General features: G+C 58.3%; 69 protein-coding genes and 1 pseudogene (2 of these 70 cut by a window edge). 44 read left to right on the top strand and 26 right to left on the bottom strand.

Annotated elements, in window-relative coordinates; all coding sequences use genetic code 11:
• The 4 genes in view from tssI to ACQY47_RS04595 are tightly spaced (at most 14 nt apart) and all read left to right on the top strand, a layout consistent with a single transcriptional unit that may run on beyond the window.
• Positions 1 to 1,125, top strand: the 3' portion of a protein-coding gene (gene tssI / locus ACQY47_RS04610; protein ID WP_428556110.1) for a type VI secretion system tip protein TssI/VgrG. 894 nt of this gene lie to the left of the window's left edge; 1,125 of the gene's 2,019 nt are visible here — the last part of the coding sequence; its start codon lies off the left edge, out of view; its stop codon occupies positions 1,123 to 1,125.
• A complete protein-coding gene (locus ACQY47_RS04605) occupies positions 1,125 to 1,949 on the top strand; it encodes a DUF4123 domain-containing protein (RefSeq protein ID WP_428556107.1) in 825 nt (274 codons plus the stop codon). The genes tssI and ACQY47_RS04605 overlap by 1 nt, the downstream gene beginning before the upstream one ends.
• Positions 1,942 to 2,727 (top strand): hypothetical protein, encoded by a 786-nt coding sequence (locus tag ACQY47_RS04600; RefSeq protein ID WP_428556104.1) that lies wholly within the window; start codon positions 1,942 to 1,944, stop codon positions 2,725 to 2,727. The genes ACQY47_RS04605 and ACQY47_RS04600 overlap by 8 nt, the downstream gene beginning before the upstream one ends.
• Before the next feature lie 14 nt (positions 2,728 to 2,741).
• A complete protein-coding gene (locus tag ACQY47_RS04595) occupies positions 2,742 to 4,898 on the top strand; it encodes a lipase family protein (RefSeq protein ID WP_428556101.1) in 2,157 nt (718 codons plus the stop codon).
• A gap of 9 nt (positions 4,899 to 4,907) precedes the next feature.
• On the opposite strand, the gene codA is transcribed toward ACQY47_RS04595, so the two are convergent.
• The 8 genes from codA to ACQY47_RS04555 form a co-directional block, all read right to left on the bottom strand.
• Positions 4,908 to 6,143 (bottom strand): cytosine deaminase, encoded by a 1,236-nt coding sequence (gene codA, locus ACQY47_RS04590; protein WP_017135300.1) that lies wholly within the window; start codon positions 6,141 to 6,143, stop codon positions 4,908 to 4,910.
• 98 nt (positions 6,144 to 6,241) lie between these two features.
• Positions 6,242 to 7,510 (bottom strand): cytosine permease, encoded by a 1,269-nt coding sequence (codB, locus tag ACQY47_RS04585; protein ID WP_017135299.1) that lies wholly within the window; start codon positions 7,508 to 7,510, stop codon positions 6,242 to 6,244.
• Positions 7,511 to 7,650: 140 nt separating this feature from the next.
• Positions 7,651 to 8,274: an NUDIX hydrolase gene (locus tag ACQY47_RS04580; RefSeq protein ID WP_017135298.1), complete on the bottom strand. Its 624-nt coding sequence runs from the start codon at positions 8,272 to 8,274 to the stop codon at positions 7,651 to 7,653.
• 9 nt (positions 8,275 to 8,283) lie between these two features.
• On the bottom strand, positions 8,284 to 8,724 hold the full coding sequence (locus tag ACQY47_RS04575; RefSeq protein WP_428556096.1) for a GNAT family N-acetyltransferase: 441 nt from the start codon (positions 8,722 to 8,724) through the stop codon (positions 8,284 to 8,286).
• Between the two features lie 25 nt (positions 8,725 to 8,749).
• Complete coding sequence (locus ACQY47_RS04570) at positions 8,750 to 8,947, bottom strand: helix-turn-helix transcriptional regulator (protein WP_428556093.1); 198 nt, start codon at positions 8,945 to 8,947, stop codon at positions 8,750 to 8,752.
• Positions 8,948 to 9,181: 234 nt separating this feature from the next.
• Positions 9,182 to 9,538: a 6-carboxytetrahydropterin synthase QueD gene (gene queD, locus ACQY47_RS04565; protein ID WP_003237990.1), complete on the bottom strand. Its 357-nt coding sequence runs from the start codon at positions 9,536 to 9,538 to the stop codon at positions 9,182 to 9,184.
• A gap of 63 nt (positions 9,539 to 9,601) precedes the next feature.
• Complete coding sequence (locus tag ACQY47_RS04560; protein WP_081609232.1) at positions 9,602 to 9,814, bottom strand: helix-turn-helix transcriptional regulator; 213 nt, start codon at positions 9,812 to 9,814, stop codon at positions 9,602 to 9,604.
• Between the two features lie 62 nt (positions 9,815 to 9,876).
• Entirely contained in the window at positions 9,877 to 10,149 is a 273-nt protein-coding gene (locus ACQY47_RS04555; RefSeq protein ID WP_176992345.1) for a hypothetical protein, read from the bottom strand.
• A 154-nt stretch (positions 10,150 to 10,303) separates the two neighbouring features.
• Here ACQY47_RS04555 and ACQY47_RS04550 point away from each other — a divergent pair, with 154 nt between their 5' ends.
• The gene (locus ACQY47_RS04550; protein WP_428556088.1) at positions 10,304 to 10,687 is read left to right on the top strand and encodes a hypothetical protein; all 384 of its coding nucleotides are present in this window, start codon (positions 10,304 to 10,306) and stop codon (positions 10,685 to 10,687) included.
• A gap of 10 nt (positions 10,688 to 10,697) precedes the next feature.
• Here the strand turns inward: ACQY47_RS04550 and ACQY47_RS04545 are convergent, their stop codons facing one another.
• Complete coding sequence (locus ACQY47_RS04545) at positions 10,698 to 11,354, bottom strand: hypothetical protein (protein WP_176992347.1); 657 nt, start codon at positions 11,352 to 11,354, stop codon at positions 10,698 to 10,700.
• Positions 11,355 to 11,738: 384 nt separating this feature from the next.
• Positions 11,739 to 13,784 carry a DNA cytosine methyltransferase gene (locus ACQY47_RS04540; protein ID WP_428556085.1) on the bottom strand — a complete coding sequence of 682 codons (2,046 nt, stop codon included), beginning with the start codon at positions 13,782 to 13,784 and terminating at the stop codon, positions 11,739 to 11,741.
• Between the two features lie 76 nt (positions 13,785 to 13,860).
• Here ACQY47_RS04540 and ACQY47_RS04535 point away from each other — a divergent pair, with 76 nt between their 5' ends.
• A complete protein-coding gene (locus ACQY47_RS04535; RefSeq protein WP_219268842.1) occupies positions 13,861 to 14,064 on the top strand; it encodes a hypothetical protein in 204 nt (67 codons plus the stop codon).
• A 61-nt stretch (positions 14,065 to 14,125) separates the two neighbouring features.
• Here ACQY47_RS04535 and ACQY47_RS04530 read toward each other — a convergent pair whose 3' ends face one another.
• The 5 genes from ACQY47_RS04530 to bet form a co-directional block, all read right to left on the bottom strand.
• Positions 14,126 to 14,911: a methyltransferase gene (locus ACQY47_RS04530; RefSeq protein WP_428556082.1), complete on the bottom strand. Its 786-nt coding sequence runs from the start codon at positions 14,909 to 14,911 to the stop codon at positions 14,126 to 14,128.
• Between the two features lie 56 nt (positions 14,912 to 14,967).
• Entirely contained in the window at positions 14,968 to 15,450 is a 483-nt protein-coding gene (locus ACQY47_RS04525) for a hypothetical protein (RefSeq protein ID WP_428556079.1), read from the bottom strand.
• A gap of 69 nt (positions 15,451 to 15,519) precedes the next feature.
• Positions 15,520 to 16,113: a hypothetical protein gene (locus ACQY47_RS04520; protein ID WP_428556076.1), complete on the bottom strand. Its 594-nt coding sequence runs from the start codon at positions 16,111 to 16,113 to the stop codon at positions 15,520 to 15,522.
• Positions 16,110 to 17,738, bottom strand: a complete 1,629-nt coding sequence (locus ACQY47_RS04515; RefSeq protein WP_428556073.1) for a YqaJ viral recombinase family protein — start codon at positions 17,736 to 17,738, stop codon at positions 16,110 to 16,112. Before ACQY47_RS04515 ends, ACQY47_RS04520 begins: the two co-directional genes overlap by 4 nt.
• Positions 17,735 to 18,541, bottom strand: a complete 807-nt coding sequence (bet, locus tag ACQY47_RS04510) for a phage recombination protein Bet (RefSeq protein WP_428557340.1) — start codon at positions 18,539 to 18,541, stop codon at positions 17,735 to 17,737. Before bet ends, ACQY47_RS04515 begins: the two co-directional genes overlap by 4 nt.
• Before the next feature lie 135 nt (positions 18,542 to 18,676).
• Between bet and ykgO the strand changes: the two genes are divergently transcribed.
• Positions 18,677 to 18,832, top strand: coding sequence for a type B 50S ribosomal protein L36 (gene ykgO / locus ACQY47_RS04505; protein ID WP_428556070.1), 156 nt, complete (start codon positions 18,677 to 18,679; stop codon positions 18,830 to 18,832).
• Here the strand turns inward: ykgO and ACQY47_RS04500 are convergent, their stop codons facing one another.
• Genes ACQY47_RS04500 through ACQY47_RS04490 form a run of 3 tightly spaced genes read right to left on the bottom strand, consistent with a single transcriptional unit; the run spans position 18,833 to position 19,631 of the window.
• Positions 18,833 to 19,024, bottom strand: coding sequence for a hypothetical protein (locus tag ACQY47_RS04500; RefSeq protein WP_428556067.1), 192 nt, complete (start codon positions 19,022 to 19,024; stop codon positions 18,833 to 18,835).
• Positions 19,021 to 19,212 (bottom strand): hypothetical protein, encoded by a 192-nt coding sequence (locus ACQY47_RS04495; RefSeq protein WP_176992356.1) that lies wholly within the window; start codon positions 19,210 to 19,212, stop codon positions 19,021 to 19,023. Before ACQY47_RS04495 ends, ACQY47_RS04500 begins: the two co-directional genes overlap by 4 nt.
• Positions 19,209 to 19,631, bottom strand: coding sequence for a hypothetical protein (locus ACQY47_RS04490; RefSeq protein WP_176992357.1), 423 nt, complete (start codon positions 19,629 to 19,631; stop codon positions 19,209 to 19,211). The genes ACQY47_RS04495 and ACQY47_RS04490 overlap by 4 nt, the downstream gene beginning before the upstream one ends.
• A gap of 383 nt (positions 19,632 to 20,014) precedes the next feature.
• Here ACQY47_RS04490 and ACQY47_RS04485 point away from each other — a divergent pair, with 383 nt between their 5' ends.
• Positions 20,015 to 20,374: a hypothetical protein gene (locus ACQY47_RS04485; protein WP_428556063.1), complete on the top strand. Its 360-nt coding sequence runs from the start codon at positions 20,015 to 20,017 to the stop codon at positions 20,372 to 20,374.
• Between the two features lie 113 nt (positions 20,375 to 20,487).
• On the opposite strand, the gene ACQY47_RS04480 is transcribed toward ACQY47_RS04485, so the two are convergent.
• Entirely contained in the window at positions 20,488 to 20,871 is a 384-nt protein-coding gene (locus tag ACQY47_RS04480) for a response regulator transcription factor (RefSeq protein ID WP_428556060.1), read from the bottom strand.
• Positions 20,872 to 21,355: 484 nt separating this feature from the next.
• Positions 21,356 to 21,607, bottom strand: coding sequence for a DUF1654 domain-containing protein (locus ACQY47_RS04475; RefSeq protein ID WP_428556057.1), 252 nt, complete (start codon positions 21,605 to 21,607; stop codon positions 21,356 to 21,358).
• Between the two features lie 167 nt (positions 21,608 to 21,774).
• On the opposite strand from ACQY47_RS04475, the gene ACQY47_RS04470 reads away from it, so the two are divergent.
• The gene (locus ACQY47_RS04470) at positions 21,775 to 22,374 is read left to right on the top strand and encodes an SPOR domain-containing protein (RefSeq protein WP_428556054.1); all 600 of its coding nucleotides are present in this window, start codon (positions 21,775 to 21,777) and stop codon (positions 22,372 to 22,374) included.
• Positions 22,375 to 22,441: 67 nt separating this feature from the next.
• Here ACQY47_RS04470 and ACQY47_RS04465 read toward each other — a convergent pair whose 3' ends face one another.
• The 3 genes from ACQY47_RS04465 to ACQY47_RS04455 all read right to left on the bottom strand — a co-directional run bounded on the left by ACQY47_RS04465 (position 22,442) and on the right by ACQY47_RS04455 (position 24,661).
• A complete protein-coding gene (locus ACQY47_RS04465) occupies positions 22,442 to 23,356 on the bottom strand; it encodes a hypothetical protein (RefSeq protein WP_428556051.1) in 915 nt (304 codons plus the stop codon).
• A complete protein-coding gene (locus ACQY47_RS04460) occupies positions 23,353 to 23,814 on the bottom strand; it encodes a DUF6932 family protein (protein WP_428556048.1) in 462 nt (153 codons plus the stop codon). The genes ACQY47_RS04465 and ACQY47_RS04460 overlap by 4 nt, the downstream gene beginning before the upstream one ends.
• 76 nt (positions 23,815 to 23,890) lie before the next feature.
• On the bottom strand, positions 23,891 to 24,661 hold the full coding sequence (locus ACQY47_RS04455; protein WP_428556045.1) for a S24 family peptidase: 771 nt from the start codon (positions 24,659 to 24,661) through the stop codon (positions 23,891 to 23,893).
• Positions 24,662 to 24,760: 99 nt separating this feature from the next.
• Between ACQY47_RS04455 and ACQY47_RS04450 the strand changes: the two genes are divergently transcribed.
• From ACQY47_RS04450 to ACQY47_RS04405, 10 genes are all read left to right on the top strand, one after another.
• Positions 24,761 to 24,973 carry a transcriptional regulator gene (locus tag ACQY47_RS04450; RefSeq protein ID WP_104503091.1) on the top strand — a complete coding sequence of 71 codons (213 nt, stop codon included), beginning with the start codon at positions 24,761 to 24,763 and terminating at the stop codon, positions 24,971 to 24,973.
• A gap of 54 nt (positions 24,974 to 25,027) precedes the next feature.
• On the top strand, positions 25,028 to 25,642 hold the full coding sequence (locus ACQY47_RS04445) for a hypothetical protein (RefSeq protein ID WP_428556041.1): 615 nt from the start codon (positions 25,028 to 25,030) through the stop codon (positions 25,640 to 25,642).
• Between the two features lie 65 nt (positions 25,643 to 25,707).
• Entirely contained in the window at positions 25,708 to 26,553 is an 846-nt protein-coding gene (locus ACQY47_RS04440; RefSeq protein WP_428556038.1) for a replication protein, read from the top strand.
• Positions 26,543 to 27,349 carry an ATP-binding protein gene (locus tag ACQY47_RS04435; RefSeq protein WP_428556035.1) on the top strand — a complete coding sequence of 269 codons (807 nt, stop codon included), beginning with the start codon at positions 26,543 to 26,545 and terminating at the stop codon, positions 27,347 to 27,349. The genes ACQY47_RS04440 and ACQY47_RS04435 overlap by 11 nt, the downstream gene beginning before the upstream one ends.
• Positions 27,349 to 27,819 (top strand): hypothetical protein, encoded by a 471-nt coding sequence (locus ACQY47_RS04430; protein ID WP_053256753.1) that lies wholly within the window; start codon positions 27,349 to 27,351, stop codon positions 27,817 to 27,819. Before ACQY47_RS04435 ends, ACQY47_RS04430 begins: the two co-directional genes overlap by 1 nt.
• The gene (locus ACQY47_RS04425) at positions 27,816 to 28,406 is read left to right on the top strand and encodes a recombination protein NinG (protein ID WP_428556032.1); all 591 of its coding nucleotides are present in this window, start codon (positions 27,816 to 27,818) and stop codon (positions 28,404 to 28,406) included. The genes ACQY47_RS04430 and ACQY47_RS04425 overlap by 4 nt, the downstream gene beginning before the upstream one ends.
• A complete protein-coding gene (locus ACQY47_RS04420) occupies positions 28,403 to 28,948 on the top strand; it encodes a hypothetical protein (protein ID WP_428556029.1) in 546 nt (181 codons plus the stop codon). Before ACQY47_RS04425 ends, ACQY47_RS04420 begins: the two co-directional genes overlap by 4 nt.
• Positions 28,949 to 29,405: 457 nt before the next feature.
• Entirely contained in the window at positions 29,406 to 29,600 is a 195-nt protein-coding gene (locus ACQY47_RS04415; protein WP_428556026.1) for a zinc finger domain-containing protein, read from the top strand.
• 723 nt (positions 29,601 to 30,323) lie between these two features.
• On the top strand, positions 30,324 to 30,662 hold the full coding sequence (locus tag ACQY47_RS04410; protein WP_178905473.1) for an MFS transporter: 339 nt from the start codon (positions 30,324 to 30,326) through the stop codon (positions 30,660 to 30,662).
• The gene (locus ACQY47_RS04405) at positions 30,659 to 31,003 is read left to right on the top strand and encodes a hypothetical protein (protein ID WP_028616732.1); all 345 of its coding nucleotides are present in this window, start codon (positions 30,659 to 30,661) and stop codon (positions 31,001 to 31,003) included. Before ACQY47_RS04410 ends, ACQY47_RS04405 begins: the two co-directional genes overlap by 4 nt.
• Positions 31,004 to 31,063: 60 nt before the next feature.
• On the opposite strand, the gene ACQY47_RS04400 is transcribed toward ACQY47_RS04405, so the two are convergent.
• Positions 31,064 to 31,387, bottom strand: coding sequence for a hypothetical protein (locus ACQY47_RS04400; protein WP_428556022.1), 324 nt, complete (start codon positions 31,385 to 31,387; stop codon positions 31,064 to 31,066).
• Positions 31,388 to 31,497: 110 nt separating this feature from the next.
• Between ACQY47_RS04400 and ACQY47_RS04395 the strand changes: the two are divergent.
• From ACQY47_RS04395 to ACQY47_RS04375, 5 genes and pseudogenes are all read left to right on the top strand, one after another.
• A pseudogene (locus ACQY47_RS04395) lies at positions 31,498 to 31,928 on the top strand (proteasome subunit beta).
• Positions 31,929 to 31,937: 9 nt separating this feature from the next.
• On the top strand, positions 31,938 to 32,537 hold the full coding sequence (locus ACQY47_RS04390; RefSeq protein ID WP_069022855.1) for a hypothetical protein: 600 nt from the start codon (positions 31,938 to 31,940) through the stop codon (positions 32,535 to 32,537).
• 1 nt (position 32,538) lies between these two features.
• Positions 32,539 to 34,026 (top strand): terminase, encoded by a 1,488-nt coding sequence (locus ACQY47_RS04385; protein ID WP_428556019.1) that lies wholly within the window; start codon positions 32,539 to 32,541, stop codon positions 34,024 to 34,026.
• The gene (locus ACQY47_RS04380; RefSeq protein ID WP_428556016.1) at positions 34,026 to 35,486 is read left to right on the top strand and encodes a DUF4055 domain-containing protein; all 1,461 of its coding nucleotides are present in this window, start codon (positions 34,026 to 34,028) and stop codon (positions 35,484 to 35,486) included. Before ACQY47_RS04385 ends, ACQY47_RS04380 begins: the two co-directional genes overlap by 1 nt.
• A complete protein-coding gene (locus ACQY47_RS04375) occupies positions 35,461 to 36,546 on the top strand; it encodes a minor capsid protein (protein ID WP_428556013.1) in 1,086 nt (361 codons plus the stop codon). The genes ACQY47_RS04380 and ACQY47_RS04375 overlap by 26 nt, the downstream gene beginning before the upstream one ends.
• 4 nt (positions 36,547 to 36,550) lie before the next feature.
• Here the strand turns inward: ACQY47_RS04375 and ACQY47_RS04370 are convergent, their stop codons facing one another.
• The gene (locus ACQY47_RS04370) at positions 36,551 to 37,162 is read right to left on the bottom strand and encodes a hypothetical protein (RefSeq protein ID WP_428556010.1); all 612 of its coding nucleotides are present in this window, start codon (positions 37,160 to 37,162) and stop codon (positions 36,551 to 36,553) included.
• 134 nt (positions 37,163 to 37,296) lie between these two features.
• On the opposite strand from ACQY47_RS04370, the gene ACQY47_RS04365 reads away from it, so the two are divergent.
• The 15 genes from ACQY47_RS04365 (at position 37,297) to ACQY47_RS04295 (ending at position 48,212) form a co-directional block, all read left to right on the top strand.
• Complete coding sequence (locus tag ACQY47_RS04365; protein WP_428556007.1) at positions 37,297 to 38,004, top strand: hypothetical protein; 708 nt, start codon at positions 37,297 to 37,299, stop codon at positions 38,002 to 38,004.
• Between the two features lie 11 nt (positions 38,005 to 38,015).
• The gene (locus tag ACQY47_RS04360) at positions 38,016 to 38,984 is read left to right on the top strand and encodes a major capsid protein (RefSeq protein ID WP_428556004.1); all 969 of its coding nucleotides are present in this window, start codon (positions 38,016 to 38,018) and stop codon (positions 38,982 to 38,984) included.
• A 49-nt stretch (positions 38,985 to 39,033) separates the two neighbouring features.
• On the top strand, positions 39,034 to 39,609 hold the full coding sequence (locus ACQY47_RS04355; protein ID WP_428556001.1) for a hypothetical protein: 576 nt from the start codon (positions 39,034 to 39,036) through the stop codon (positions 39,607 to 39,609).
• A 58-nt stretch (positions 39,610 to 39,667) separates the two neighbouring features.
• Entirely contained in the window at positions 39,668 to 40,171 is a 504-nt protein-coding gene (locus ACQY47_RS04350) for a DnaT-like ssDNA-binding protein (protein WP_428555998.1), read from the top strand.
• Positions 40,172 to 40,208: 37 nt separating this feature from the next.
• Complete coding sequence (locus ACQY47_RS04345) at positions 40,209 to 40,388, top strand: hypothetical protein (RefSeq protein ID WP_191950997.1); 180 nt, start codon at positions 40,209 to 40,211, stop codon at positions 40,386 to 40,388.
• Between the two features lie 63 nt (positions 40,389 to 40,451).
• Positions 40,452 to 40,820: a hypothetical protein gene (locus ACQY47_RS04340; RefSeq protein WP_428555995.1), complete on the top strand. Its 369-nt coding sequence runs from the start codon at positions 40,452 to 40,454 to the stop codon at positions 40,818 to 40,820.
• Positions 40,817 to 41,413 (top strand): hypothetical protein, encoded by a 597-nt coding sequence (locus tag ACQY47_RS04335; RefSeq protein ID WP_186617633.1) that lies wholly within the window; start codon positions 40,817 to 40,819, stop codon positions 41,411 to 41,413. The genes ACQY47_RS04340 and ACQY47_RS04335 overlap by 4 nt, the downstream gene beginning before the upstream one ends.
• A complete protein-coding gene (locus ACQY47_RS04330; protein WP_186617631.1) occupies positions 41,410 to 41,826 on the top strand; it encodes a phage tail terminator-like protein in 417 nt (138 codons plus the stop codon). Before ACQY47_RS04335 ends, ACQY47_RS04330 begins: the two co-directional genes overlap by 4 nt.
• Positions 41,827 to 41,898: 72 nt before the next feature.
• Entirely contained in the window at positions 41,899 to 42,555 is a 657-nt protein-coding gene (locus ACQY47_RS04325; RefSeq protein WP_186617630.1) for a phage tail protein, read from the top strand.
• 3 nt (positions 42,556 to 42,558) lie between these two features.
• Complete coding sequence (locus ACQY47_RS04320) at positions 42,559 to 42,939, top strand: phage tail assembly chaperone (RefSeq protein WP_053256732.1); 381 nt, start codon at positions 42,559 to 42,561, stop codon at positions 42,937 to 42,939.
• 47 nt (positions 42,940 to 42,986) lie between these two features.
• Positions 42,987 to 43,259, top strand: coding sequence for a DUF1799 domain-containing protein (locus tag ACQY47_RS04315; protein WP_186617629.1), 273 nt, complete (start codon positions 42,987 to 42,989; stop codon positions 43,257 to 43,259).
• 27 nt (positions 43,260 to 43,286) lie between these two features.
• Positions 43,287 to 46,343 (top strand): phage tail tape measure protein, encoded by a 3,057-nt coding sequence (locus tag ACQY47_RS04310; protein WP_428555990.1) that lies wholly within the window; start codon positions 43,287 to 43,289, stop codon positions 46,341 to 46,343.
• On the top strand, positions 46,343 to 46,681 hold the full coding sequence (locus tag ACQY47_RS04305; protein WP_138453577.1) for a phage tail protein: 339 nt from the start codon (positions 46,343 to 46,345) through the stop codon (positions 46,679 to 46,681). The genes ACQY47_RS04310 and ACQY47_RS04305 overlap by 1 nt, the downstream gene beginning before the upstream one ends.
• Before the next feature lie 11 nt (positions 46,682 to 46,692).
• Positions 46,693 to 47,445: a phage minor tail protein L gene (locus ACQY47_RS04300; RefSeq protein WP_428555987.1), complete on the top strand. Its 753-nt coding sequence runs from the start codon at positions 46,693 to 46,695 to the stop codon at positions 47,443 to 47,445.
• Between the two features lie 2 nt (positions 47,446 to 47,447).
• Complete coding sequence (locus ACQY47_RS04295) at positions 47,448 to 48,212, top strand: C40 family peptidase (RefSeq protein ID WP_428555984.1); 765 nt, start codon at positions 47,448 to 47,450, stop codon at positions 48,210 to 48,212.
• A 160-nt stretch (positions 48,213 to 48,372) separates the two neighbouring features.
• Here ACQY47_RS04295 and ACQY47_RS04290 read toward each other — a convergent pair whose 3' ends face one another.
• A complete protein-coding gene (locus tag ACQY47_RS04290) occupies positions 48,373 to 48,747 on the bottom strand; it encodes a hypothetical protein (RefSeq protein WP_428555981.1) in 375 nt (124 codons plus the stop codon).
• A gap of 581 nt (positions 48,748 to 49,328) precedes the next feature.
• Here ACQY47_RS04290 and ACQY47_RS04285 point away from each other — a divergent pair.
• The 5 genes from ACQY47_RS04285 to ACQY47_RS04265 all read left to right on the top strand — a co-directional run.
• Complete coding sequence (locus tag ACQY47_RS04285) at positions 49,329 to 49,652, top strand: DUF2388 domain-containing protein (protein ID WP_428555978.1); 324 nt, start codon at positions 49,329 to 49,331, stop codon at positions 49,650 to 49,652.
• A gap of 62 nt (positions 49,653 to 49,714) precedes the next feature.
• Complete coding sequence (locus tag ACQY47_RS04280) at positions 49,715 to 49,894, top strand: hypothetical protein (RefSeq protein ID WP_428555975.1); 180 nt, start codon at positions 49,715 to 49,717, stop codon at positions 49,892 to 49,894.
• 123 nt (positions 49,895 to 50,017) lie between these two features.
• Positions 50,018 to 50,440, top strand: a complete 423-nt coding sequence (locus ACQY47_RS04275; protein WP_428555972.1) for a hypothetical protein — start codon at positions 50,018 to 50,020, stop codon at positions 50,438 to 50,440.
• Positions 50,441 to 50,495: 55 nt separating this feature from the next.
• Positions 50,496 to 51,089 (top strand): tail assembly protein, encoded by a 594-nt coding sequence (locus tag ACQY47_RS04270; protein ID WP_428555969.1) that lies wholly within the window; start codon positions 50,496 to 50,498, stop codon positions 51,087 to 51,089.
• 59 nt (positions 51,090 to 51,148) lie between these two features.
• On the top strand, positions 51,149 to 51,913 hold the start of the coding sequence (locus tag ACQY47_RS04265; RefSeq protein ID WP_428555966.1) for a host specificity protein J. 2,811 nt of this gene lie beyond the right edge of the window; 765 of the gene's 3,576 nt are visible here — the first part of the coding sequence; the start codon lies at positions 51,149 to 51,151; the stop codon falls past the right edge of the window.

The raw sequence follows: 51,913 nt of genomic DNA, 5'->3' as shown, positions 1-51,913 counted from the left end.
GAGCTGTGTGACCACCCGGATCCCACCTGCAACGATTTGTGGTTGCTCACGTCGGTGCATCACGAAGGCTATCAACCGCAGGTGCTGGAGGAAGCAGCACCCGTGGCGGGCACATTCCACGGCTACCGAAACCGGTTTACCGCAACACCCTGGCGCGCCGTGCATCGGCCCCCCATCAGACACCCTAAACCTACCCTCCACGGCAGCCAAACCGCCATCGTGACGGGGCCAGCAGACGAGGAGGTGCACTGCGACGCCTACGGTCGAGTAAAGGTACGTTTTCATTGGGACCGCCTGGACCCCACCGATGACAACAGCAGTTGTTGGGTACGGGTAGCATCCGGTTGGGCGGGCGATGGCTTCGGCGCCATGCTGATTCCGCGGGTGGGCATGGAGGTGCTGGTGACCTTTCTGGAAGGCGACCCGGACCAGCCGTTGATCAACGGCTGCCTGCCCAATGCGCTGCACAGGCCGGCTTACCCTTTGCCGCAACACAAGACACGCAGCGTGTTGCGCAGCCGCAGTGTTCCGGGGGGGACGGGTGCCAACGAACTGCACCTTGAGGATCGCCACGGCGAGGAACTCATCTTCCTGCGCGCCCAACGGGACCTGGAACAGCAGGTCGGCCATGACAGTCGTCTTGAGGTGGCGGGAGAGCGGCGTGAAATCATCCGCGGGTTAAGCACGGTTCATTTGGAAAGTGGCGAGCAGCGACACATCACCGGAGACCGCACTGTCATGCTTGGCACGAACGATCGGCTGGATGTGCAGGGAGACAGCCAGACGCATATCGGTCAGTCCATGGTTATCCAGGCCGGGCAGCAGATCGTCCTCAAGGCCGGCGCCAGCCTGATCATCGATGCGGGCGCACAATTGAGCCTCAAGGCTGGAGGCGAGCACCTGATTATCCAGGCGGGCGGCATTTTCAGCAGCCGGCCTGTCACCGTTGGCGGCTTGCCGCCCCTCACTCGGTCCGCGAACCCATTATCGGCCATGGATGCGCCGAACCTCTCGACGGCCCAAGGCACCCTTCTGGACGAGGCCCGGCAGTTGGGCGCGGACTTCTGCCCGGTGTGCGAGGCGTGTCGTGAAGGCCAGTGCACCCTCATGCGGAGGGCTGCCTGATGCCAAGTGAGCCAGGCCAGTGGATGGCCGAACAGCATCAGGCGGGGCGCCGACTGTGCTTGATCCTTGATGGTCACCACGGCGCACGTCAACAGCTGTTGGCGGTGCGTAACCTGTCGCAGTATTGCAGCCTGTACGCTGAGACCGCCCTGGTCGAGTTGGCAGCGGCAGGCCCGTTGATTCTGTTGGTGGAGCAGGCGGACGAGCCTGCGCTGGTTGATCTGCTGCAACACCCCGAGACGAACTGGGGCTGGCTGGGCAGCCTGCCCGGTGATGATCTGGCTGGCGTGGTTCGGCATTGGCGCGAACGTCTGCTGGTAGGGCGCCAGGGAAGCCAGGCCGTGTATCGCTTTCACGATAACCGTACCTTGGCACGTGCTTTGACCCATTTACAGGGCGAGCACTGGCCAGTGTTTCTCGGCCCACTGATCGGTGTGTGCTATTGGCACCAAGGCTGTTGGTGTCGGGGTGAAAACCCAATGCCGGGGGAGTATCCAGTGCCTGTGCCTGTGCCCTGGCTGAACACGCCCAATCCTCAGGCCGAAGTGATTCTGCACGCCAATATCCTGCGTTATCTGCTGACTGAACACAGCGAAAAGCTCGCCGGCTTGGTCGAGTTTCAGAACCCCAGAATCTGGCTGGCGCAGGTTCTGGAGCAGGCCCGTACCTGGCAATGGCGAGGCCCCCAGCAGCTCGAGTTTCTGGTGGTGCGTCGGTTGGAGGAGGCGACGCAAGGCAGCACGATTCGGTGGCAGCCGATAGAGGGCGAGGCGCCGTCGGAACATTTTGAGCGGGTGTTACGGGAGTGGCAAAAGCATGAATAGGTGGACGCGCAGCGTTTTGATAACGCTCGGTGCAGGATGGCTCTCGGGTTGTGCGCTGGCACCGCCGGCTAAGCGTTTTACCCTGGAGGTGGATTTACCCGCACAGTTTCGATTCATCGGTGCCGCTAAATACCGTCCCGCCAGATATGAACTCTGCACCTTGCCACAGCGTCGAGGCAAAAGGCCTGAACGCAAGATCTTTATTGCCGATTACAAACCCGTGGCCGAACGAGTGAGCTATGAGTTCCCGCTGACTGAAACCATTGAGGGGTGCCCTACGGTGTTGCGTAGCGTGGAGTTCACTCTTTATGCGAAGTGGGGTGAGCGATATAGCGATGTCGACGGGGATTCCGCAGGGATCTTTTTCGCCGATCCCATTGAGTCTGAACGTGTCGCAGGCATGCCGGACTCGGGTGTCCAGGAGTTCGCCGGGCAATGTATGTGGTTTTTTCGTACGGTGGGTCCCTTGCATGCGATCACGAAACTGTTGGAATGCAGAGCGTTGAACACAGCGGGGCAAAGGGAAGAAAGGCTGGCGGGTGGTGTAGTACAGAGAGAGATGCTCCCAGGAAAAAAAGTAAGGCTGACGTTGAACGTTATAGACGAGGAGGCACCCGCTTTTCAGGACACTTGGCTAGCTGTACCAGGGGGATGGAAACGGTGCCGGGGTAAAAGCTTTGAAGATCTGTCCGGATACTGTGGCAGTAACACCACGGACTTTAAACCCATAACGATGCCGGATGGACGTGTTTGCGATGTTTACCCAACGTGCAATTAACAAGGAGATGATTCATGAGCCAGGCAGCATGGAAGCAACCTTTTTTCAGCAGCAAGATGCCTGCTTGCCCGTTGAAAGGGCATTGGGCAAGCGTTTGCCTGGTGGATGAAACGGGCAGCGGGAAGGCTTACGGTGGGCTGGTCTACACAATCCAGGACACTACAGGGCGCCGGTACAACGGAAGGTTGAATGGAGAGGGATACGCCAAGGTGGAAGGGTTTTATTGCGGCCCTGTCATTCTTTCTTTGGATGCGCAGTATTCAGGCGACGAAGAGCCATATTCCAAATTGAGAAAGCGCAAGACTTACCCGTTACCTATCACCGAACTTCAAGCCCGCGCCGAACACACCCGATTTTCAGCGGCTGATGGCCAACGTATCGAGGGTAACCCTGCACAACGCCAGGCAGACCGGTTTTATCAGGTTGAGGTGCGCGACCTGGTTCGACATAGTGCCCACCTGCCGCCGTTTGCCTCCAGAACCTATCAGCCTCCAAGGCATGCATTGAAAATGATGGCTGAGCTGGGGTTTGGTCCGCCGCAGCCGGCATTGTCAGGCGTCGTGCTGTTCCCCAACCTGCACACGGTGTTGGAGGTACGGCCTTTGCGGGCCCTGCGCCCGATGTTGTCGACCGATGATCAGTTTTGTGCGTTGAACCTGTATCAATTGGCGTTGATGTCCACATTGAGTTACTGCGATTTTGGCCAGCAACCTCCAAAACCTCCGGTGGAACACGTCAGTTTTCCCCTGGATCCCAGCGCAGGCAATCTGTTCGCGGAAAAACTCTCGGGGTTTCAAGAAGCCTGGAAGGTCGATCGTGATCAGGCTCAACGCTTCTACCCGTTGTATGAAGAGGTTCCATACTCCCAGCGGTTTGAGATATTGCCTTTCGATCCTGAGTTGTATCCACAAAATCGTCCGGAGCTTGAAGAGAAACAGGAGCATCCAGCTAGCCTGCACTTTTTTGACGATGAAGCCTTCGGTACGGATACCCAGGCGTTTATCAGTCACCACAACGAAGTGATTCTGATCGCTGTACGCGGTACCGCCAGTGGTGCCGATGCTTTGCGAGACGCGAATGCCCACCAAGTGCCATTTGCTGAAGGTGTTGGCAAAGCCCATGAGGGCTTTTATCAGGCCTATCGAGCGATGCGCGACTTTGTTCTGCGCTACCTTTACCGATTTTACAGCGGACAGCGCATTGTGATTTGCGGCCACAGTCTGGGCGGTGCCATTGCATTGCTGTTAGCTGAAGGGCTACGCCGCGTTCCTGATCGTAAGTACAACATCCTCCTCTACACCTACGGCGCTCCCCGCGCCGCAGACTCAGAGTTTACCGACGGCGCCTCAGCCCTTATCCATCACCGCATCGTCAACCACAACGACCCGGTTCCCAGTGTCCCTGCCACGTGGATGAACACCACCGCCAAACTCTGGGTGCCGGGCGCCGTCACGCTTTTTGCCGCGCCCGGTGCGGGTGGCCTGCTGTTTGCCGCTGGCCTTGTGCGCGTCGGCGGCAATCCTTACCAGCATCACGGCGAACAACAGCACTTCATGCCCATCAAGCTGCCGGACGGCACGCACTCCTCAGTGTTATGGACGCCCGGTTGTGAGTCCATCCTTGAGGCGGGATGCAACCGTATACTGCAACTGCATGGCGATATGCCCGAGCGTGCCAACCTGTTGAAACAACTGTTCCAGGCCAGCCAGCATTTCATGACCGCCAGTTACATTCCAGCCGCGTGGGCCACTCTGCGCCGCTGGCAGCAAACCGTGGAGTGCCAGGGGCCTTTGATCACCGCCAGAGAGTTCGAGTTGATAGACCTGGCGCTCGACACCATGACCCAACAACTGCGCGACAAGAACCGCGAGCTCGAGCGTCGTCGCCCACCGAACCAACGCGATTATGGGCATGCGCATAACCAGGCACTGAACGCTGAAGTCGACCGCTTGCGCAGCAGTCGGCGCCGATTGGAGTCGTTACGCTGGCGCCGTCTGGACGTGCGTGACGTGTATGGCAGCCACGCCGATTCCACCGGCTTGCAGCCCAGCGTGAAACGCTGGTTGCGCCACCGTGAAAACCGCAAGTTGGCGCAAATCGCCAGTATTCCTGCGCCACTTCAGGACGGCGCCGGCCGGGTGCAGCCACTGGATATTGATTCAATCGTCTGACCCCGGGGCTTACAAAAACTCCACCTGTGCCGGTCTGCGTTGCATCAGCACCTTGCCATTGCGGATCGAATATAACGGCAGGCCTTGGCTGCGGATCACCTCGTAGTCACTGTCTGCCGAAAGCACCAGCAGGTTGGCCGGGCGACCGGCTTCCAGGCCGTAACGGTCACCCAGGGCCATGGCCTTGGCGCTGTTGTCGGTGACCAGGTCCAGGGCGCTTTGCAGGTTGCGGTAGCCCAGCATATGGCAGATGTGCAGACCGGCTTCCAGCACGCGCAGGATGTTGCCGTTGCCCAGCGGGTACCATGGGTCGACGATGGAGTCCTGGCCGAAGCAGACGTTCATGCCGGCCTCGAGCAGTTCATTGACGCGGGTGACGCCTCGGCGTTTCGGGAAACTGTCGAAGCGGCCCTGCAGGTGAATGCTTTCGGTAGGGCATGAAACGAAGCTGATGCCCGAGTGGCCCAGCAGGCGAAACAGTTTGGCGCAGTAGGCATTGTCGTAGGAACCCATCGCCGTGGTGTGGCTGGCGGTGACGCGCTCGCCCATGCCGCGGCTGCGGGCTTCTTCGGCGAGTACTTCGAGAAAGCGCGAGTGTGGGTCATCGGTTTCGTCGCAGTGCACGTCCACCAGACAGCCGGTGCGTTCGGCCAGGTCCATCAGGAACTTCACCGAGCTAACCCCTTGGTCGCGGGTGTATTCAAAATGCGGAATACCGCCGACCACATCAGCGCCCAGGCGAATGGCTTCCTGCATCAGTTCGCGGCCGTTGCGGTAAGACTCGATGCCTTCCTGCGGGAAGGCGACGATTTGCAGGTCGATCAGGTGCGTGCTTTCTTCGCGCACCTCCAACATGGCTTTGAGCGCGGTGAGGTCAGGGTCGGTGACATCAACGTGGGTGCGCACATGCTGGATGCCATGGGCGGCCAGGGCCTGGATGGTTTTCTTGGCGCGAGCCTTGGTGTCTTCCTGGGTGATGGTGGCTTTGCGTTCGCCCCAGCACTCAATGCCCTCGAACAGGGTACCGCTCATGTTCCAGCGTGGCTCGCCAGCGGTCAGCGTCGCATCCAGGTGGATATGGGGTTCCACGAACGGAGGTATGACCAGGTTGCCAGCGGCGTCGAGATCGTCAGCTGTTAATGTCGGCGCCACGGTTTGTGCAGTAATGCGGGCGATCCGGCCGTGTTCCAGGTGCAGATCATGCAGGCCTTCACGGTTGCGCAGGCGGGCATTGATGATATGCATGGGCAAGTTCCTCTTGGCTTTGGATAATCAGGCAGTCAGCCGCCAGGTCATCAGGGTTATCAGCCACAAGGTTACCATCCTCATGGCAACAGTCGGGTTCATGCCTGTACGTCAGCCAAAGGTGCGCGCACGCGCAGGGCCGCGGTGAGTGCGATGTAGGCCAGGGACGCGGCCACAATCCCCACCAACGGCGCCACCCACGGTGAGTGAAACGCCAGCACGGTGCCCACGGCATACGCCGCCAGCCCTGGCCAATTGAACGCCGGCAGGCGTACATCGGCCAGACGCGGGTACTGGCCGCGATAGCGGTAGAAGAAGTCCGCCATGATGACCCCGCCAATCGGCGGGATCACGGTGCCCAACAGAATCAGATAAGGCACCAGCAAGTCGTACATGCCAAGCAGTGCCAGCAGGGTGCCGATCACCGCGCCGGCCAGGGTTACGGTTTTGCGCCGCCGGGTACGCAGCAGATTGCAGCCGGCCACGGCGAAGTTGTAGATGGTGTTGTCCTGCGTGCTCCAGATGTTGAGCAGCAACATGACCATCGCCGCCATGGCGAAACCTTGCAGCAACAGTACTTCGACCACATCGGGTTGCTGATAGACGATGGCGCCATAGGCACCGATCAACACCATCAAGCCATTGCCGATAAAAAAGCCGATCAGGCTGGCCAGCACCGCGACCTTGGCCGAACGAGAAAAACGCGTCCAGTTGGTCGCCTGGGTGGCGCCGCTGACAAAAGTGCCGAATACCAGCGTGATGGCGGTGGACAAGTCCAGCTCCGCCGTCGGCACCACTGCCAGCAAGCCCTTCAGGCCGCCGACTTTGACGGTGGCGACCCACATCGACAGCAACAGCAGGATGCCCATGGCCGGCACCGCGATATAGGACAGAATCTCCAGCCCGCGATAGCCGATATACGCGGTGGCGCAGAACAGCAGGCCAAACAGCACCATCAGTGCCAGCACCGTGCCTTGGTTCAATTCGAAATATTTGCCCAGCACCACGGCCGCGGTGGCGGTGCCCCAGGCGTACCAGCCGATCTGGGTGAAGCCGAGGATCAAGTCGCTGAGTTTGCTGCCCACCTCGCCAAAGCAGAAGCGCCCCATCAGGACCGAATTCAAGCCGCTCTTGAAGGCGATGTAGCCCAGGCCTGCGGCGTAAATACCCAGCAACAGGTTACCCAGGGCCACGACGCCGAGCATGTCGGTAAAACTGAACGCCACGCCCAGCTTGCCGCCGGCGAACATGGTCGCGGTGAAGAAGGTGAAGCCCAGCAACACCATGGCGGTGGACGCAAGGCCCTTGCGCGCATGCATCGGCACTTCGCTGAGGGGGTAATCGTTACCCGGTTCTTGCTGCGTCATGGCCTTGCTCCCTGGATGACTGACGCAGCGCTGTTGCACTGCGCGTGCCAAACCGGCAGCGCGGCGTATTTGTCGCCAGGCAGCTGTGTCGAGCGCGCCCAAGCAGGCACGAAAGCAGTGCAGCGGTGAGACAAAATGGATCAGTCGAACAGCGTCTGGGTGGTCTCGCCACGATGAAACGCAAACGCCGCTTCAAGGTCGCTTTCGATGGTGCGCCCACGGGACAGGGGCGGCAGGTCGTCGAGGGTAAAAAAGCCCACTTCAGTGGTTTCAAAGCCCGCCATCGGCGCCCGTTGGTCGACCCGCTCGCACAGGAAATACAGCTTGTAGAAGTCCCGCACATCCGGGCGATACAAGCCCTTGGCCTTGTGCGTGACGCTGTACAGCGCGCGTGCCGTGACGCTCAGCCCGGCTTCCTCACGGATCTCCTTGACGATGTTTTCCGCCGCCGACAGGCCGATATCGGCGTACCCACCGGGCAGGGCCCAGCAGCCGTCGGTCAATTCGCGCACCAGCAGTATCCGGTCGCCCTCGATCACCGCGCCGCGTACGTCAATCATCGGGGTTGAATAACGCTTGGCAAAATCCGGCACCAGCCCGGTGATGCGCGCAAGCGGCACATCCGCCAGTTGCGCGAGCATGCTGTGGGCAATCTCGGCAATTTCCTCAAGGCGCTCACGCTCAAAGTCGTCAGTGCAAAAATGCAGCCCCGTGGACGCCAGTGCCTGCAAGCGTTTGGCCTGGGCCAGCCAGAGGTTTTCCATGGGGTGCTCCTATAGATGTTTGATCATAAATACGCGGCGCAGGCCGTGTTCCTCGGCGCGATGGGTTTGCACATAGCCACGGCGACTGTACAGCCCGAGGTTCTCGGTCATCACCTCATTGGTGTACAGGCGGATGGCACTGTAGCCGGCATCAAGTGCCTGCTGTTCGGCAAAATCCATCAGTTGTCGGCCGAAACCAAGGCCCTGGGCTTGTGGGGTGACGGCGAGGTTATCCAACAGCAACGCCGTGTCGGTGTGCCTCAGGATAACAAAGCCTTGAACCTGCCCGGCGTGGTCCAGCACATGCACGCCCCCGTCTTCGACCAACTGCGGGTAGTCCTCCAGCATTGGCCCGGGCTTGCGGCCGATGCGCTCAATGTAGGGCGCATAGGCAGCCTGGACGATGGCCTCGATAGCGGCACTATCGTCGGCAGTGGCGGGGCGTATCAATTCAGCGTGCTCCTGTCATAACGGCTCAGTCCACTGGCGCTTCGAAGATCGCTTCGATGGGCCGTTCGAACACCTTGTCGATCTTGAACGCCAGCGGCAAGCTCGGGTCGTAGCGACCGGTCTCGATGGCGTTGATGGTCTGGCGCGACACGCCCAGGCGCTGCGCCAGATCGGCCTGGGACCAACCCAGTTCTGCGCGTAACTGGCGCAACTGATTATTCATTGATAGCGCCTTTTGCCAATGATTGTGGCCACACACCAGACGCCGCCCATGATCGGCCAGACCATGAAGGCCGACAGGCGCGGCAGGCCCGCGGTTTCCAGGAAACCGTCGCTGAAGTTTAAGCAAAGGATGCTTTACGTTGGGTGTGCAGGTTTTTCATGTCAAGCACGCTTTACAACTGCAGTGGCCAGGCATAAAAAAACCACCCGCAGGTGGTTTTAAACACTCAAGCGCTTACTCGCCGCGATAGATGCAACCGCTGGTGCAGGTCTCGTGGATGCGAATCGCGCTGAGTTCCGGCAACAGGGGCTTGAGTTCGGTCCAGATCCACTTGGCCAGCACTTCGCTGGTCGGATTCTCCAGGCCAGGGATGTCATTGAGGTAGTTATGGTCGAGGCGCTCGTAGAGCGGTTTGAAAATCGCCTTGATTTCCGAGAAATCGCGGATCCAGCCGGTATGGGGATCCAGGTCGCCGCTCAGGTGGATCGCCACCTTGAACGAATGCCCGTGCAGGCGTCCGCATTTGTGGCCTTCCGGTACATGGGGCAGGCGGTGGGCGGACTCGAAGGTAAACTCTTTGAAGATTTCCACGGTGTGACCTGTAGGGCTTGTGTTGCGTGGCTTGTGGAATATTGCCAGTAACTGGTGTACTGATCAATGTACTGATTGGTCGTTGCTGGGCGTTGTTGATGTCATCCACTCAGCAATTGCCGACTGGCGCCAAGCGACCGAATTGGGGCCTATTCTAACCTGTTTTGGGAATGTGCCTTCCCTGATCCGCCGATAAACTGTATTGCGGCCCAGGCCGGTGGTGTAAAGCACCTCGTCGAGGCGCAGGAAACGATCAATTTTCTCTGCTGCTGCCATGTTGATTCTCCGTGCCGCGGGCGGCGTGAGTCAATGAGCCGCGCTGGGCGGCAGAAGTTGGGTTAGGGCTTGGCTGAATGCTTCGTGAGCATTGCCTTCTTCTTGACGATGGCGTCTGCTCGCTTCTGAAGCGCACTCCACTGCTCATCCAGCCGGCGCCAACCGGCCTCAATGGCTTTCTCCTTGGAGGTGAACAGATCTGCCTGGTGGTAGATCTTCCGGCTTTGCGCTCGCATCCAGCCGTCCGAGCTGTAGATGCCAACGATCTCGACTTTCTTTGGCGCGAAGCCTGCGGTCAGCACCCACGCCTCATAGGGAAATTGGTTTTCAGTCATGCAGGAATACCTCGCCCGCCGCTCACCGACAGGCATGTAGTGGGGGTTACATTTCGATAACAGTTCAGCAAGTGACAGCGCTGAAGTGTTTCGCCGAAAATTTGATATTCGGTCGCGCTGAGGCAGCCTAAGCATCTGAGCGGGCAGTTATTTATTGCTCGGCTATCTGGTCAGGCTACTCAATGAGGAGGTGTTTGCAGTGTTCAGGGGATACATCGTTGCAATGTTGGCCGTCGCCATATCAACGTTGGTGGCAGCTGAGGAACTACCGCAAGGGCCGTTGCTTCAGCGCTTTGGTGATGCCATTAATGAGTTGCCCAAACCAGCATCGCCCCCAGAGGCAAAAGCTACTCCACGCGAATTGCACATCGAAGGCCAAGAGGCGCTCAATCACCCTGGCAGACCCGCCATGCGCGATATGGAAAAAACTGGCAATCCAAGCATCGACAACATGCATGCGCGGGATAGAGATGTCTGTAGAAGAGTTCAAGCGGCAGCATTAGGGCAGGGAAGAGGTTTGAGTTTGGTTTGTGAGTAAGAGGGGGCTACTAAGATAATAGTGTTACCCGCTTGAACTCGACCACCCAGACCCACGGGTTGGCTTCCCACGACTCGGTGCCGTTGATCGAAGTCCAGAGATCCCGGAAAGCGAAACCGGCGGGTCGATCCACGCCGGTGACTTGGAACGCCTCAACTGCGCTGGTGCATGCGCCCTCGGCCTTGGCCTGGTCCTCGGTGATGTCCTGCAGCCGCTCGACGCGCACGGCGGTGATCTCCAGCAGGATGCGGCACGCAACCCGAGGCATGTGGATGCTGGGTTTGTACTTCAGGCCGAAGTCCTTCCTCGCCTCGTCGCTGTGTGACCCAGGTCGGCAGTCGGCAGCGTAGGCGTAGCGCTGGAGCGGGCCGTCCGTGTCTGGGCGATGCTCAACGCCAGTGCCGCGCAGATCGATGAAAGTCTCGCGCACCCACAGCCGGTCTCCGGGCTTTCCGAACCGGCAAAAGTCGTTGTAGTAATCAACGCTGTTCGGGTGCAACGGGCCTTCAGTAGGCAGTTCGTGGCACTCGCCGAGCCGAACGCCGTAGCCGATGTTCTTCAGCGCATGAGCATTCAAGGCCCTGCGTGTGACCGTCTTCCGGCCTTCCATGATGGCGCGCACCATCGGCGCCGAGAATAGGATGGGCCGTTCCTTTACTTGAGACATAGCTTCGCCTTGGCCACATATCGTGGCAGTGAATAGAGGGAGGTTTACAGCTGAGGGTGGTGGCTTTACGGCATCGCCGATATTGCGTAGAGTGCGCGAACCCTGAGTCTCCTCAGTCAAGTCGAAAGATCAAGCTTTACGGGGCATATCCGTAATTTCATCTGCCGAATAGGCAGTTGCATGAATTACACAGCGGGTACCCGTTGCGTCGTTCTATTTTGACTTAACCCAGGAGGTTCTTATGCAAATTGAGATTACTATCAGGCTAGATCTGAAGTTCTTGATCGTGCTGCTGAAATGCGCATTATCTTGATCTGATGGTTGCCCCGGGTTGCAGAGCCGCACCCGGGTTTCCCTCCCCTCTCCAAAAAGTTTTGGAGAGCATCATGCAGCGACAGCCTGCCGCTCAGTAATAGTCCACGGATCGTTGGCCCGCGCTAGCGCTGCCATCGGCGGCGGACTTACGCTGTTGCCGCACATGTGCACCTGCTGAGTCTTGGTGAACGGCTTGCCGTCGGCGCCGTGGCTGATGATGTAGTCGGCGGGGAATCCCTGGGCCTTGTACAGCTCGGCCGGCTTCAGCATCCGCAGGCAGATGTCGACGATCACATAGGGCGTTCCCTTGACCATCACGGTGACCATGGCCAGGCGGTCCTTGGTGGTTATCGTCGGCGCCGGCGAGTCGCATGCGCTGATGTTCTCGGTACCGTAGTAGCTGATCAGGAAGGCGGCGACGCGAAGGGCACCGGCTTCGTGCTCAGGCGACAACGTGAGCGACACCAGCGAGCTCTTGCCACCGCCGCCGGCTGTGATGGTCGGCGCCGGTTCTTCCAGGCCCTGGCCAATGCTGCCGCCGAATGCCCGCTCCATGAATGCGCTGGCCAACCCGTGGTGCTGGCCACCGGCGCTGATGGTGTGCAGCGGGTCGTTCACGTCACGTGCATCGCAGTTGCCGCGCAAGTGCACCAGGTTCGCCACCGCCAGCTGCTGCTGGCTGCCGGTGTTGGTCACTGTGGTCATTGGGTCTTCGATGCTCTTAGCGTCAGTGGTGTTGAAGCCGCCATTCATCTGCGCCATGAATACCGTGGAGATGCCCATGGCGTGCGCGGCGCCGGCCGGGCGCTGATAGTTGCCGCCGCTAGTGATAGTCGGTAGCGGCTGGTCCAGCGCCTTGCCCGCGTCATCGAAGCGGAACTTCACCAAGTGTGCCGCAGCGATCGCGCGGTGGTTCTGGGTCATCAGTGTGCCTACCGGCTGGTCCGTGCCCACCGGCTTGCCTGAGTACTCCGGGCCACCGGCCCCAACCATCAACGGGCTGATCAGCGTCAGTTCGCCGCGATTCGCGCAGGTCACTGTCGGCAGCGGTTCGAGTGGATCGTTAATTCGGTCGCTACCCTGGTGCGTTGCCGGTGCGATGATTGGGCTGACCACGCTGAAGGCGCCGCCCTTCGGGTAGGAGGTGACGGTGCGCAGCGGCTCGTCGGCCGATTGCACAGTCTCGCCTGACCAGTTGGCAATCGGCACAATGAACGGTGCCGCGCTATCGATGACGAACTTCTTCATGCCCTTGGCAACGCGGCGCAGGGTGGCCGGGGCCAGGTCTTTCTTGCGGCCGAAAATGCTCTTGCCCAGGTCGGTGAAGTCGATGCAGTCAGCGGCGGTTTTCCACTTTTGCTGACCCTTAACGGGGTTCTTGGCGTGGGTTGGCTCCGGCCACACAATCGGCTGGCCGTCGCACCGGGCGATCATGAATAGGCGCTCCCTGCTGGTCGGCGCGCCGAAGTCGCAGGCCTTGATGACTTTCCACTCAACGACATAGCCCATGCCTTCCAGCAAGGCCACGAAGCGGCGCCATGTGCGTCCCCGCTGCTTTGGGTCGGGAATCAGGAACTGCTGGCCCACCGGCACGACCTCACCAGGTGCCGCAACGTCGCCGCCGAGTTTCACCACGCGGCCGGTGGCCTTGTCGCGCTTGGCAATCAGTCGACCCCATTGCAGGATCTGCTTGACGTTCTCCAGGCTGATCACGCGGGGCCGCTTCATGCCTGCCCACTTGAGGCCGATCCATGAAAGGTTGCGGATCTCGCGCTTGCGCGGTTGCCCGCCGGCCGCCTGGGAGTGATGCGTGCAGTCCGGTGACATGTGGAACCAGCCGACGGCCTTGCCGCCGCACTCGGTGTCAGGATCACCCTCGAATACGTCGGTGGTGAAGTGCTTCGCGCTTGGGTGGTTCACTGTGTGCATGCTGATCGCTTGCGGGCTGTGGTTCTTCGCCACGTTCACCGCGCGGCCAAGGCCCATTTCCAGCCCGGTACCGGCACCGCCGCCGCCACAAAAGAAGTCGACAACGATCTCATCGTCCTGAGGGTTGAAGCCGAGTCCGTATTGGGTTTTGAAATCGAAGGGGTGTTTCTTCTGTTGTGCGGACATAGGGGATCCTCGCCGGCTGGCGTGATTCGTTTAAGTGGGTGATATGCTTTGCTGCTTATCAAACAAGGAGGTGGTAATGGCGGGTAAAAAGCTTGAAGCGTTCCGCAAGTGGTTCACGCCGCGTAAGCGCTTATGGGCAGGCATCGCTTTGCTTGTCACTGCGACATTCGGGCCGCTTCTCTATCCAGGTTTCAATGGTTATTGGGGTATCTTTATTGCTCCTGGGATCATGTTTCTCTGCAGTGCATGGAATCCCGAGGATCGCGCTAAGCGCTTATAGCCTCGCCGGCTGGCGTGATTCGTTGATATGGGGTATTACGGGTGACCGGCATGGAGCCGGATCAGGCTGCGTCGAACAGGCTCAGCTGCGATTCAGCGATGACAGGGACAGCGGCTTCCAGCTCTTCATCCTTGCCGAACTCGCAGATCACGATTTCGCACATCGGACTCACGCCTTTCCATTCATCCAAGTAGGTCGAGGTGTCGATGCCACAGTTCATTCCGAGCTCAATGCCGGTCTGTTCAATGAACTTTTGGCACTCCTTGTCGATTTCTACGCTATAGGTCTGGCGACCTGAATACCGGAATGGAGCAGATGTTTGCGGGACGATGAAAGTGCCCCAGTCGGCGATACGGCTCGCCAACTCGATCACCTTGTATTCGAATTTTGCGCCACTGTAGGAGCCCTCAAATACAGATCCTGTCTTGATGGCACCGAACGGAGGATTGGAAATCGCCCAGGAAAATCGGCCAACATCACCGATGCTGAAAACGTCGGATACGATCCACTCGGCATCAGGCATGACACGCCTGCCCACCTCGGCATATTCAGGGTTCTGCTCAACGCAAATGATTCGCTTGGCGCTGTGCATGCAGGCGAATGAAAGACGGCCGATTCCGGCGCATAGGTCGATAATCGAATCGCACTCAGCAACCTCAATCGAGAGATCGCGAGCCAACCCTTCTGGCGTGAAGAAAGCGCCGGCCAGGCCGTTCATGTTCGTGGCGCCCTCATGGAAGTTTTCGAGGATGAACAAGCGATCATCGAGACTGAGGTGTTTATCACTCTTCACCAGGTCGAGCGCCTGGTTGTGTCGCTTGGCGGCTTCCTTTGGAATTTTCGCCATGGATTATCTCCAGTCAGGCGCCGCCCTCCGTGACCGGATGCAGCGAGTAGGGTGGGTTATTCGTCGCCGTCGTCGGCGTTCATTTGGAGCGATTCGGCAAAGCCTGCTTGCCGTAATTTGCGCGCCACGTTTGCTGATATCTCGTAACCGTGGCGCTTAATTTTGAATAACGGAGCGGACTTCTCGGCGCCCAGTGAGTGGGCATGTGCGATCAGCCGCCAGATGGTTGCACGGTCTTTCGTTTCGCCCAGTTCGGCGGTGAGTGCTGCCAGCCTGTCCCGCATTCCCTGCCGGAAGTAGTGGCGGATGATGTCGGACGGCCCGTTAACTTTCGGCGGAGCCGGTGGCAAATCCTCTGGCTTGGCGTTGATCACCAGCAGTTGCACCGCCTCGCTGACTTCCTCGATCTCATGCCAAAGCATCAGCTCGTCGAGCATCTGCCGGGTGCCGTACGGGACCGTGTGCCGCAATTCCTGCTCGCCCAGTTCCTGCCGCTTCTCGGCAAGCTTGGCTGTGCGTTCCTTCTGTTCGGCAGCCATGGCCTACCTCTTCTATTCCGCTGGCCGGCAGTGCGAGCCAGGTTTGACGTTTGCGTTGCTGGATGCGGGCTATGCGGCGCATGAAGTCTTGCCCTGGCGCGCTTTTGGATAGTCGATGCCGTGGGCGGCGATGATCCGCTCGAAGGCCTTGTTGCCGATCGCCAGCCTGCCGCAGCACTGGCGCCGGGTGATGCCCAGTTCGAGGAAGGCGCGAATCCGCTCGGCGTACTTCGCGTCGCGCTCCTTGTCGACCCTGTTGTGCACCAGGTTGCGTGCGCCGCCCCGGGTTGGCGCCTTGAACGTGATGTCGTACCGCGAGGCGTGGTTGTAGATCAGCCGCCGACTAACGCCCAAGGCTGCGGCCACTTCGGTCTGGGTGTGCGTGACGCCGAGCTGCCGTATCTGCTCAACCAGCTTGAGGCGGGCCTGGGTGCGGATGTCATTCTTGTCGAGGGGCAGGGGAGCCGCTTCAACCCGGCGCCGAACAAACGGCTTCGGCGTCGGCGGCATCTGGTTGCTGTAGGTGATTGGCTTTGGCTTGTAGCCGATGGGCGCTGCTTCTTCGATCTGGCCGCCGGCCGCCAGGTACTGCTCTACCTGGGCGGCCAGTTCGTCCGATGCTGGGCGTAGCGCCTCGACCAGGCTTAGGTGGTTGCTGATCATGCTGCCGCCTTGGCCAGCGTCACCCCGGCCATGCTGAAGTTTGCACCCTGCGCCGCGACCATTGCGTCGAGCGCTTCCCAGTTGACCAAAAGGACAGTGGTCGGCGCCTGACCGTATGCCACTGCTTTGATCAGTGCCTCGAAGTCCGTCACGTTCGCCTGCAGCGCTACCTGCTCGACCACATGGCTCGTTACTGGCTTTGTATTCTGGGCGACGGGTGCCGCTGTCTGAACTGGCGTGGCGCAGACAGGCTCGGGTGTCGCAACTTTCTCCACGACTGGCCCTGGCTTGATGGCTGCAAGTCGCTGGGCTTCCTGCTCTTCGGCGATGCGCTTCGCGTCGGCCTTTGCCTGCTCCGCCTTCTGGTGTTCGGAGATGCGAAATTTGATCAGCGTTACCAGGTCATCGTTGGCCTTGGTCACCAACTGCTGCACGTCGCTGAACAGGAAGGCATGATCAACGGCGAGCTCTGCCAGACTGGTCAGGTTCAAGCGGATGCCGTCAGCAGCCTGACTTGCATCGATCTTCGCCCGGGCCAGTTCGGTATCAACTGCGTCCTGGAGGCTGGCGATGGTGCGCTTGTTCTTCATGGCGCCGGCGAAGTCCGAAACAACATGAGGAAGCGTGACTTTGCCCAGCGTCTTGTTGATTGCGGCGATGTGATCCGCCAATGCCAGTTCGGCTTTTTGCTTGATGTTGGTCTTCACCAGCAGCTCTTGAGCCTTCACCAGCTTGTCGACTTTTAGGCGAGTCTCGCGAGCATGGGCACTGATGCGATCCAGCGACGAAAACAGCTCATCGATGCTTTGGGTCTGCGACAGAGCCTGTTTCTTGGCGGCAGCGACAGCCTCTTCGACGTCACCACACCACTTGACGGCCTTCTTGGCGTCGGCGAAGTCCTGGTCGGTTGAGAGCGTAGTTTTGACAGAGTCGATGACAGCCAGCGCCGAGTCTTCAAACACTCTCAAGTTACTGGCGGTTACCATGCCGGTCAGTTCGATGCGCAGGGCTGGCAGCTCGTCAGGTGCCTTGCCGACGACGATTGAAGGAGCCTCGGCCATCTCGAAGTTGTCCAGGTCTGCCTCGAACTGTTTCCAGCCTTCGATCAACTGGGCCGCGCGCCCGGCGACGGGCCGGTACTCCATGTGCACGAAGTTCTCCGGCGTGCCGTCCGAGCAAACAAAGATGACCCGCTCAGCGCCGCTCACCAGCAGTTGCTGCTCAAGCTGCCAGTAGTAGTGCGGAGCCAGGTCGCCGGCCTTCACCTGGGCCACGACCGACTCATTCCAGAGTTTGTGCTCAAACAGTGTCTCGCCGAGCATCGTAGCGCCGTCCATGGAGGCGAGCAGGTTGCCCTCGGTAGCAACGATCGGATAAAGCTCTTCGCCGATAAGTGCTTCGGCCAGCGGGCGAGCCATGGCTTCGGTTGCGTGGCCTTTGTCGAAGATGAACTGCTGAGACGGCGTGACGTCCGGCGTGATGCCGGTCTTTTTGGCCGCCAGCAGATCCGTGCGGGTCTGGTACTTCGAAGCGCCCATCATCGCAGGGGCTTCAGAGGCAGTGCGGAACTTGGCGCGAAGGGCAAGCCACTCGGCGGAGCCTTGAGCTACGTTGTGAATTTTCATGCTGAATCTCCATCGAGGGCTTTGAGGTTGGTGATTTTTTCAATCTGCGCCGGGCTCAGCGTGTACTTGCTGCTGATGGTCGCAATGAGGTGTTCAGGGCTGGTTCGGTTCGAGTCGATAAGTGGCTGCCACTTCACGATGTTCTCGGTAAGCAGTTCGTCGGAGTAGGCGGGCAGCACTTCCGGTTCAGGCTGGGCTTGCTGTCGTGGGCTGACATCGCGTGCCGGCTCCTCGAACGCTTTGCCTTCCATCTCGTCGGCCGTTGGCGCAGACCCAACCTCAGGGAATGCTTTGCGCAGGGCCTGGGCCTCGGCGCATTTGGCGAGCTGGGCAAATGCTCGACGCTTCCACATTGCGTTGGGCGCCGCGGTGTCCTTGCTCGATGTCGCATAGTTTTCAAGCCAGCGCTCATTGGCCGTGTACTCGGCGACCAGGCCGTTGCTCATCTGCCGCTTGACGGTCACGCGGCACCATTCGGGATACGTGACTTCGACGCCGCTCAGCTTCGCGGTTACTGGAGGGCCATATTCAGGCTCGCTGATTCCAGCGTACTGGCCGGTGCGCGCCGCCTGGATGCGGTACAGCCCGATGCCTGGCATCACTGTGTCCTGCATCTTTTTCGTCTTAGAGTTCCAGATCGGGACGATGTGCACCGGCTTCAACATTGGGTCCAAGTGCGCGGCTTGGCAGTAAGCCAGCACCATCACTACAGAGTTCTTTTCGGCGCCGGGGTAGAGGCTGCTGCTCAGCACTTCAACGAGCGCGGCCTCCGACATCGCAGGCGTGTTGTCGTCCTGCTTCATTACTGCGGACATGGAGATTCCTTGCCGCGATGCTCGCAGCGATGTGAGGGGTGGGGGAAATAAGAGTTGATAAACGTTCTTATTCGTATTTAAGATACGTAATAACATATCAACTCAACGCAAGGAGCCTCACCTATGAAAGTGCTGTCCTCACTCAAAGAAGCGAAAAACCGTCACCGCGACTGCCAGATCGTTATGCGCCGGGGCCGGATCTACGTGATCTGTAAAACCAATCCGAAATTCAAAGCGCGGCAGGGCAGTGCTAAGAACAAGAACAAAGGCAAAGGCTGATCAGCTCTGCCGCTCAACTCGGTAGCGCAGGACCTGGAGCACTCGACCGCCGTAACCAGGTTCTGCGTATTGCTCAATCGGTGCTCCGTAGAAGCCACGTCGCTCGGCAAGGCTGTAGGCCTCGCGAAGGTTATGAGCGCTAATATCTTCGAGCTGCTCGTCGATCAGTGATTTAACCGGTGCGGTAGTCATGCCTTCTCCTTGCGCCGCCGGCTGACATCCAGGAGGCGTGCGCTATACCAATGAAATTCTTCTGCGTTGATGGCACCCAAGGTGAAGTGGCGCACGATCAAACCCTCAGCCAAGATCTCGTCGAGGGCGGGCTTATCTGGATCCTCAAGCGCAAACAACGCTTTATCGATCTCAACGTAGGGGCTCACAGTTCGTTATCCTCGGCCTGGGCGATAAGAGCGTCATCAGCCAAAGGTTGAAGGAGGCGTTCGGCAATCTCGCCTAGTTTTCCCAGTGGATGGTCGCTCCGGCCGAGTAGCTCCAGTGCTTCCGATTTCACCCTCGAACCCGCCATCCCTGCGATCAGTAAGTAGCCCAGGGCTGGAGTGTCGACGCCGCAGTCAGCAAGTAGGTTGTTGGCGTACTCATCGACAGCCAGTGCGAACTGGTAGGCCGTGACGCCTTGCTGGGGGTGCATGTGGCGCTTGAACACCACGCTGCCACCTCTGGCCAGCTCTTCGGCTGCGTTGTACAGCCATTCGCTGCGAGCCAATTGCAGAGAGGTTTCGCTCACCGGAGGCGGCAGTTGTTCGTCGTGCTCAAACCGAGCCTTGCGTAGTGCTGACATGGTCGCCTCCAAAGTGGCGGGTTGTTCACCTGTATTCGTCAACACTCATGCCTCCCGCTGGTTGCCGATGGGCGCGGGGGAGGAGTGCTGACGGGTAGAGGCGGGGAAGTGGGTGCAGATGGCCTGAGACAAGCCCCGGCGCGACAGGAAACCCCTGCGCATTCATCTGCTGTCTTGCGGTGATGCAGGTGGGCGGTTATAGGTCGCGATTTCGTCCGCATCGGACTGCTTTCAGGCTTCCGGTAGAGGTTCTTGAACAATCTCAAGCCCGCTGTGAAAGGTGGAGAGCAGTCCGGTACAGACTGCGCTTCGGCGCGCAGGTGGCAGTGCTATGGATTGCAAGTCTGGAGTAACATAGTTGACCCTCGCTAAAGTGAACCGTTATGAAAAACAGACCACCTCTCCCGATTATTGCGGTTGCGGTTGCTTACCTCCTCTACCTCATATGGCAATTAGTTACTGACTTCGTGCCGGTCATAGCAGGCCGTTTTGGGGTGTCGGTCATTTTGTTCTACTTTATTTTCAGGGGTAGCAGAGTTGCCGGTTACATCCTTGCCCTATTGTGTGTTGTAAGCGCTATGCCACTTTTGGTAGGCGCAATTGCGAGCATCAACGGAAACCTCAAAGGAGCAATCACGCTGACCGTTTTCGCTTCCCCCTTATTAGCGTTGGCAGCCTATGTATTGTTCAGCCCTAAAGTTCGTGCTTTTCAGCGTAACGCTGCCGCTCTCAAAAAGTCCTGAAGAAAAGACCAGGGCAGTCGGTTGAGCAGATGAGTGACTGCTCATTGCTCTGCGCTGTCATCCCAAGCAGCCTTTGCGAAAGGCTGCTCATTTATGCTTTCCGCGGTGATCCGCTACACCGTCAATTCAGCGCACTCAGCCCGGCGCACCATCCGCACCTGAGCCATTCGCCTTTCCGGGGCCCGGCGATCACGACGCAGGGAGTCGTCACTGATCATGGAGTGCATGGCAATCAGTGCCGCTAGCACAAAGCACGCCGGCGTGATGATCTGGCGCTTCATGGCCTCAGCCACCAAAGCAGTGCGCTTCGTCACCCCCAGCTTGAACATCGCATTGGTCAGGCGCTTTTTGACGGTGCCCGCCTCAATGCCTGCTTCCCGGGCGATCTCTTTCGAGGTGAAGCCCTGGGCAATCCAAAGAAGGAACTGAAGCTCTCGCGGCGCGAGGCCACGTCCGAGGTGGCCTTTCCATGAACCGTTGATGATTGTTGCTTCCATCGTCGTGACCCTCGGTTGGTTTCCCGTTAGGCCCTGTTGCCAAGGACTATCGGTGAAACCCCCGACCTCGCTACTGGCGACAGGCCGGGGTTGAATCGAACTACCGAGAAATCCTCGGTAGTTCCAAATTTTTCTTCCAGCCGCGGGCCTTTCGGCTTGTTCTCCCGCTGGATAACTCGTCTTGGCGCTTTACGCTGCACGCCCGGGTCAGTTGCCAACCCTCTGAACCGTTTAGGCCGGTTCATCGCTGCCTTTGAATCTGGGCCGGTGGTGATCCGGCAAGGGGTGTCGCTAAAGAGCGGCGCAGATTTCGGTGCTGGCCGGCGGTGTTCGTTGCTGGCTTGAGGTAAATTTACCATTTGGAAATTACCTGTCAATGCATAATGGTAAATAATTTGGTAAACAAGTCCAGGATTCAAGGTAAATCTATGATGCGTATTGGTTTTCTAAGGGCGTAAAAAAGCCCGCTTAGAAGCGGGCTCATTTACATGTCGCTGTATTTTCGCCACTCGATTCTGACGGCGCCGGAATCCAAATGGTCGATGCGGATACCTGCGATGTCGCCAATGTCTTGGATCACCTGTCGCCACGCCTCTGGGCTTTCGTCGTCCAATCTGAACACTTCAACTGCTTGGATCTCCTGCACATTCGGTGAGGCGATGATCCGCTGGAGTCGGTGACCGACAAGTTCATATGAGTTTCTCGGCTTGCCAGTGGAGTAGGGGGATTGGTTCATGCTGCGCTCCTTGCGAGTACTGTATGAATAAACAGTATTTCGGTCGTCGCACATTGGCAAGTGAAAATTCTTCCATTGGCTCTGAACCCGGCTGCGAGCCAGCGCCGGGATCCTGAATGACAGTAGGGCAACTGGTACACTGGGTCGATTGGACCAAGGAGATGGGAATGCGCGGATTAGCAATTACGGCCCTAGCGCTAGCGGTAACCGGATGCGGCGGAGATATAGACCGAGCTCGAACGTCAGTCGCTAGCCACCTAAAAGATCCTGACTCTGCAAAATTTAGAAATGAGCGGCAAGTTTCAGACGTGGCCATATGTGGCGAGGTGAACGGAAAAAATAAGTTCGGAGCTTATTCCGGATTCGCCCAATTTCTTGCCATGAAAAGACCTGGTGGATTTGACGTGATAATCGACTCAGATATGACGGACCGGTTCGCAGGAAGCGTATGCGGCCATGTCAAGGCCGAGACGATCACCAAAACTGAAGTAAAGGCGCCGCAGTCCGTGGTGGAAATCCCAGGGGTTCGGTGGTCAGTACAATTAGCGTCTGTCAGCAGCGAGGACACGGCGCAGGAGATTAGTAGAGATCTTGCGAGTTCTGGCTGGAAACCTTACACAACAAGGCGCGATGGAAAAAGTCGTGTGTTTGTAGGGCCATTCTCCATGAGAGCTGAAGCCAACGCTCAGATGGATGACTTGGCGCGCAAGAAGACCCTAAACGGATTCGTGCTGCGTTTCCAAGAGCCAGGGGAATCGAGCAAATAGCAGACACGTGAATAAATATGGCAGAAACAAGAAGCCCGGCGCTGGGCCGGGCTTTTGGTGGTTGTTGTTACTCAACCGACAGGAGATGGCGCTTGAAAATATCCTTCTTTTCGACCGAGTCCCAGTATTTCGATGTCTCAACGTGAACAACTGCGCGAGAGGCAATTTTCAGCTTTTGAACCTGCTCAGTTAGCTTTAGAGGGAAGCGCACAAGAACCTTCCCTTCCACTGTGCGTATAGCTAGCCGGCCAGTGTCAGTTATACCTGCAACGTTGCCTTGAATGGTTTCCTGATACTTTTCTGGCTCATTGATAGTGTCCAGAAGCGCCCGGACTCTTGTTATTTCGTCTGGTCGGCCATCCCAAGTCTGCATACCGGTAGAGGACCGCCAAGAAAACTGCACGGCAAGACCAGCACTACCCAGACCTTTCATGAATTCACTGAGTTGGTGAGCAGATTTTCCACCAACCGCATCTACAGCGTCATAAAAGTCTTCCTGATTGGAATTCAGCAGCCTGAACGTCTGCGTAAGCGTTGCTTGTAGCAGGCTATCGCCGGTCAAATCAGGGGCGGCGTTACCAGTGATAAACACATGAGTAGAGCCGTGCGCGAGCCCTGCGAGTTTGAAGTTGAGCGCATTTAGCACGTCACTTGCCACTCCGCGGACAGCGTCATTGCCATAGCGAAGGCGGTGCGCGGCAAGCTTCCAGGCTTTGGAAAGCGGCCCGATGGTATTTAGAAAGCTATCAAGCGGGATACTGCCATTCGCTTGAGGGCCTATTAGGCGAACGTCAACGAGCTCGCCGAGCTCATCGGACTCGCTAAGCGCAACCCTGCTTACAATGGAGCGCGCAGTGTCTTCTTGGTTTTTTGCTGCCAATTGCAGGAAAAAATCATCCGGGTTGTTTTTTGCTCGAGCTTTCGTATCTTCCGCAAATTCTTTCAAAGAAGCGGCGTGCTCTCGAAGGAAGCTGCTGCTCATATTGTGACCTCCGCGAATCCCTTCGCCGTTACTCGATCATGACAAGACCCTAGGATACCTCGCCAGTAAGCTTCCCGATGGAAAACCTGATCAGCAGCAGGTGTTTCGAGATACAAGTCTAGGTCATAAATCGCCTCGGCCGTCGCGTGGTCGAGTAGCCTCGCTACTTGCTGCTGCGCATCGACTGATGCTGCTGCCGGGTCACGCCAGTTCGGGCTCCATATCACGCAATCGATGTCGCCAGGGCTTGGCTTGGCGGTAAGAAATGAACCGTCAATCCAAATAGTCCCCGTTACGCCCGCCGCTACAAGAGCCTCGCTCCAAACGGACAACTTCCGGAATAGATCCGATCTCCGTGCATCATCCGGAAATGGAGCAACGGCAAGATCGTAAATTTCCTGCAGGGATTTGGCGTGCATGCCAGGTGGTAGTAACGCGGGGAAATCAGGCTTTTGCATTGGCGGTGGATTCCATTCCGTTAACTTTGAGGCGACGCGTGGCGACTTGAAACGGTTCGCAGGCTGGGAAGCCTATCTATCTTGCGTACATACCCCACCAGAAGACGTGCCCCAGGATGCCGATCTGCTCATCCTGCATCTGCTGGAAGGTGTAATCCTCATCGGGGTGCTCATCACGATTGAAGCTTCGCAGACGAATCCCCGACGGCAAACGGTACAGCTGCTTAACTCGCAGCTGGCCATTGTGGTTGATGGCGTAAAGATCGCCATCAGCAATGTCGCCAAGCCCGGTTTTTCCGGTATTGACTCCAACGGTCGCGCCGTCCCGGAGAACTGGGATCATGCTGTTACCGCGAACGGTTACGCACTTAGCATTGCTGAACTGGACACCGTTTTCGCGCAGGCTTTTTTTGCCGAATCGCAAAAACTCTGCGTCGTGCTCTTCGATGGAGAATCGCCCGGAGCCGGCAGCCAGTTCTACCTCCCTCAGAAATGGAACGCAGACCTCGTCATCGTTAACTGGTGTCTGATCGTCCCAGACGCTGATCTGCTTCAGGGGCACATCTACCTGGATCCGCGGCTGCGCCGCATCTGAAACGGTACCTGAAGATAATTCAGCTTCGCTCAAAGGCTGATCGAGAGATCCTGGCTCAAGCCCGCACTTCTGCTCGAAGTCGCGCGCCATCTTCTCCCCGATATTCCTCAGGTGTTCGGCCTTGTCCGTAAACAGCCGTGAAATGTAAGACGGCTGTTTGTCGACCTTGGCGGCGAAGTCAGCGTCTTTACCCCCGAAGTCGCGATCAATGATCTGGCGTACTCGGGCTCTGCGTATGTCTTTGATTTCCATCCCTCAATTAAAACCTTTATTTCCCTTAAGGGAAATTACCTTTACTTGGTAAACATTTATGGTAAATTCATACATAAATGAACCAGAAGGTAAATCCATATGGACTTCCCCACGTACGCAAAGCAGCTTCCGCGCGGCGGAAGAAAACGCCTCGCTTTAAGCCTTGGTATCCCAGCGAGCTACCTGTCTCGACTCATCTCTGGTGACCGGTCGATTACTGCCGAGCGCGCCATTGATATTGAACACGCCACGGGCGGGAAGGTGACGCGCCAGGAATGCTTGCCAGAAATCCAGTGGAAGCACGCCAGCTAAGCGACATCCCTGTCCGCCGTTCAATTGAAGCCAGATTAGAAGAGAGCAGTCCCCATGCAAACGTCCAGTTCCAGACACACCGTACAAACCCGTGATCAGGTGCTGGTCGCCCACGCTGCAAACCAGATCGCGCGCACCAGCCTCAGCCAGGATGATTTTGCCCAAGCGCTGAGTCGCGAGCTGCATCTGTCGTGCCCGGAGAAGGCTGTCGCCAAAGATGTCCCGGACTTCGCCGCGCTGACCTTGCAAAACGACGTTTCCGATTTCGTGAAGGCTACCGGCCGCTGGCTCAAACGTGTTCAGCGCTGGCTGTCTGGCGACCAGGAAATGCCGTCGTGGCTGGAAGAGTCGTGGGTCAACGCCCTTGAACCTGAATTCCGCGACCACTGCGTAAACGAACTGGCAAGCCGCCACGGCTTGACCGGCGCGCGCCAGATGACCAGCGACCAATGCGCCAACAAGAGTTTTGGTGCGCTGATCCGCGCGCTGGGTGATGTGATCGACACCGGCAGCGAAGTGTTCGACGACCAGGTGATGTGCGAACTGGATCTGCCGCACTTGCCAGCGTTCGCCAAGCAGTGCCGCCAGGTTGAAGCAAAGGCGGGGGAGTTGGGGCGTCGTGCGGAGCAGTTGCTCGCGGTGGCCCGGCCACTGAAATCCATAGCCTGAATCACAGGCACAAAAAAGCCGACGTACGAGGTCGGCTTCTTCTACAGCTGTAAGCGAGAGAAATCATGCCAAACATTGTTCCGATACACAACCCTCGGGGGTTCACCCGAATGGACAACCAGATGATGGATGGCTTGATGGCCATCGATTTGTCGGCGCGCGAAATGAAGATCGTTCTGTACGTGGCAAAGGCCACCTTGAACTTCAGCACGGGCGCCCATCGCATCCCGGCGGTCGATATCGCCAAGGCAACCCACATACACCCTGACACGGTATCGAAGGCTATCTCCGGCCTGCTGCGCCGTCGCGTGCTGTACCGGGAAGGCGGTGCGCGCGGTGACATCGGAGTTTGCGACCCAAAAGAGTGGATCTTCGTAGTAGAGCCGAAACAGACCATATCGTCTGATTCGGCTCAAGTGGTCCGAATCGGCTCAGCTGCGAAACAGACCAAAACCGACGACTCCCTTCTTTATACAAAGAAAGAACCCCTATTAACTCTTTCTACGAAAGAGATTAATCCGCCCCAAGAGCCAGTCGAGCCTCCGAAGTCTGATCGCAAGACTCCGTTCGGCATGGCCCAGCTGCTGGCCGACAACCCGCACAACGTCCCTGAGCAGTTGCTCGCCGACTGGCTGACTCAGCGCAAAGCCAAGCGTGCAGCAGTGACAGCCACCGTCTGGTCGACCGTGAATAGCGAGTTGGCCAAGTGCGCCGAGGCCGGGATCACCCCAGACGACGCAATCACCGAAGCGCTGAATTCCGGCTGGCAGGGTTTCAAGGCTTCCTGGGTCATCAAGCGTCTGGCTGAATCCGCACCGGTGCCGGCCCCTCAGTCTCGCCACACCGGTTTTGCTGACCGCAAATACACCGATGGCCTGATTCAGCGTGAGGACGGTTCCTATGCGATCTGAGCCGGTCCAGCAAACCCCTGAACTGCCGCCGGGCACCCGCATCCAGCCCGCCGAGTGCGAGACCCACGGGCACTACGACCAGAAGATTTTTCCGGTGCTGGGCAAGGAGCTGAAAAGCGGTTGCCCTGAGTGCGGCCGGATCATTCGCGAGAAGGCTGAAGCTGCGGAGTTGGCCAACAAGGCGATGGAGTTGCGCATGTCCATGGAGCGCAAGCTCGGTGCCGCGCTGATCCCCAAGCGCTTCGCCAGCAAGACCCTGGACGGCTACGTCGCCACCACCACGGAGCAACGCAAGGCGCTGAACACCTGCCGCCGGTATGCCGCGGAGTTCGCGCAGATTGCAGAGACTGGCCGCTGCCTGTTGCTGCTGGGAAAACCCGGTACCGGCAAGACGCACCTGTCCGTGGCGATCGCCAACGAGATCATGGCCAAGTCCAGTGCAACGGCGGTGCACCGCACCATCGGCGCCGTGCTGCAGGCCATCCGTGCGACCTACGACCACTCCAGCGACCAGAGCGAAAGCCAGATCCTGGCCAGCCTGATCAGCCCCTCGCTGCTCATCTTGGACGAGATCGGCGTCAGCAAGGAGAAGCCCAGCGACTTCGAGCTGACCACGCTGTTCGCAATCATCAACGGCCGCTACGAAGAACTTCGCCCGACGGTCATCGTTTCCAACCTGGACGGCCAGTCGCTGCCGGCCGCCATCGGCGAGCGCTGCATTGATCGCCTTCGAGAGGGCGGGGTGATCGTCATTCCGTTTGAGTGGGAATCGCAGCGCGGTAAGGAGGGTTTCTGATGTCCGACAAAATCTCAGTCAACTGCCAGGCCAAGCTCTCCGAAGTCATTACCAAAATCAGCGCCATGTACAAAGACAAGAAGTTTGTCGTGGTGACCCTGCGCCCGGGCAAGGACCGCACGCTCGACCAGAACCGGTTGTGGTTCGGGATGTACAAGCGCATCGCCGAGATGACCCAGATCGGCGACCCGGCCGACGCCCGCCGGTACTGCAAGCTGCACTTCGGCGTGCAGATCCTGCTGAACGAGGATGCCGGCTTTCAGGCCGAGTGGTACCGGGTCATGCGTCATCTGCCGTACGAAACGAAGCTGGCCATGATGGGGGAATGCCACCTGTTCGGGCCGGACGGTTTCCCGGTGACCAGCCTATTCAATCGCGCCCAGGGCATCAATTACACCGACCGCATCGCCGCCTATTTCACCGGCCAAGGCGTGGTTTTCACTGATCTACTCAGCAAGGAGGCTGCATGATCGCCAAGCAACCAAAACCGAAGAAGTGCAAGAACCCAGCATGCGGTATCAGCTTCCCGCCGCAGCGGCTGGGGCAGGCCGTATGTAGCCCCAAGTGTGGCCTGGCCATTAAGGATGTGAACCAGGCGAAGGCGCGTAAGTCGCTTGCCCTGGTTGAGCGCCGCGAGATCAAGGTCCGCAAGGAGAAGCTGAAGAGCCGCGGCGAACACATGCGAGAGGCTCAGCAGGCGTTCAACGAATACATCCGCATCCGGGACCAGTCCGCCGGACACCTCTGCATCTCCAGCGGCAAGCCGTTGGACTGGAGCGGCAACGCAGTCGATGCCGGCCACTACCGCAGCGTTGGCTCCGCGCCGCACCTGCGCTTCGATGAACGTAACTGTCACGCCCAGAGCAAGCAGGACAACCGCTTCCTTTCGGGCAATGCCGTGGATTACCGGATCGGCCTGATCGCGCGCATCGGCCAGGAGGCCGTCGACGCTCTGGAAGCTGGCCAGAGCGTGCGCAAGTACTCCGTCGAGCAGATCAAGGGCATCAAGGCCTACTACCGGGCAAAGACAAGAGAACTGAAGAGGGCTGCAGCATGACCTATCGCAACGTTGTTTCAGCAGTAGTTCGCGCCCTTGCGGCCGAGGCCATCAGTTCCGCCGGCGGCTGCGACTTCGAGCCGAAGGTGCAGTGCGCCAAGCAGAAGGGGGAGATCGTCGGCAAGGAGGCGGCGTTTCTCCAAGACTGCTGGGTATTCGGTAGGCTGCACAAGGCTTTGACTCCGGCGCACTGGCGGGCACTTGTGGCGAAGTATTCGACGCACCAGGAGCGCAAGCATGGCGCCATCCTGGAACTGTTGAATTCGGTGAAGACGCCGGCGCCGAAACGCTTCCGGGAATGCGCGGTGCTGACCTGGGCAATTCCACAAGTTGCCGGTGCTGAGGGCAAGCGCTCCGCCTCGGTGCTGCCGGCCGCCTGGTACGACATCACTAACTGGGATAACGACGGCAAGCCTGAGTCGACGCGTTACCGGTGGCGCTCAGGGATCCGAAAGACGCTTGATGACCAGGTGAACGAGGCGCTGACCGCCGCTCAGGAATTGCTCGACGCAGAGGGGTTAATCGAAAGTTGCGCTGCGTAGCAAAAAACCATTGCAACGAATGAGAAAGTGAGAGAGTATTTATCCATCCTGTCGATCTTGCGCGTTAGGGATTGATATTGAAAAGCCCAGCCATTGTGTTGGGTTTTTTTATTTCTGGGCTGTTTTCTAGCTGATACGCTCTTGTTGTCCCTCTACCTCTCGAAGGATAATTGCTTCCCAGAAGTAAAGAGAGAGAATGAGCATGTCTGGTAAATGTGATGAATGTGGTGCAGAAGATCAGGATCTGAGTTCCCGTAACCTTTGTGAGTCCTGCGAAGAAGTTGCTGACCCACGACCGGGTACGCAATGTGATTTTTGTGAGAAGGATGCGACCACGCATATTGGTGGTCACCCTCTGTGTGAAGACTGTGCCGAAAACTGATAGTTGACGCGAAGAGAGCCTCGCCAAGTGCGGGGCTTTTTATTGCCCACGGAAGGGCGATTCAGCAAAAGGAATTTGCAGATGTTGAAAGAATTCAGATGCGGTAACTGCAAAAGACTTCTCGCCCGCACGGGTGGGTTTACAGAGCTCCAGATCAAATGTTCCCGATGCGGAACGTTGAATCATGTGAAGGCCGCGAGCCTCGAGCAATCGCCTTTGAGCGACATGGAAGCGGAATCCTCCGCAAAAATCGTTCGACTCAATAGGTGAATAAAATGTCTAAGGGCGTATTTCCGATTGTTCAATTCACTCAAAACGGCAGCTCTGTCTTGCCTCCGCTCAACTACATGCTTCCAGGCCAGTACCTAGAGTCTCCGAATAAGCGCTACAAGCTTATTTTTGAAGCAGATGCTAACTTGGTGCTTTACGATAATGGCGTGAAAATTTGGGTAGCAGATAGCTCTGTGCCTTATTCCTACGTCGATAGCAAGCCTGATCCGAGTTACGTTAACTGCGTCGTAATGTATTCCTCCCTTCGACTCATTGATCACGTACACAACAGGCTTTGGATTGCGCTGAGGAGCTGGATTGCCGTTTCCGATCAGGCGACAGCTCCCGCGCGAGCGTTCTTGCAGCTCCAGGATGACGGTAATGTTGTCGTTGTTGACGGTGTGGCTACCTGGGCTCGATTCGGTTTCACGCCAACTGCCCCTCCTCGGCCGCGAGTGATCTACCCGGATCATGGCACTGGTCCTCTGCCTACGTACAAAGAATGGACTTGGGCGTTCTGACGGTCCTTAACGGGTAGCAAGCATATATCTTAGGATCATTGCTGGCCGCACGACTCATCTGCGCGGTTCAGGCCGTGTAATCACTCTTAGCCTCGCTATTACGCGAGGTTTTTTCATTTTCGGCCCCGCCACACCCTTCGCTCTAAGCAGGGAGTGCCGCCGGGGCTGACCTATTTCAAGCATGCCCCACGGAGTCGAGCGCATGGAGTATCTACAGCGCCTGCTCGACAAAATCGACAGGTTCGAATTACTGATCGCGGGCCTCGTTGGCGCTGTGATCGCCAGCTGGTGGCACAAGGACGACTTGAACGACTGGCGTGCCTGGCTGATCTTCCTAATCACCGGCATGGCCTGCTCGATCTACCTGACGAGCATGGTGAGCACCTACCTGGGCGTGACCGAGCCAAAGATCGTCGCCGGCATCGGCTTCCTGCTGGGCGCATTCGGCGGTTCGCTCTTGGCGGCCATCAATCGAGCCATCAAATCCGCTGACCTCTGGGCGCTCATTCGCCAGCGGTTCGGGGGAGGCAATCCACCATGAATCTTGAACTGATCAACTCCATCGCCTGCGGCCTTATCGCGCTGTGGGCAGCATGGTGCGTACTGAGCGGGAAGGTGAGGGACGGCATTCTCGGGAAGCTGATCTACTCGACGATCGCGATCAGCGGTTTCGTCGTCATGGCGCGCAGCCAGAACATCTTCTTCGGCCCGACCAGTGCTGGACTGACGCTGCATGTGTCCCTGGCCCTGGCTGGTGCTCGCCACATCTTCATGGTCACTTACTGGCAGCGGGTGAAGGTCTGGCTGTGCCGGACGCTGAACTGTGAGCACTGCCTGCACTGTGATAAGGCCCCTGGTGGGGTCGAACGCCGGGGTAAGTAATCCGCGCCACGTTTTAGGATGCGCCAATGCAAGGTGAATTGCGCGAGTCTTGTCGAGTTTTCATGCGCCGCGTTTCTCGCGAATTGCTGAAAGAGAGCGAAGGCTCGCGGTCATGAAGGCCGCCGTATAAAAGGTACCGTTAGTGACTGATGCCACGAGGGCGTAGATATCCAAGCGACTTGGGTATCCGCGAGCCACGCAGAATGACCAGATCAGGATCACAGAGAAACCAGCCCCCATGCCGAGCATTGCGCTCAATGCCGTGCTCTGCCATTTGCCTAAAATTTTGGTGGGTTTTGCCATGCGCGCCACTGACAGCGCGATACTGAGCAAAAGGAAAAACGTGGCTATTCCAGCGCGTAGCAATTGAGGGGAGCTTTCCATGCATGCCTTCTATTCAAGGTTAGTGATCGTGAGCCTCTGACGAGACTTGTGCCTCAGTGTAGACACTCCGACCTTTCTGTCCCGACCTATCTCCCTCATTGAGACTCAGTATGACGACCATTGCCTACAAAGACGGCGTGATCGCCTATGACTCCCAGGTAACGCGTGGTGATGTGATCACCTACGACGATACGAAAAATGCCTTGAGCGCAACGGTGTGAAGTTCTTCTGCTCCGGCGCTGTCTCGGACTATCAGCGCCTGGTTGATGCTTACTTCGGTGCAAAGCCTGAAGGCAACATCGACGTTACAGCCATCGTGTTGGATGGTGAGCAGTTGATGCTGGTTGCAGTGGATGACGCTACTGGCCTGTGGAGGTCGCCGATAATGCTGGATCGCCCTTACGCCATTGGTAGCGGTACGCCCTACGCGTTCGCCGCAATGGACATGGGCGCCAGTGCTTATCAGGCGGTAGAGATGGCCTCCAAGCGCGACACCAGCACCGGCGGCAAGATTCGCAGAGTGTTCATCAAGAAAGACTAAGGATTCCCCATGACAACCAAGCAACCCGACTGGGAGGCGATCGAACGTGCCTACCGGGCAGGTTCGCTTTCCATCAGGACTATCGCAGAGCGCCAAGGCGTGAGCGACACGGCAATCCGGAAGAAAGCCAAGGTTCAAGGATGGGCGAGAGACCTTTCTGACCAGGTGCGCAAAGAGGTTCGCAGCAAGCTGGTTCGCGGAGAGGTTCGCAACGACCAAGGCGCGAACTGCGAACTAGATGCCGAAATCATCGAAGAGGCCGCAGAAGAAGGGGCTCGGGTGGTTCGCAGCCATCGCCGAGACATTCGCAAGGCCACGAACCTTGCGAACCTGCTGATGGATGACTTACTCAATACCATCCAGCGCCGCGAAGAGATCGAAGACGCGATCATCGACGAGACTGACGAGGACAATAACGGCATGCGCCGGGCCTCGATGCTCGCTGCTGTCGCGCTACCCAGCAACTCCAAAACCTTGTTTCAGCTTTCCTCTGCAATGAAGAACCTGCAAGTTCTGGAGCGTCAGGCATTTAGCCTGGACGAGAAGGAGAAGACGGACGACGCCGACGAGATCTCGAAGATGATGGACGAATTATCACAGGACGCCTGATATGAAACCCGAGCACATGAAGCTGCTTCGGGATCGGTTCTGGCGACTGAATAATCTCTACTTCATCACCGACAAGCAGGGCAAAAAGGTTCGCTTCCGCATGACGCAGGAGCAGATCGATTACTTCCAGGGGATGCATACCCGGAACATCATCCTGAAAGCTCGCCAGCTGGGCTTTACGACGCTGGTGTGCATCGTCCAGTTGGATGCGGCGCTGTTCGAGGCGGCGAAGTGCGCCTTGATCGCTCACACCCTGAACGACGCGAAGCGTCTTTTCCGGGAGAAGGTCAAGTACGCCTACGACAATCTGCCGAAGGAGCTTCGGGCTGCCAACCCAGCACGAAATGACGCCGCCGGTGAGTTGGTGTTTAGCAAGGGCGGTTCGCTTTACGTTTCCACATCATTCCGTGGCGGCACGCTGCGCTACCTGCACGTATCCGAGTTCGGGAAGATCTGCGCCAAGTTCCCACACAAGGCGCGGGAGATCGTCACCGGTGCTTTCGAGGCTGTCGCTGCTGAGTGTTTCGTCACCATTGAGTCGACGGCAGAAGGACGGGCCGGGTATTTTTTTGATTACAGTCAGTCAGCAGAGCGCCAGCAACTCGCTGGTGTCCCGCTGGGCCTGCTCGACTGGAAGTTCTTTTTCTTCAGTTGGTGGAACAACAAGGCCTACAGCCTCGACTCTGCTGACGTAGTGCTGCCGCAGCGCCTGACCGACTACTTCAACGAACTGCACGCCAAGCACGGGATCGTCACCAACGACGGCCAGCGCGCCTGGTATGCGGCCAAGGAAAAGACACTCGGCGACGACATGAAGCGGGAGTACCCGTCGATCCCCGTCGAAGCCTTCCAGCAGTCGGTCGAGGGCGCCTACTACGCGCAGCAACTGACGAAGCTCTATGCGCAGCAGCGCATCGGCGTGATACCGAACAACAGCCACCTGCCGGTGATGACCTTCTGGGACATCGGCGTCGGCGACTCTACGGCCATCTGGTTCGTCCGCCAGGTCGGTGAAGAGTTTCACATCATCGACTACTACGAAAACAGCGGTGAGGGCCTTCGGCACTACATGAAGGTGCTCAAGGACAAGGGTTACACCTACTCCGAGCACTGGGGGCCGCACGACATCGATAACCGGGAGTTTGGCAGCGATGCCAAGACTCGCCGGGAGCTGGCCCGCGAGGGTTACGACATCGACGGCCAGAAGTACAGCATGACGTTCCAAGTCGTTCCGAAGCTCGGCATCAACGATGGCATCGAGCAGGTGCGGGAGATCTTGCCAAAGTGCGCCTTCGACGACTCGAAGTGCGAGCAAGGCGTCTCCTGCCTTGAGAACTACCGCAAGGAATGGGACGACAAGCGCGGCTGCTGGAAAGACAAGCCGCTTCACGACTGGACCTCTCACGGCTCCGACGGGTTTCGGTATTTCGCCGTAGCCAAGAGCGCCCGGAAGCCGGTCAAATCAATCAAAATGGGATTCGCACGCTAATGGCAGACGTCACATACACCCGCCCGGAATACGACGCGGCACAGTCCCGTTGGCGGCTGGTGCGCGACGTGTGCAAGGGCTCCGAGACGGTAAAGGGGCGCGGCGATGTGTATTTGCCCAAGCCCAACCATCACGACACCAGTCCTGAGAACATTGAGCGGTACAAGTCGTACAAGCAGCGTGCAGTGTTCTACAACGCCACGGGGCGCACGAAGCACAGCTTGGTAGGTGCCGTGTTCCGCACATGGCCGACTTTAACCGTACCTGGTACGCTTGATTACGTGGCCACGGACATTGACGGGCAGGGCGTGAGCGTTTACCAGCAGTCGCAGTCTGTCATCGGGCATCTGCTTGAGGTTGGTCGGCACGGTTTGCTGGTGGACTACGCAGCGGTGCAGGCCGGTACGGTGAGTAAGGCAGACGAGCAGGCTGGGCGCGCCCGTGCGAACGTTGCGAGCTACCCGGCTGAATCAATCAGGAACTGGAAGACCCGCAAGGTCGGTGGTCAGCACCTGCTGAGTCTGGTCGTATTGTGTGAAGAGGCAGACGTCGATACCGATGATGGCTTCGGTAGCGAAAAGGTCGTGCAGTACCGCGTGCTGCGTCTGGACGTGGCCGGCGTGTATACCCGGGAGCTGTGGCAGGAAAGCTCAAGCGAAACGGCGATCGTCATCCCCCCCTTCACTCCGTTGAATGGTGCGGGCCAGCCATGGCGCGTGATCCCATTTCAGTTTCTCGGTAGCGAGAACAACGACACCAGCATCGATGATTCACCGCTGTATGACATGGCTGTGCTGAACATCGGCCATTACTGCAACAGTGCGGACTACGAGGACTCGGTGTGGTTTTCAGGGCAGCCGCAGTTCTGGATATCGGGGTTGGACGAGGCCTGGCGCGATCACCTTGAGGCAAACGGGATCTATGTCGGCTCCAGGGCGCCGCTGACGCTTCCTGCGAGCGGATCGTGCGGATTTGCTCAGCCTGAGCCGAACACGCTTGTGAAAGAGGCGATGGACGCCAAGAAGCAGGACATGGTGTCCCTGGGCGCCCGCCTGATTGAGCGTGGTAGCGCGGTGAAGACCGCAACCCAGGCCGACAACGACAGCGCCGCCGAACACAGCGTGCTTTCCCTGGTGGTGAGCAACGTCAGCGAGGCGTACAGCCAGTGTCTTGAGTGGATGGCTGAGTTCGTGAACGCGCCTGGTGAGGTGGTCTACAAGCTCAACCAGGACTTCAGCCAGATCACTCTGGATCCGAGGATCCTCGTGGCGCTGTTCAATGCGGTGCAGGGCGGCAAGTTGCCGGAAGGCGACTTCTGGCAGTACCTGCGCGATCGCGGCGTGATCAACCCGGAGAAGACGGACGACGAAATTCGGGGCGAACTAGAGGCACAAAGCACTGGGCCTGACCTGGATGACGACGAGGTAATTCCGAATGGCCGCAAACCAAGCAATCCTTGACGCCACCATCCGGCACGCCGTCTTTCTGGAGCAGCTGAAGTCGGGAGAGGTTGCGAAGTTCGCTCCCTTCCTGAAGGAAATTGACCGCTCGATTCGTGAGCGGCTGACCCGGGCGGACCTGACGGATTACACCGTCGCCCGCCTGGAGCGGCTGCTGAGCGAGGTTGATAGCCTGCTGCTGGGCATTTTCGACCGGTACAGCGAGAAGCTGAACCTCGACCTCGTGGATATCGCCAACTACGAGGCCGAGTTTGAAGCTACCAGCCTGACTCGGGCGGCGCCGGCGGGCATCACCTTCGACGCTGCGGTGCCAGGTGCGGCGGCAATCAGGGCGGCGATCCTCACCAATCCGCTCAGTGTGCGCGGCGCTGATGGCGGGAAGCTGCTCAAGTCGTTCATTGATGGATTCACCGCAACCGAGCGGCAACGCCTCACAGGCGCGATCAGGCAGGGCTTCTTCGAAGGCCAGACGAACTTCCAGATCATCAAGAACATTCGAGGCACCAAGGCGCTCCAGTACAACGACGGTATCCTGGCCACGACCAACCGCAACGCCGGCGCCATCGTGCGGACGGCAGTGCAGCACGTCGCCACTCAGGCGCGCATGGAGACGCTGAAGGAAAACAGCGACGTTGTGCAGTCTGTGGAGTGGGTCAGCACCCTGGATTCGAAGACCACCAGCCAGTGCCGGACGCTCGATAAGCGCCGGTTCAAGCTGACGGAAGGGCCGAGGCCGCCGATCCACATCAACTGCCGCTCTACGGTGGTGGCGGTGACGCGTTTCAGCGCTCTGTTCGCCAAGGACGCCACGCGCGCATCCACTGGTGACGCCGGCGCCCAGCAGGTGAGGGCCGACCTCAGCTACTACGACTGGCTCAAGCAGCAGCCGGCGGTATTTCAGGACAAGGCTATCGGGCCGATGCGGGCGAGGCTTTTTCGCGAAGGTGGATTGAGTGTCGAGCGCTTTGGCGAGCTGCAGCTTGATCGCAACTTTGCGCCACTGACCCTCGCACAAATGCGCGCCCTTGAGCCGCTGGCTTTCGAGCGCGCAGGTGTTTGAGGGATCAATCGCTGCCCTTGTCGATCGACGATTTGTACCAGAAGTACGGATTGATGGGGTCTTGGACGGGCGGTTTCCCCGCAAGAAATTCTTTGGCTGCGTCGAGATTGAAGTCGAGAGCATTCACGGGCCGGTAAAAATCGAACTTTCGTTTTGTAGGATTGAAGATCCCAGTGCTCACCAGCGCGTTTACCACCTCTGTGGTTGCCTGCATGGTGTTGCGATACGGTGAGTTCTTCGGCAGAAATTTCGCCCGAATCAGAGGGTCCAGCGACCCCATCTGCCGAGCGTCGAAGTTGGCTAGTGCCTGCGCGCGCATATTTACTGGAAAGCTTTCACCGTACTCTTTCCGCACCTCGTCGAGATCGTCGTCCGCGCCCATGCTCACCTGGCTTGTCCGGACGCAATAGTCGACCAGCCGGACGAGATCAATATGCTCGCCCGGTGCGTGGGGCAATGAAATGCGCAGCCCGTCATCCGACAGGAGAGTGGTTTTTGTGGGAGCTGCACTCCGCTCCGTTATGTTTTTTTGAAGCATTACGTATTCCTCGTATGGGATCAGAGCAAACAGTGGTTTGCCCTCTTGATCACTGATTATTTGATGTTTTTTGTTCATGTTGCGTTCTCGTTTCGTGTGAGAAGCGAAATATTAAATGAAATAAATGAAAAAATCCAATCTGGATTTATCTCGGATATCGGGTTTTCACATCCGCAGGCAGGGCCTGCACCTACGTCTCTGGGAGACAACCAATGCTGAAATTCCAACTGGATACCCTGGAAGGGGTAGATGAAGCCGTGCGCGCTCTTTACACCGAGAAGGACGGCAAGTTCGTACTCGGCATTGAAGGTTTGCCGCAGCAAGAAGATGTATCGGGCCTGAAGGCCAAGGTTGATGAGCTGCTCGGCGAGAAAAAACTGGCCGAGAAGAAAGCGCGCGAAGCCGAAGAACTGGCCCGCACCGAGCGTGAAGAAGCCGCTCGCAAATCTGGCAACGTCGAAGAACTAGAAAAGTCCTGGTCCGAAAAGTACAACCGCCGCGAAGCTGAGCTGAACGGCATGCTGGAACAGGAGCGTGGAACGCTGAGCACTCAGATCCGGGATCTGACCGTCGGCCGTACCGCTACTGACATCGCGTCTGCCCTGGCAATCCCGGGCAGCGCCAAAGCCCTGTTGCCGCACATCGAACGCCGTCTGAGCGTCGAGCAGCGCGACGGGAAGCCTGTTGTGGTCGTCCTCGACCAGCAGGGCAAGCTCTCGGCGGCAACGCTGGATGAGCTGAAAGCAGAATTCGCAAACGACACGGCCTTCGCGCCGTTGATCGCGGGTAGTAAGGCATCTGGCGGCGGGGCTGCTGGTGCTGGAGGTGGCGGCGGGGCCGCAAAAGGAAAAATCGGCGGCACCAAAGAGGAACGACAGGCCGCGATCGCGAGCCGGTTCCCGGATCTCCCACAATCGTAAGGAAATAACTCATGTCCCTGTCGCAAATGCAGGTTTTCAACGAATACATCATGCCGGCGACTCTCGAGACGCTGGATCAGTATCTCGCCGCTTTCAACGCCGCCAGCCGCGGTGCAATCGTGCTGTCGCCGGACGGCTTCACTGGTGACTTCCTTCAGGAGTCGTTTTTCCAGACCCTGGCCGCAGCCCAGCGCCGCGTGGATCGCTACAGCACGAACGCCGCTGTCGCTGCAACCGATTTGACTGAGCTGAAGAATACTTCGGTGAAGGTCGCCGGTGGCTTCGGTCCGATCCGCTACGAGCCGTCGCAGATGACCTGGCTAGAGCGACCAACCGCCCAAGGCATCGAGGTCGCCAGCCGCGCGTTCGCTGAAATCCTGCTGAAGGACCAGCTGAACACCGCGATCGCCGCCTTGGTAGCTGCAATCACCGCCCAGGCAGCCGCGGTCAACGATGTGTCGGCTACCGTAGGCATCACCTACGCTGGCCTCAACAACGCACACGCGAAGTTCGGCGACGCAAGTCAGAACCTGGTAACCCAGGTGATGCAGGGCACCAGTTACCACAAGTTGGTCGGCCAAAACCTGGCAAACCAGAACCAGCTGTTCCAGGCCGGTAACGTCCGCGTGATCGATATTCTGGGCAAGATCTCCGTGGTGACGGATGCCCCGGCGCTGATGCAGGCCGGCACCCCGAACAAAGAAATCATCCTGTCCCTGGTGCAAGGTGCTGCGCTGGTCCACGACGGCCGCGACATCATCAGCAACGTCCAGACCACCAACGGCAAGGAGCGTATCGAAACCACGCTCCAAACCGACTACACCTTTGGCCTGGGCCTGAAGGGCTACACCTGGGACACCACCACCGGCGGCAAGTCGCCAACCGACGCCGAACTGGCGACCGGTACCAACTGGGACAAGACCGCCACCAGCATCAAGCACACCGCCGGTGTGGCTTTGATCGGTGACGCCTCTAAGTAACCCTGACAGCTGAGTCGGGCCCAGTGCCCGGCTTGGCGAGGACACGATCATGAGCAACAAGAACATCTGGTATCTGCCTGGTCCATTCCACCAGTACCAGGAGGACGTGAAGGCACTCGCCAAAGCAAGCGGCCTGCGCATCGTCGACGCAAGCGTTACCGAAAGTCGTGAAGATGCCGCCGACGAAGTGCCCGACGTGACGATCAAGGAGCTGCCTACCGTGCTGCTGATCGGCGGCGGTAATTCCAGTGTCGATATCGAAGCCTTCCGCGCCGAGCTTGAGTCTGTTGGCCTGATTGTCGAGTCATTCGCTGATCAGGAACTGGTGCGCCCCGAAGGCGAGCTTGGTCCTATCGCTGGCCGCCTGTTTCAGGTGTTCGAGGAGGTAAGCGCGGGCGTGGAAAGCCTCATCCGTGAGCGTGATGGCGAAGCAGAAAAGGCGAAGGCTCTGCAACTGCAAGTGGACGACCTTCTCCAGCAGGCCGCCAAGGCTCGCCTGGACGACCCGGACGCGAAGGAAATCGCCGAGCTGAAGGCTAAGCTGGACGAAGCCAAGGTTCCATATCGGGCCAACGCCTCGAAAGAATCCTTGGAAAAGCTCGTCGCTGATCTGACCAAGGCGTGATAATGCTGGCTGCCGGTGACGCGGCCGCCAATCCCAAAACATTCCAGCGAGTTGACGCATGACACTCATCATCGAGGACGGCACCGGTAAGCCTGACGCCGAAAGCTACGCGAGTGCCGAGGATCTGGCCCTTTATGCCGTGAAGTTCGGCACTATCATCCCTGCAGGTATTCGCGAGCAAGAAGCGTTGCTGCGCCGGGCCGCCTTGGCAATGGATGGCATGACCTGGAAGGGGCGCAAGATGAGCAGCGAGCAGGCGCTGGCCTGGCCGCGCCGGGGTGTTGAGTTGGACTACCAGATCAAGCCAGACAACTACATGCCGGCGCGCATCCAGTACGGCCAGATGGCCCTGGCCGCTGAAATTCATCAGGACGATATCGACCCGGTGGAGAAGCGCAAAGGTGCTGTGTTGCTGGATCGTGTTGAGGGGGCGGTAACGCGACAGTACGCGGCGATCCCGTCCACCAGCAACCGACTGCTGCCGGCGGCGCCGGATCGACCGAGCGCTACGCAGTTTGCCGACTATCTGAAGAGAAGGGGCTTGTTCGCTGTCCGAGCGTGAGATAGTTTTAACCCCTCAATACAGGGAGGAGTATTTCATGTCGCTCAAGCTTACGGTTCACGAGTTGGAAATTTGGGATAAATATGCAGCCGCCGCCCTTGCCGCTGTTGCTAATCTTGACGGCGGTCACGACAGAGCTGTTCGAGTTGCCGCAGATCTCGCGGATAAGCTTTTTGAAGAGAGAAACGCAAGGAAAAAGTCGTTGGGCGAGTCTTAACCCTCTGCCTGAGTATCGATAAAGCCCAGCTACCCTGCTGGGCTTTTTACATCTGGAGCCACCATGGCCTTCTACGACGAAATGGCCGTGATGGCTCTGGATATGATCACAGAGTTCGGCCAGCCCGTGACCATCAGCAAGACTGATCCGGGCGAGTACGACCCGGAGACGGGCGGGGAAGCGCCTGGCGCAACCATCGAGCAGATCGCCCACGGCATCCTGCTCGACTTCACCGGCCTGGAATTCCAGAACAACAGCCTCATCAGGCAGGGCGACAAGAAGCTCAAGATTGCCGCGCAAGGATTGGCTTGGGTGCCGGGTCTGCTCGACAAAGTCGTAGCCCAAGGCCGCACATGGTCAATCGTACCTCCTCTGAAAGAGATCAATCCGGCGGGCACGCCGATCCTTTATGAATTGCAGGTGCGATCATGAGCCGGGCAGGCGCCGGCCAGTCCGGTAGCTTCGCCCTGAGCCTGGCCGAGTTCGCCTCGCAGGCCAGCGAAGCCATCGATGCCAGCGTGCGTGAAATTATCATCGAGGTCGGCAGCAGCCTGATACGGATGTCCCCCGTGGGTAACCCGGAGATCTGGGCGCAGAACGCAGTGGCCACCCAGTACAACAAGGCCGTCGATGATCACAACAGCGCGCTGCGCGGTGACCCGGCCAACCTCACGAAGGGCGGCAGGCTCAAGAAGGGCCGCAAGCTCAACGACGGCATGGACATCAAGGCGCCAGAGGGCTACGTCGGCGGCCGGTTCCGGGCGAACTGGCACATATCGCTCGGCGTGGTTGAGAGCGTCACCTTTGACGAGGTGGATCCGAGCGGCGCCGAAACTACAGCGGCGCTGGTTGCAGCAATGAGCGACTTCACCGCCGGCCAGATCGCCTACATCATCAACAATTTGCCCTACGCGATCCCGCTGGAGTTCGGCCATTCCACCCAGGCCCCCGGCGGCATGGTTCGGGTCACCGTGGCTCGCTTTCAGCAGATAGTGCTGGAGGCCATCAGGAACAACCAGGTATGAGTCACGCAATTATCGCTTCGATCTACGAGGCCAAGCTAATCGCCTGGAACGCTGCCAGGCCGGAGAAGCTGAAGATCGTGTTCGATAACACGGCCTACACGCCGGCGGCGGGCGAGACCTATCTGCGAGCCTTCACTATCCCGGGCGACACCGCAAGCAACACGCTCGGCGGTGACCACCGGCTGTTCACCGGTGTTTTCCAGGTCAGCATCATCGCGCCGGCGGGCACCGGCAAGGCCAAGACGAACCCTATAGCGGCTGGACTGACCGATCTGTTCCCGCTATACGCCAGGGACACGAAGAGCGCTGTCACCGTGGTGACCATGTCCCCAGTCGACCAGGGCCCCGGTATCACCGGCGACTCAACCTACACCGTCCCGGTCTCGTTCTTGTACCGAGCCGACACGAACTGATCCCGCCCATTGGGCAAACCCACAAACCCGCCATTGAGCGGGTTTTTTCATATCTGCAAAGAGGAAATACCCATGGGCTACAAAATTCCGGACGGCGGCACCTTCCAGCACGGTGCGACCTATGGCCCGGACATCCCGTTTTCGGCGCTGAGCAACGCGGCTGAAGCCGTGGCCACTGTAACTGGCGGCACGCTCTCGGCTGGCGACATCGTGATCGTCACATCCGGCTGGACTCGCCTGGGCAATCGGGTGGTGCGTGTCAAGGCCGCCACTGCCACCGCCATCACCCTCGAAGGGGTCGACACTACCGACGCGCAGGTCTATCCGGCCGGCTCCGGCATCGGCTCGCTGAAGAAGGTGCTGACCTGGGTGCAGATTCCGCAAATCACTGACGTGGCTTTCGCCGGCGGCACCCAGAACTATCTGGACGTGGTGTTCCTGGAAGACAAGCAGGGCCGCCAGATGCCAACCGACAAGGCTGCCGCGAGCTTGGCGCTGACCATTGCAGATGACCCTGGCCAGGCGTTCAACGCCATCCTGCGTGCAGCGGATGCCAGCCAGACTATTCAGGCCGCGCGCCTGAACCTGCCAGGTAACGACACGCTGTTCTACGGCGCCTTCACATCGTTCTCCAACCAGCCGACTGTGTCTCGCAGCAACTTGCTGACCCGGACCGTGAACCTGGCGCTGCAGGGCGAACCGACCCGTTACCTGACTGCGGTGGCATAACCCATGGCAAAGATCAGAATCGCCCAGAACCCGACGTTCAAGGCCTTCGTGTCGATCCCTATCGTTGGGGGCGAGCCCGAGAAGATCGAGTTCACCTTCAAGTATCGGGATCGTCCAGGGCTTGCCGCCTTGTTCGATGAATGGACCCTGAAGCGTGACGAGGCACAGGCCGCCCTCGGCGATAAGCCTACGCTTTCCGAAATCGTAGCCGCTGACACTGAGCAGCAAGCGCAGCAGATCAAGGACCTGGTGGTCGGCTGGGGCTTCGATGACAAGTTCGACGATAAGAGCATCCTGGCATTGGTGAAGTCCTGTCAGGGCGCTGCTGAGGCAGTCGTGAACGCCTACCAGAACGCATTCAGCCAGGCCCGCCTGGGAAACTGACAGACGCCGCCCGCGCACTCTACGCGCCGGCGGCACCTGCTGAACTGATGGGTCTGTTTGGGCTTTCCCCGGGTGACCTTGAAGAGGTGACCGAGGTATGGCCCTGCAACTGGCCGGCGTTCTTCCTGTTCAACCGGATGTCGACTCAGTGGAGGGCGGGCGCCGGCGGCGCGATCGGTCTCGACTACACCTGCATCCGCGACGTAGCCGGGTTCCTCGGCATCAAGAAAAAGAAACTCGCTGAAATCTTCCCTGACATTCAGGTGCTGGAAGGCGAGGCCCTGCGCGTCATGGCGGAGGAAAGGGAAAACAGCCCGTAACCACGGGCACTTATTCAAGGTGAGTCGATGAACATTGCAGAACTCGGCGTCAAGATCGACTCGGCCGATGCAATCCAGGCTAAAACGAGCCTGGATGATATGGCCAAGGCCGGAGGCCGGGCCGAGCAGTCTGCCGTTTCGCTGATGAACGAAATGCAGGCGCTGGAAAAGTCGCTGTCTACCAGCGCCAAAACCACCCAGGACCTGGCAAAGCAGCGCGACGCTCTCGCCAAGCTGACCAAGACCGGCGCCTATGGCGAGGCTGAGGCAGCGAAGATCTCGGCTCAGCTCGACAAGCAGCAGGTGGCCTTGGCCAAGTCGGCCATGGATGAGCAGAAGGCCCTCAACAGTCTGTTGGGTGCCATCGACCCGGCTCGCGCGGCCCTGGCCAAGCTGGATACCCAGGTAGAGCAACTGGGCAAACATCTGGATGCCGGGCGTATCAACCAAGAGCAATACAACCAGGCCCTAAAGAAGATCGATGGCAAGTATGCCGAGATCGACAAGACGAGTTCGGCGTTTGCGGGCCTTGGACTGAACACCAAGGCCGCCAGGCAGAACGTGGTTCAGCTCGGCAATGCTCTGGCTGAAGGAAACATTCGTGTAGCGGCACATAACGTTCTGGAACTCGGGACCAATGCCGGCGCCTCGGCCGTTCGCATCGCAGCCATGGCCGCGCCTATTGGGCTTGCTGTAGCAGCGGTCGGCGCACTCGCTTATGGATTTGTTCAGGGCAGGGCCGAAACCGACAAATACAACAAGTCGCTGATCCTCACCGGCAACTACGCAGGCGTCAGTGCCGGACAGCTCGGCGATATGGCGCGCCAGGTCAGCGCTACTGTCGGCTCTACGGGGCAAGCAGCCTCTGTCCTGGCTCTGCTGGCTGACAACGGGAAGATCGCAGGTGCGAGCTTTACCGAGATCACTCAGGCCGCCGTGTCGATGCAGGAAGCGACTGGCAAAGCTGTGAGTGAGACAGTCGGTGAGTTCTCCAAGCTGGCAGACGACCCCGTCAAGGCGTCCGCTGCGCTAAACGAGCAGTATCACTACCTGACTGCCTCGGTTTACTCGCAAATCGTGGCCCTTGAGAAGCAAGGCGATCACGCCGGCGCCGTAAAGCTCGCGACCGATGCCTACGCTGATGCGATCAATGAGCGCACTCCGAAGATTCTGGCAAACCTCAGTCTTTGGGAAAAGGCTTACAACGCCGTGGCGCGCGCCGCCGACGGGATCAAGAATATTGGTCGTCGCGACATCAACGCGGATATTGAAAGCGCGAAGGCGGACCTGCTTGAAGCGCAAAACATGGACGGGTTGTTCCAAAACAAAAAGTCCAAAGACGCGCTGATTGAGTTTCGGCAAGACCGCCTAAACATGCTGGAAGATGAGAAGGCGGCCCAAGCCGATATCGCCAAGTGGGAGGGTGACCAGGCCAAGGCCCAAGGCGAAGCCGTGTCGTCGATGGCTAAAATCGATGCTTTGACTAAATCGTCATGGACGAATGAGCAGAAACGCGCCGACGCCCTCAAGGACTACAAGAAACAACTCGACGATATCCGCAAGGTAGCGCCGAACGATCCTCGCCTGGCTCAGGCAACGGTCGACAAAAACATCGCCAATATCAACGACAAGTTCAAAGACCAGAAGGCCGCCGGTTCCCAGGTCGACTTAACCAGTTTCAACAACGCCAAGAACGACCTGGCGGCGATCACCGACACCTACAAAAACTATCAGAAGGAACTGGACGCGGCACAAAAGGCCGGCCTGCTTTCCGAGGCCGATTACCTGCTACGGCGCCAAGCTCTCATCGGCAACGAACGCGACCAGGTAACGGCAGCCTACGAGGCCGAGATTTTGGCGCTGGAGGCTGCCAAGGGCAAGAAGACCACATCGGCCGCGCAAAGCATCCGGCTGGACCAGAAGATCGCTGACGCGCGCGCGGGGATGGTCAAAGCGCAGAAAGACGCTGACAGCCAGCTTGAAGTCCTGGCGACCAACGAGACCGGGCGCCTGGCCAAGCAAGAGCGCGCGATCAGCACCTACGTGCAGGCTCTGGGGCAGCAACAGCGAGCTCTGAAGCTCGCCGGCCAGCGCGCGGTTCTCGGCGTGGGTCAGGGTGACCGCCAAAACGCACTCAGCGGAGAGCTGAACAGCCAGCAAGACCGGTTTGCTCAGCAGTCGCTGGAGCTGGCCAACCAGAAGTCCGACCCATCGCGGAATATGTCGGAGGAAGAGTTCACCCGCAAATCGCAAGCGCTCGCAGACGCGAACAAGGCGGCTACCGACCAGATCCGGCAGAACTACGCGGATGTAGAGAACGCCCAGGGCGACTGGACGAAGGGGGCGGCAGCTGCCTGGGACAACTATCTTGACTCGGCGCACAACATCGCCGGCCAGACAAAAAGCCTATTCGGCAATGCCTTCAGCTCAATGGAGGACTCGCTGGTTAACTTCGCCGTATCAGGCAAAGCGTCGTTCGCTGACTTTACCAAGTCGATCCTGGCGGACATGGCACGCATTGCCACACGCCAGGCCAGCTCGGCATTGCTGGGAAACCTGGTGGGTGCAGCGGCAAGCTACTTCGGTGGTAGCGCCGCCGGCAACGGTTTGGCGGCCGGGTCTGCGGGGGCCGCGTCGTCAAACCTCGGCGCTTCGGCTGGCGGCTATTCCGGTTCGTACTTCCCGCAAGCCTTGGGTGGCGCCTGGTCGGGGGGTGTACAGATGTTCGCCGACGGTGGTGCCTTCACCAACACCATTGTCAGCAAGCCCACGGCGTTCGGTATGGCCAACGGCAAAACAGGGATCGCTGGCGAGGCGGGGCCGGAGGCGATCATGCCGCTGACCCGGACATCCAGCGGCAAGCTGGGGGTTATGGCGATGGGCGGCGGCGGGGCGGGCGCAACGCAGATCAATGTCGAAGTGCATATCGACGGAGACGGTAACGCATCATCCTCCGCCGACGCACCTGGTTACGATCTGTTTGGCAAAGAACTGGCTGCGTTCGTTGAGCAGAAGTATCAGCAACTGCGCAACAAGGACATGGGCCAGGGCGGCGTCATCAACAAAGCAATCAAGGGGCGCTGATGGCAATCGAGCGATTCACCTGGGCAACGGAGAAGGGCGCGGAGGGGGAAATCACCCAGCGCGTCCGTTCCAAAAAGTTCGGCGATGGCTATGAGCAGTCGGTCGAGGACGGACTGAATAATCAGTCGGAATCCTGGCCGGTTACGTTTACCGGTATGGCATCTCGTATCCTGGAGATAAGGAAGTTCCTCGACAGGCATAAGGGGGCAAAAGGCTTTCTCTGGACGCCGCCCCTCGGCGAGCTTGGTCTCTACAAGTGCAACGGCTACAAGCCGGTTCACCGTGGCGGCCAGGTCTACGCCATCACCGCCACCTTCCAGCAAACCTTTCACCCCTGAGATAACCGCCCATGGCACTGATCACGGACATCCAGAAACTGGAGCCCGGCGGCGAGATTCGCCTGTTCGAAATTGACGGCACCGAGTACGGCGCGGATTACCTGCGCTTCCATGGGCACGCAATTCCGCACACGCCCGAGGAACTGCTTGCCTACGAGCATTCGGAAGAAGATCTGCCAGCCAAGTCAATTTGGTGGCAGGGCGCCGAATATGCGGCCTGGCCGGTACAGATCGAAGGCATCGGCTCCAACAGCGACGGCACGGCCACCAGGCCGACGTTCGCCGCCGGCAACGTCAACGGGCGCGTCACGGCGCTGTGCCTGGCTTTCGAGGACATGCTCAAGTTCAAGCTCACAGTCCGCGAGACACTGGCCAAGTACCTGGACGCAGCCAACTTCCCCGAAGGCAACCCCACTGCTGATCCGACCCAGGAAGCGCTGGAGATCTGGTACATCGACCAGAAAACCAGCGAGGACGGCGAGGCGGTGGTCTGGGAGCTGTCCTCCCCGGGCGAGATCGATAACCACGGGCTGCCCGGGCGCCAAATGACGACGTTCTGCCACTGGGCCATGACCAATGGTTACCGAGGGCCGGACTGCGGATACACCGGCGCGTCCATGTTCGACGATGAGGACAATCCCACGGATGACCCGGCCAAGGACCAGTGCAAGGGTTGCTTGTCGTCCTGCAAGTTGCGCTTCGGCGAGAACAACGAACTTTCCTTCGGCGGATTCCCCGCCGTGTCCCTCATTGCCAGGAGCTGACCATGCGCAAGCACATCATTGCGGCGATCCAGGCGCATGCGGCAGCGGAGTATCCGAAAGAATGTTGCGGCCTGCTGCTGGCCATTGGTCGAAAGCAGAAGTACTTCCCGTGCCGAAACATCGCCACGGAGCCGAACGAAGAGTTTCGGCTCGATCCTGAGGACTATGCCGCGGCGGAAGACCTGGGCGAGGTGCTCGGCATTGTCCATTCGCACCCGGACGCCACCAGCAGGCCGTCACCGCATGACTTCGCCATGTGCGAGGCCACGGCTTTGCCCTGGCACATTCTGTCGTGGCCCGAGGGGGATTTGCGCACGATCACCCCAACCGGCCGCACGCCGCTGCTCAAGCGGCCGTTTGTACATGGCGCCTGGGACTGCTGGCAGGTCTGCGCTGACTGGTACCAGCGTGAATGGGGGCTCGAGTTCGAAGCCTTCCAGCGCACCGATGGCTGGTGGGAGGGCGCCGAGAACACCAGCCTGTACGAGGCGAACTACGAGGCGGCAGGCTTCGTGCGCGTAGACAGCCCTCAGCGCGGCGACATGATCGTTATGCAGGTTGGTCGGACGGTGCACCCGAACCACGCCGGGATTTACCTGGGCACCGATCCGGCGCTACCTGGTGAAGATGCGGTTACGTTTGGTCCTGGACCATTCTTGCTACATCACCTTTACGGTAGGCCGTCCGAAATCATAATTTTTGGCGGGCCATGGGCAGATAGAACTTGCCTAATCCTCAGACACAAAGACGCCAAAAAACGAAAGTGACGCAGTAAGGCCGCAGAAAAAGGGCAAGCAAACCTCACAACGCTACGTGAGCGAGATGCAAATTTGGAATACTGAGTTTTGCTAGATAAAAGTGACGGTCATGTCTCCGAAACTGGAAGTGGTTAGTTGCGGCGATACGCATGACCATCACGCGGCATAATTATTTCTTTCGCTCTATATGGGGTAGTTCATTATTGATTACGCCTTTAGATTCTGCTTCAGCGCAGGTTATAAAGGATGCTGCTACTACCTGGTCCTTTTTATTAAATGCTACGTAAAAAGGGGAGGTTTTCTCTCCGTTCGCTAACGTGAAGTCGTAGCAGGTTCCCTGAATCATCTTCGTAGGTTGTGTTTTAGTTGGTTGTTTTCCTACGGCCATGACAGATTTTTTTGTCGCTCTTTCATCTTCAGTAGCAGCTTTCACAAGTGGGTCCGAACTGAAAGACCTCAGTGTATCCACTGCGTCTAATATTGAACAACCACTTAGCATAAGTGTGGTTAAAGCTGATGCTGCCAGTATTTGTGCCGACTTCATATTGATTAATCCTTATCCAAGAAAACAGGTCTCGCCAGTGGCAATCCCAGGTTTTTCACTCTCATCACCTTAGGGTTGTCAAGGCTTAGCGAGCGTTATACTATAACGATGAATCGATTCATCTTGCAAGGCTTGATGGAGCTGCACTCTGAAGCCGCTGGTACTAGCTCAGTGAGCAGCGGCAAGGTCTGTTCCTTTGGGCAGGACTGAAAAGAGGCTCTTTTAGGGTAAATCCCAAAGAGGGGGTAAACGCTCATACGGTTTTCGATGACGCTATGGAAGACGGCAGACTGCGGCCCAAACGGACGGAGCAATCCGCTCCATCAACTGAACGTGGTGAGTTGTGGCTGGCATACCAGCGACTTTGGCCGAAGCTTCTGATTGGCGCTTGCGGGATATCATTTGCAGTCACAGCCATAACTGGTGAATTCAAACATTGGGTACTAGTTGAGGCTTTTGGAGTGGCTTGCTTGGTTTTAGATACAGTTCTGGATGATTTGTAGGGGGATTGGATTGATCTACAAGTCGTTAAAAGCGTGGCTGTACGAATTCTCTCAAGAATAAATTAGAAGAGGGTGCTTATGCATAAGCTATTTGCTGTATTTGGCTGTTCTTTTATGCTGTTGCCGGGGTCCGCGATGGCTATCAATGATTTTTGGGCTGAAACGATATCCTCCGGAACAACCTCAGCGACGACCTATTTGACCTCGCGAGATAAGAAGTTGGTTTTGGCTACCGAAGACGATGCTAACTGCTTCGTAGCTAGCGATGGTGCGATTAGAGGCCCGTATATTGAGGCTTCGATTAGGGAGTTTCGCAGCTCTCATCCGGAAATTGTGATAAGCGACATCGATCTGGCCAAATCTATACTGGTGCGTACGCAACAGGTGAGTATGCGTCCTTAGAGGAATGGAAAAGTCTCGATATATCAATAATATATATGTAAATATTATTTCTGGAGCATTCGATGAAAAGAGCCCTATTGCTAACTATGGTATTTAGCAACACAGTCGTGATATCTGGTTGCACAGCAAATGACTGGATCAATGCAGCAGGTGAAACGATGAAAGCCAGGGACGCCTACGATAAAAAAGTTATGAGCGAGCGTTTGAGGAAAGCGAATTCCGCTGCCATGCAGAAAAAATAGTCCGAGAGCTTTGAGAGTCACACCGGCATTCTGGCAGTGAATCGCTGGGCTGCGTCAGCATGGGTTTTTCGCGTCGCTCTTTTGTACATGCTAGTGTTCTCGCCAAACCAAAGAGGGAACGACATGCGGATTTTGATAGCGACGGTAGCGGTGGCGATGCTGGCAGGGTGTGCCTCATCGGCGATCTCGGTGCTGGATGCCAAGCCGGTCCCGTCGGACGAGGTTTATGCCTTCCAGACTAAACCAGCTGGCGAGAGTGGAAAAATCACCGTGGTGCGCGACTCCGGCGCGGTCGGCTCTGGTTGCGACATTGTTGTTTATGTCGACGGCCGCAGGGCTGCAAAAATCGGTACTGGTCAGCGGGCTACATTCTACCTTCCGCCGGGATCGCCCAATCTCGGCGCTGGCCTGGCGGGCTCTGGCTTGTGCGCAGGCGCCGCAATTCGAACGATCGCGGCGACGGTGCAGCCTGGAAAGGAAAGCCTGTACCGTATCAGTGGCGACATGGCCGGCTTCTACATTGGCCCCTATGTCGATTACAACTGAACCAAGAAAGCCATGAAGCCGCCTCCGGGCGGTTTTTTATTGTCCGGAGAAAGTGATGCAGGCATCAGCGATCAATTACCAACCTATGACAACGATTCGACTTCACGGGCAACTCCGTCAGTTCGGGAAGTCCTTCAGGCTCGCGGTAAAGTCGCCCGCCGAGGCCATCAAGGCACTATGTGTGCAAATCCCGGGGTTCGAGCGGTTCCTGTCTAACGCCAAGTCGCGCGGGCTTGAGTTCGCTGTGTTCCGCGATAAGCGCAATATAGGCGAGAGGGAGTTGAGCTATAACGGCGCCGGCGACATCCGCATTGCCCCCGTGGTTGTAGGCAGCAAGCGCGGCGGTATTCTTCAAACCATCGTCGGAGCAATTTTGATTGTTGTGGGTGTGATTTTTTCAGCAACGCCTTTCGGCACACCGCTTATCGGCGCAGGTATCGGGCTCGTCGCCGGCGGCGTAATCCAAATGCTCAGCCCGCAGGCTGGCGGACTCAAGACCAGCGCCGCCCCCGAGAACACGCCTGGCTACGCCTTCGGCAGTGCCAAGAACACAACGGCATCCGGTAACCCAGTACCGCTCTGCATCGGCGAGCGCCGCTGGGGTGGGGCAATCATCAGTGCCGCCATCTTCGCAGAAGACCAGATGTAGCCAATACCTGAACCACCGAAGCCGCCCCTGAGGCGGTTTTTTATTGCCTGGAGAAAAGCATGGGCGCAGCACGCAAGATTGACATCCACGGCGCCAAGGGCGGCGAAGAGAAACCAAAAACGCCAACTGAGGCCCCGGACAGCCTGCGCTCCGTTGCCATCGCCAAAATGTTGATCGCTATAGGGGAGGGTGAGTTTGAAGGCACGCCTACGGCGCGCGACATTTATCTCGACAACACCCCACTGCAAGACCCCCAAGGCAACATGAACTTCCCGAACGTGAAGTGGGAGTGGCGTACTGGCGCGGTCGACCAGACCTATATCCAGGGTATTCCATCTGTCGCGAACGAAACAACGATCGGCACCGAACTGCGTAGCGGTACTCCGTGGGTCAAGTCCATCAGTGACACCCAGCTTTCCGCCGTGCGTGTTCGCTTTGCGTGGCCGGCACTCCAGTCCGTCGATGCCAGCAACAACATCAACGGGTACCGCATTGAGTACAAAGTTGAGTTGGCCACTGACGGCGGTGCCTACCAGCAGGTATTGAGCGAGGCTGTCGACGGCAAAACAACCAGCCTATACGAGCGCAGTCGCCGTATTGATCTGCCCAAAGCGAACACTGGCTGGCTGATGCGAATCACGCGACTGACAGCCAACAAAAATAGTCCTGCCAAATTCTCCGACACCATGCAGATCGCCGGCTTCACCGAGGTGATCGACGCGAAGATCCGTTACCCGAACACCGCGTTGCTCTACATCGAGTTCTCGGCTGAGCAGTTCCGCAGCATTCCGGCGGTAACTGTGGGCTGCAAGGCTCGAAAATGG

The sequence above is a fragment of the Pseudomonas edaphica genome, from assembly GCF_965277385.1.
GTDB classification, from domain to species: Bacteria; Pseudomonadota; Gammaproteobacteria; order Pseudomonadales; family Pseudomonadaceae; genus Aquipseudomonas; species Aquipseudomonas edaphica.
The sequence above is the reverse complement of the archived record's forward strand: the minus strand, read 5'-3'. Positions and strand labels throughout refer to the sequence as shown.

What these genes read in the sequence shown, in the direction of transcription:
- ACQY47_RS04605 (WP_428556107.1), top strand. Translation starts at nt 1,125, where the DNA reads ATGCCAAGTGAGCCAGGCCAGTGGATGGCCGAACAGCATCAGGCGGGG.
- ACQY47_RS04600 (WP_428556104.1), top strand. Translation starts at nt 1,942, where the DNA reads ATGAATAGGTGGACGCGCAGCGTTTTGATAACGCTCGGTGCAGGATGG.
- ACQY47_RS04595 (WP_428556101.1), top strand. Translation starts at nt 2,742, where the DNA reads ATGAGCCAGGCAGCATGGAAGCAACCTTTTTTCAGCAGCAAGATGCCT.
- codA (WP_017135300.1), bottom strand. Translation starts at nt 6,143, where the DNA reads ATGCATATCATCAATGCCCGCCTGCGCAACCGTGAAGGCCTGCATGAT.
- codB (WP_017135299.1), bottom strand. Translation starts at nt 7,510, where the DNA reads ATGACGCAGCAAGAACCGGGTAACGATTACCCCCTCAGCGAAGTGCCG.
- ACQY47_RS04580 (WP_017135298.1), bottom strand. Translation starts at nt 8,274, where the DNA reads ATGGAAAACCTCTGGCTGGCCCAGGCCAAACGCTTGCAGGCACTGGCG.
- ACQY47_RS04570 (WP_428556093.1), bottom strand. Translation starts at nt 8,947, where the DNA reads ATGAATAATCAGTTGCGCCAGTTACGCGCAGAACTGGGTTGGTCCCAG.
- ACQY47_RS04560 (WP_081609232.1), bottom strand. Translation starts at nt 9,814, where the DNA reads ATGGCAGCAGCAGAGAAAATTGATCGTTTCCTGCGCCTCGACGAGGTG.
- ACQY47_RS04555 (WP_176992345.1), bottom strand. Translation starts at nt 10,149, where the DNA reads ATGACTGAAAACCAATTTCCCTATGAGGCGTGGGTGCTGACCGCAGGC.
- ACQY47_RS04545 (WP_176992347.1), bottom strand. Translation starts at nt 11,354, where the DNA reads ATGTCTCAAGTAAAGGAACGGCCCATCCTATTCTCGGCGCCGATGGTG.
- ACQY47_RS04540 (WP_428556085.1), bottom strand. Translation starts at nt 13,784, where the DNA reads ATGTCCGCACAACAGAAGAAACACCCCTTCGATTTCAAAACCCAATAC.
- ACQY47_RS04535 (WP_219268842.1), top strand. Translation starts at nt 13,861, where the DNA reads ATGGCGGGTAAAAAGCTTGAAGCGTTCCGCAAGTGGTTCACGCCGCGT.
- ACQY47_RS04530 (WP_428556082.1), bottom strand. Translation starts at nt 14,911, where the DNA reads ATGGCGAAAATTCCAAAGGAAGCCGCCAAGCGACACAACCAGGCGCTC.
- ACQY47_RS04525 (WP_428556079.1), bottom strand. Translation starts at nt 15,450, where the DNA reads ATGGCTGCCGAACAGAAGGAACGCACAGCCAAGCTTGCCGAGAAGCGG.
- ACQY47_RS04520 (WP_428556076.1), bottom strand. Translation starts at nt 16,113, where the DNA reads ATGATCAGCAACCACCTAAGCCTGGTCGAGGCGCTACGCCCAGCATCG.
- ACQY47_RS04515 (WP_428556073.1), bottom strand. Translation starts at nt 17,738, where the DNA reads ATGAAAATTCACAACGTAGCTCAAGGCTCCGCCGAGTGGCTTGCCCTT.
- bet (WP_428557340.1), bottom strand. Translation starts at nt 18,541, where the DNA reads ATGAAGCAGGACGACAACACGCCTGCGATGTCGGAGGCCGCGCTCGTT.
- ykgO (WP_428556070.1), top strand. Translation starts at nt 18,677, where the DNA reads ATGAAAGTGCTGTCCTCACTCAAAGAAGCGAAAAACCGTCACCGCGAC.
- ACQY47_RS04500 (WP_428556067.1), bottom strand. Translation starts at nt 19,024, where the DNA reads ATGACTACCGCACCGGTTAAATCACTGATCGACGAGCAGCTCGAAGAT.
- ACQY47_RS04490 (WP_176992357.1), bottom strand. Translation starts at nt 19,631, where the DNA reads ATGTCAGCACTACGCAAGGCTCGGTTTGAGCACGACGAACAACTGCCG.
- ACQY47_RS04485 (WP_428556063.1), top strand. Translation starts at nt 20,015, where the DNA reads ATGAAAAACAGACCACCTCTCCCGATTATTGCGGTTGCGGTTGCTTAC.
- ACQY47_RS04480 (WP_428556060.1), bottom strand. Translation starts at nt 20,871, where the DNA reads ATGGAAGCAACAATCATCAACGGTTCATGGAAAGGCCACCTCGGACGT.
- ACQY47_RS04475 (WP_428556057.1), bottom strand. Translation starts at nt 21,607, where the DNA reads ATGAACCAATCCCCCTACTCCACTGGCAAGCCGAGAAACTCATATGAA.
- ACQY47_RS04470 (WP_428556054.1), top strand. Translation starts at nt 21,775, where the DNA reads ATGCGCGGATTAGCAATTACGGCCCTAGCGCTAGCGGTAACCGGATGC.
- ACQY47_RS04465 (WP_428556051.1), bottom strand. Translation starts at nt 23,356, where the DNA reads ATGAGCAGCAGCTTCCTTCGAGAGCACGCCGCTTCTTTGAAAGAATTT.
- ACQY47_RS04460 (WP_428556048.1), bottom strand. Translation starts at nt 23,814, where the DNA reads ATGCAAAAGCCTGATTTCCCCGCGTTACTACCACCTGGCATGCACGCC.
- ACQY47_RS04455 (WP_428556045.1), bottom strand. Translation starts at nt 24,661, where the DNA reads ATGGAAATCAAAGACATACGCAGAGCCCGAGTACGCCAGATCATTGAT.
- ACQY47_RS04450 (WP_104503091.1), top strand. Translation starts at nt 24,761, where the DNA reads ATGGACTTCCCCACGTACGCAAAGCAGCTTCCGCGCGGCGGAAGAAAA.
- ACQY47_RS04445 (WP_428556041.1), top strand. Translation starts at nt 25,028, where the DNA reads ATGCAAACGTCCAGTTCCAGACACACCGTACAAACCCGTGATCAGGTG.
- ACQY47_RS04440 (WP_428556038.1), top strand. Translation starts at nt 25,708, where the DNA reads ATGCCAAACATTGTTCCGATACACAACCCTCGGGGGTTCACCCGAATG.
- ACQY47_RS04435 (WP_428556035.1), top strand. Translation starts at nt 26,543, where the DNA reads ATGCGATCTGAGCCGGTCCAGCAAACCCCTGAACTGCCGCCGGGCACC.
- ACQY47_RS04430 (WP_053256753.1), top strand. Translation starts at nt 27,349, where the DNA reads ATGTCCGACAAAATCTCAGTCAACTGCCAGGCCAAGCTCTCCGAAGTC.
- ACQY47_RS04425 (WP_428556032.1), top strand. Translation starts at nt 27,816, where the DNA reads ATGATCGCCAAGCAACCAAAACCGAAGAAGTGCAAGAACCCAGCATGC.
- ACQY47_RS04420 (WP_428556029.1), top strand. Translation starts at nt 28,403, where the DNA reads ATGACCTATCGCAACGTTGTTTCAGCAGTAGTTCGCGCCCTTGCGGCC.
- ACQY47_RS04410 (WP_178905473.1), top strand. Translation starts at nt 30,324, where the DNA reads ATGGAGTATCTACAGCGCCTGCTCGACAAAATCGACAGGTTCGAATTA.
- ACQY47_RS04405 (WP_028616732.1), top strand. Translation starts at nt 30,659, where the DNA reads ATGAATCTTGAACTGATCAACTCCATCGCCTGCGGCCTTATCGCGCTG.
- ACQY47_RS04400 (WP_428556022.1), bottom strand. Translation starts at nt 31,387, where the DNA reads ATGGAAAGCTCCCCTCAATTGCTACGCGCTGGAATAGCCACGTTTTTC.
- ACQY47_RS04390 (WP_069022855.1), top strand. Translation starts at nt 31,938, where the DNA reads ATGACAACCAAGCAACCCGACTGGGAGGCGATCGAACGTGCCTACCGG.
- ACQY47_RS04385 (WP_428556019.1), top strand. Translation starts at nt 32,539, where the DNA reads ATGAAACCCGAGCACATGAAGCTGCTTCGGGATCGGTTCTGGCGACTG.
- ACQY47_RS04380 (WP_428556016.1), top strand. Translation starts at nt 34,026, where the DNA reads ATGGCAGACGTCACATACACCCGCCCGGAATACGACGCGGCACAGTCC.
- ACQY47_RS04375 (WP_428556013.1), top strand. Translation starts at nt 35,461, where the DNA reads ATGGCCGCAAACCAAGCAATCCTTGACGCCACCATCCGGCACGCCGTC.
- ACQY47_RS04370 (WP_428556010.1), bottom strand. Translation starts at nt 37,162, where the DNA reads ATGAACAAAAAACATCAAATAATCAGTGATCAAGAGGGCAAACCACTG.
- ACQY47_RS04365 (WP_428556007.1), top strand. Translation starts at nt 37,297, where the DNA reads ATGCTGAAATTCCAACTGGATACCCTGGAAGGGGTAGATGAAGCCGTG.
- ACQY47_RS04360 (WP_428556004.1), top strand. Translation starts at nt 38,016, where the DNA reads ATGTCCCTGTCGCAAATGCAGGTTTTCAACGAATACATCATGCCGGCG.
- ACQY47_RS04355 (WP_428556001.1), top strand. Translation starts at nt 39,034, where the DNA reads ATGAGCAACAAGAACATCTGGTATCTGCCTGGTCCATTCCACCAGTAC.
- ACQY47_RS04350 (WP_428555998.1), top strand. Translation starts at nt 39,668, where the DNA reads ATGACACTCATCATCGAGGACGGCACCGGTAAGCCTGACGCCGAAAGC.
- ACQY47_RS04345 (WP_191950997.1), top strand. Translation starts at nt 40,209, where the DNA reads ATGTCGCTCAAGCTTACGGTTCACGAGTTGGAAATTTGGGATAAATAT.
- ACQY47_RS04340 (WP_428555995.1), top strand. Translation starts at nt 40,452, where the DNA reads ATGGCCTTCTACGACGAAATGGCCGTGATGGCTCTGGATATGATCACA.
- ACQY47_RS04335 (WP_186617633.1), top strand. Translation starts at nt 40,817, where the DNA reads ATGAGCCGGGCAGGCGCCGGCCAGTCCGGTAGCTTCGCCCTGAGCCTG.
- ACQY47_RS04330 (WP_186617631.1), top strand. Translation starts at nt 41,410, where the DNA reads ATGAGTCACGCAATTATCGCTTCGATCTACGAGGCCAAGCTAATCGCC.
- ACQY47_RS04325 (WP_186617630.1), top strand. Translation starts at nt 41,899, where the DNA reads ATGGGCTACAAAATTCCGGACGGCGGCACCTTCCAGCACGGTGCGACC.
- ACQY47_RS04320 (WP_053256732.1), top strand. Translation starts at nt 42,559, where the DNA reads ATGGCAAAGATCAGAATCGCCCAGAACCCGACGTTCAAGGCCTTCGTG.
- ACQY47_RS04315 (WP_186617629.1), top strand. Translation starts at nt 42,987, where the DNA reads ATGGGTCTGTTTGGGCTTTCCCCGGGTGACCTTGAAGAGGTGACCGAG.
- ACQY47_RS04310 (WP_428555990.1), top strand. Translation starts at nt 43,287, where the DNA reads ATGAACATTGCAGAACTCGGCGTCAAGATCGACTCGGCCGATGCAATC.
- ACQY47_RS04305 (WP_138453577.1), top strand. Translation starts at nt 46,343, where the DNA reads ATGGCAATCGAGCGATTCACCTGGGCAACGGAGAAGGGCGCGGAGGGG.
- ACQY47_RS04300 (WP_428555987.1), top strand. Translation starts at nt 46,693, where the DNA reads ATGGCACTGATCACGGACATCCAGAAACTGGAGCCCGGCGGCGAGATT.
- ACQY47_RS04295 (WP_428555984.1), top strand. Translation starts at nt 47,448, where the DNA reads ATGCGCAAGCACATCATTGCGGCGATCCAGGCGCATGCGGCAGCGGAG.
- ACQY47_RS04290 (WP_428555981.1), bottom strand. Translation starts at nt 48,747, where the DNA reads ATGAAGTCGGCACAAATACTGGCAGCATCAGCTTTAACCACACTTATG.
- ACQY47_RS04285 (WP_428555978.1), top strand. Translation starts at nt 49,329, where the DNA reads ATGCATAAGCTATTTGCTGTATTTGGCTGTTCTTTTATGCTGTTGCCG.
- ACQY47_RS04280 (WP_428555975.1), top strand. Translation starts at nt 49,715, where the DNA reads ATGAAAAGAGCCCTATTGCTAACTATGGTATTTAGCAACACAGTCGTG.
- ACQY47_RS04275 (WP_428555972.1), top strand. Translation starts at nt 50,018, where the DNA reads ATGCGGATTTTGATAGCGACGGTAGCGGTGGCGATGCTGGCAGGGTGT.
- ACQY47_RS04270 (WP_428555969.1), top strand. Translation starts at nt 50,496, where the DNA reads ATGCAGGCATCAGCGATCAATTACCAACCTATGACAACGATTCGACTT.